Raw genomic sequence first — 55,224 nt, 5'->3', positions numbered from 1 at the left:
TGTCCGATAGCGGCGCGCGGCTGGTGGCGGGATCGATGCCGCTGAACACGGCGGTGCTCGGGCAGGTGAGCACGCATTGCCCGACGCGCCGCCCGATCTGCTTCGCCAGTTCCTTCGACGACACCGCGAACAGCAGCACCGCGACGCCCGGACGGCCGTCCGGCGTTTCCCCAGGCGCAAGCATGCGCTCGACGCCGGCCTCGCAGCCGCAGCCGATCACCGAGGTGGCGAACCCCGTCAGCGAGTTCGCCGCGTTCATCGCCCAGCCAGGCGTATGCGCGGTGATGATGAGCCGCGTCGCCTTCATCGGGAAGGCCTCCGCGAAGGTGGCGTCGATCGCGGTGCCGTTGATCTCGAACGTGGCCGGGGCGTTCATCGTGTGCGGTTCACCTGGCATCGGTCAGCCGTTATCCGTTAGCCAGACATTCGACGGGCAACAGGCGCCCGCCGCGGCAGCAGTCGCAGACCTCGTCGTCGCTGATCGCGGCATGTGCGAAGTTGCTCGCGAGCCTGGCGTCGCTGTAGGCGCGCAGCGTCTTCTCGATGCCGCGATCGAACTCCGGCGACACGAAATGGATGCCGCCCGTCGGCGTGGCGACGAGGGTGCCGTCGCGCGCGACCAGCTCGCCGTCCTTGAACACATAGGCGGGCGAGGTGAACATCCGCTCGCGGTCCGGCTCGTCGCGATAGACGGCGATGTCCGCCGCGGCGCCTGCGCCGAGGTGGCCACGGTCGCGCAGACCGAGCAGCCGCGCGGGACCGGCGCGCGTGATGATTGCGATCTCATACATCGAGAACTCGCGCGCCAGCCCCGGCAATGCGCTGGCGACCTGGGCGTCGGGATTGAGCTTTGCGAGTTGCTCGTCGCGGAACGGCTTGTCCATCAGGAGGCGGATCAGATGCGGATAGCTGGTGAACGGGCCGCCGTTCGGATGATCCGTGGTCATCGCGACGCGCCACGGATCGTCGACCAGCAGGAAAATTTCCAGGCCGATGATCCATTGCAGCGCGTTCACATAGCTTTGCTCGCGATAACGGAACGGCACGACGCCGCAGCCCGCATCGCATTCGATGTCGCCGACCACCCACTTGTGCGGCCGGGCGAACGGCGTGTTGCGGAACTGCATCATCGTGTCACCCGAGGCCGTGACGGTCTGTCCAAAGATGATCTGGCCGACATCGATCGAAACGTTCGGCCGCGCGTTCACCGCATCGGCGATATGCCGCGCGCCCGACGAAAACTTCTGCGGCCCTTCGACCCCATAGCTGTGAAACTGGATGTGCGTCAGGTGGATCGGCAGGCCGTCGGCGGCGTCCATGGTCGCGATCGTCGATTCGATGTTGCCGGGCACGCCGAGATTGCTCGCGTGCACATGCAGAGGATGCGGCACGCGCAGTTCGGTCAGCGCGCGCGATAACGTGTGTAGCACTTCGCGCGGCGTGATGCCGTAGTGCACGTGCGGTTCGTCGACGTCGAGCGAACGCTGGTTGAACTTGAAAGCGGAGATGCCGCCCGGGTTGACCACTTTCACGCCGAGCGCCTTGCTCGCATAAATCGTCCAGCCGACGTAGTCGCGCAGGCGCGCGAAGTCGTCGCGCGCCGCCAGCATCTGCAGGAACAGTTCGTCGTTGCCGAGCATCACGTAGGCGCCGTGATCGATGATCGGGGTGTCGCCCATTTCGAGGTGCGTGTGGCGCGCGTTGGACGGCATCATGGCCGGTTCGAAGGCGGCGGTGTAGCCCATTTCGGCGTAGCGGTAGCCGGTCGCGAGCGTCCCCGGCGTGCAGACGCCGCATGACGGCAGACGCAGATAACGGCCCGCGCCGTCCTGCGCCGATTCGTAGGCCGGCTCGCGCAGAGGATCGGTGCGATGGTCCTCGGGGAGCAGCAGGCGCGACAGGTTGGTCTTGCCGCCGCCGATATGCGAGTGCATGTCGATGCCGCCCGCCATCACGATCATGCCGCTGGCGTCGTATTCGCGATCCACCGGCATATTGGGCGCGAGGTCGACGATGCGTCCATCGCGGAAGCTCAGATCGCGGCGCTCGCCGTTCACGTTGTGCGTGGGGTCGAAGATCGTGCCGCCTTTCAGTCGGACGAGGCTCATTGTTGCACCTCGCCGGACCGCTGCTCGTGCAGGCGCGTGGTCAACTGCGTGGCAAGCGACGCCACTGACGCAAGCGCGGCGCCGCGCGCGGCGGCAAGCGGCATCACGACCGAACTGTCGACGCGAAACAGATGGCCGCCGGTGTCAATGCCGGATGTCGCGACGGGAATGAACACGGTGTTCGCGCCGCGCGTCTTCGTCGCGTCCGCGAGCGCCGGATGGCCGAGCACGATCAAGGGGACGGCTGGATCGAGCGACGCCGGCCACGCATGCGGCGCGAAGCTCGCGGTCCACAGTAGCGCGTCCACTTCGCCGCCAGCGAGCAGACTGCTGGTGCGATAGCGGTACGGATCGTGGTCGAGCGGCGCCGTGCCGGCGCTGCGTGCAGGCGTCGACAAGCGCGTGCGCAGCGGCATGCCGGAGAGCCAGGTTACCGTCTGATTCACCGTCAGTGCGCCGTCGTCGCCGCCGAGGGCGAGACCCGCCGCTCGGGTGGTGCGGTTCGCCGCCTTGACGATCCGGTTCAACGCTTCGATCAAGAGCGCCGCATGCGGGCTGGGCAGCGCGCCCGGCTCGTAGACGAGCACCGTGTAGCGCGCCGCGGCGATGCGCGCCTGCAATGATGAGAGCGTTGCCGCCGGGCTGGCGTCAGCGTCGCTGCCGTTGCTGTCCCGGTGCAGCCCGCCGGGTTCGCGCCCTTCACCAAGCGCGGACCACAGCGCGAGCGTGTCGTAGGGATCGGCGTGCGGCAGCAGCGTTTCTGTTCGCGTATGCGCGAAGCCGGCTGTCGCCGGGTCCACTGCGCAGCCGACGAATATCAGCTCACGCGCGATATCGGTGCCCGCCAGCACTCGCGTGAAAAAACGCGGATAACGCCGTGACGGCTGACAGCCGAAGAACAACAGCAAGTCGGCGCGGGACCGCACTTCGGAGAGCGTCGTGAAGAACGAGCCGCGGTCCTGCAATGCGAGGGTCGCCGGCGTCAACGCGTCGCCGTGCAGATGATCGAGAATCGCGCCGCAACCGGCCGCGAGCACGTAGAGCGCGCGGGCGCCAGCAACGTCGGTGGCAAGGCCGCCAAACAACGGACGGCGCGAGTCCGCGAGGATTTGCGCGGCGCGGGCCAACGCCGCATCGAGCGCCACCTCGTTTCCATCGACGACGCTGCGGCATTGCGTGTCCGTTGCGCTATATGACGCAAGGGCCGCAGCAAGCCGCGAACATTCGGTGTCCGCAACGCTGAGTGTGCCGTCGCCGTGTGATTCGACCACGAGGTCGTCACACAGCAATGGGCAGAACGGGCAAGTCCAGTCGCGAGTGATCGCCGGCGTGCGCGCGCCGGTTGTGCCCGACGCGTTCATGCTGGGATTCGATGGATCGGTAGGCGAAAGGTGCATGGCGCATTTTTAGCAAGCTCCATGCCGATTGATGTGACGACATGATGGCGCTACCCCGACCCGCATCACGTGCCCGGTCGTGCTGCTTTGCGTTCAGAGGAATCGGCAGGGCGGATGCGCATTCACCGGCGTCCCTTGATCGTGAGGCGGCCGATACGCTCACACGCGATTGCGCCGTACAGGTTGTGTGCCGCGCTGGAGCAGAGTGTCACGCGCAGCCTGCCTGGCTTGCCGTTCGCTTACATTCGCAGGTTGCTTATGCCGTGGCATGGAAATTGTATGGAAAGCCTACAAGGATTCGGATTGCGCGAGGCCGATCTGTCGATCGTGCAGTGCGGAGGCGACCAGCCACGCGGTCGCGCCAGTGCTTGCCGCGGCCGTCATATCGGCGCGATTGCGGATGCCGCCCGCGCCGATCACCGTGGTATGCGCCGCCGCGCTGGCGCGGATGCGCTCGAAGGTAGGCAGATCAGGCCCTGCGTAACTGCCTACTTGATCGAGTGTCATCGCGATCACACGCGACGGCCACCATGTCGAGGAACGTTCGAGTTCGGTGGCCGCGAGTAACTGGCCGGCCCGGTGATCGAGCGAGAGGATCGGCGAAAGGCCGGCAGTCTGTGCCGCATGCAGTGCATGGATATCGCGCAGCGACTCCGTGCCGAACACGGGTACCAGAGTCGCGAGGTCGTGATCTGCGGCGCGGCCCGCGTGTTGGCCGATCGCGTCGATGTGGTCGAACAGCGCGCGCATCGAAGCGTAGTCCGCGTAGCCCGCATCGAGCCAGAGTTCGATGCCGGGCAGGGCGGCGCGCAACGCGGCGAGCATCGACGCATGTGCGCCGCGCTGCAGGATGGCGCCGAGGTCGGCGATATAGAGCGTGCGCGCGCCGCTTGCGGCGAGCAGCGCGCGGGCGATGGGAAGCGGCTCGCTGGCGGCGGCCAGGCGGGACTGGATGGGCCGATAGGCGGTCCGCTCGCCGCGCACTGCGCGCACGACATGGCCGTCGAGCAGATCGAGAACCGGTATCACCTGCATAGGGGCGCGTTCCTTTGACCAAGATCTTTGTGTATGAGTATCTCACTGGCGGCGGCATCGATCCCGCGCTGGCCGGCGCAGGCAGTCTCGCCGACCTGAGCGCGCTGATCGTCGAAGGACGCGTGATGCGCGACGCGCTGGTCGCCGATCTGCGCGAACTCGACGGCGTGCACGTCACGTTCGCGACCTCACGCTTCGAAACGGTCGACGCGGCGCAGTCGCATTGTATGGCTGCGCACGGCGAATCAATGACGGCCTTCGTCGCCCGCGCGGCGCGTGAACACGATTACGCCTGGGTCATCGCGCCGGAATGCGACGGCCTGCTCCTGCACCTCTACGATGCCGTCGGCGCCGCACGCTGGCTCGGCTGCGGCAAGGAAGCGATCCGCGTGGCGTCGAGCAAGAGCGCGACGGCGGCGTGTCTTACCGCGCATGGGATTGCCACGACGCCCGCCCTCGAACCGGGGCAAGCGCTCGAAGCTCGGGCCGGCCGTTGGGTCGTGAAACCGGACGATGGCGCGGGTGGCCTCGATACCTTCGTGTTCGACCGCTTCCCCGATGCCTGCGCCGAATACGACGTGCGCGCGGCCGCGGCGCGCAATCCGGTGCTGCAGGCATGGGTCGACGGCGAACCGCTGAGCCTGTCGCTGATCTGCCGCGACAAGGGCGCCGAGCTGGTCAGCATCAACCGTCAGCAGATCGGTTTGAGCGGCGGCGACGCGCCGGGCGGGCCGCCGCGGATCGTCGAGTTCGACGGCGTGCTGGTCGATCAGATCGATCGTCACAGCGACGAGGGCCGCGCGCTCGACACGCTCGCACAACGCGTTGCGAGGGCGATACCGGGCTTGCGCGGCTTTGTCGGCATCGACGTGGTGTGGCATCCGCAGCGCGGACCGGTCGTGATCGAGGTGAATCCGCGTCTCACGGTGGCTTATGCGGGGCTGTCCGCCGCACTCGGCGGCAATCTGGCGTCGGCTTTGCTGGCCGCGCACGGGGCGCGCGTCGAGCGGTCCGAGGCGGCGCGCACCAGCCCATCGCAGTCAACTTTCGGGGTGCGGCCTTGAGCGCGATGCATACGGAAGAGGCGGCAGCGGGCGCGGTGGTGTTCGGCTGGGACGTCGGCGGCGCGCACGTGAAGGTGTCGATGGCCGATGGCAGCGCAACCGTGCTCGATGTGGCGCAATGGCCCTGTCCGCTGTGGCAGGGACTCGATCATCTGGAGCGGACCATCGGCCTCGTTTTCGAGCGCTGGGCGCAGGCACGCACGGCCGGCGCGCAGCACGCAGTGACGATGACAGGCGAGATGGTCGATCTGTTCGGGGACCGCGCCGAAGGCGTGCGGGCGATCGTCGCCACACTCGCGCAGCGGCTCGGCGCGCGGCTGCGTTTTTATGCCGGCGACGCCGGCTGGCTCGCCGCCGACGCCTGCGCGGCCGGCTGGCGCCACGTCGCGTCGGCGAACTGGCTCGCCACCGCGCGGTGGGTGTGCACCCGCGTGGCAGACGCCGTGCTCATCGATATCGGCAGCACGACCACCGACATCATTCCGATGGTCGGCGGCCGGGTGGTCGCGTGCGCCTCGACCGATGCCGGCCGGCTCGCCACCGGCGAGCTCGTGTATCAGGGTGTCGTGCGCACGCCGTTGTGCGGGGTCGCGCACCGCATCGAATTTGCCGGCGTCACGGTCAACGTGATGAACGAATGGTTTGCGACCACCGCCGACGTTTATCGGCTGACCGGCGAACTGGACCCACTGCACGACGCGCATCCGAGCGCCGACCAGGGGCCGAAGACCGAAGCGGCGAGCCGTGCGCGGCTCGCACGCATGATCGGGCGCGACGCGCATGAAGCGGGTCCGCCCGAATGGCGCGGCTTCGCGCAACGCTGGCGCGCGCTCCAGTTGCGCGAAATCGGTGTGAATCTGGCGCGGGTAGTCGCCGTGCATCCGGAACTGGCCGCCGCGCCGCTGCTGGGTGCGGGGTGCGGCCGATTCCTTGTCGCCGCATTGGCGCGTGACGAAGCGCGTGGCTATATCGACTTCGGCACGCTTGCGGGCGTGCCGGACAGTTGCGCCGCGTGGGCGGCGACTTGCGCGCCGAGCGTGGCGGTCGCGCTGCTGGCGATTCGCGATCTCCACGCCCGCGAGCAAGGCGTGAATCGTGAGACGTCGCGCGCGGCGTGATGTGAAAAACGGCGCCGCCGTCTGATAACGTGGCGTGCAAGCTGGACAGTGCAACGATGAGCCTGGTTTGAAACATGACGGGGCACAGACCGGAACCCGGACGGGCACTCAACTGGAAGCGAGGACAACAGTCATGTGGGTGGTCAAGATCGGAGGCAGTCTGAGTCACGACCCGACGCTGCGCCACTGGCTCACCGAGCTATGCGAAGTTGGCGGCGGACGCGTCGTCATCGTGCCCGGTGGCGGCGATTTTGCGGACAAGGTGCGGCAATATCAGAGCGAGTGGCGCTTCGACGATCTCGCCGCGCACAATATGTGTTTGTTGGCAATGACGCAATACGCGCTTCTGATGCAGGGGGTGTTGCCCGAACTGGTGCTCGCGTCGAGCGAGGCCAAGATTCGCCGCACGTTGCGCGACGGTCATGTCGCTGTGTGGGTGCCGACCGCGTTGATGCGCGACACACCCGATGCAATGAGCAACTGGGACACGACTTCGGACAGCCTCGCCGCATGGCTGTCGACGATGCTCAATGCCGAGCGCCTGATCCTGGTGAAATCCTGTCCGATCGCCGCTGACGACCCACTCGAAACGCTGGCCGAAGCGGGTGTGGTGGATTGCCGTTTCGTCGAATACGTGAATGATGCGAACTACGTGGTCGAACTGTTCGACAGGAACAACGTCGCGTTGATGCGCGACCGGCTGCTCAACATCCCGGTCACCTGATTCACGGCTGATTCGCGTCGTGAACGGGAACGGGGACGCGCCGCTTGCGTCCCTCCGTCCTACAGCCGCGCCGCGTTCGCGGTGCCTGACGCCGACGCGCCACCGCTCGCGCCCACGTCGCCCGCCGGCCGGTGCAACGCGCTGGCCCATTGCGCGACGCGTTGCGGGTCGAGCCTCGAACGACGCCCGTCAGCGCACAACGCGGTGCGAAAGCCCGCGACATCGGGCGCGAGCGTGCGGATCTGCTCCAGCTGTGCCCAGCCGAGCGCGCCGGCGATGCCGCCCATCGCGCCACGCGCGCGCGTGAGCCGCAGCCAGCGGGCGAGCGTATCGACATCCGCATGATCGAAAAGCGTGCTGCCGTCCTTGCTGGCAGTATCGAACATCACACCGGCAAAGCCGAGCGCGGCGGTGTGGATGACCAGTTCGTCGTCCACGCCGCTGTCGCATAGGAGCACCGGCACCACCGTTGCCGGCAGATTGGCCAGTTGCTCCAGGCAGCGTCGCGCTGACGGTCCATGCGCCACGCCGACCTTCACGTAATCGATGCCCGCGTCGCTGACCTCGATGACGCGCGCGGCGATCTCATCGAACGCGTCGGCTGGCACGTCGCCGATCGCCGCACTGATCGGCTTGACCGGGTAGCGCGCGCGCAGTTGGCGCGCGATGAGCGTAATCTCGCCAATCGACAGGCCGCCGAGCGCGCCGGCGTTCGGCTCCTTCAGGTCGATCAGTTCGGCGCCGGCGCGAGCGGCGTCGAATGCCTCGTCATCCGAGCGGACGCTCGCGAGCAGTGCGGTCATCGGTGTTCTCCGGGAAGACTAGTGGTGTACGGCAGCGGCGGTTTGACCACCGGATGATTCGAGGCTCGCCCGATGCCGCGCGACGGCGGCGACGAGCCAACCCCATGCCGTGCGCTCGTTGTCGCCGGCTGTCTTGTCGATCGCGATCTGCAGGTAGGCCATCTCGCGATCGACCTTGTCGGCAGGCAGCATGAAGAGCCGGCTCACGAGAATCGCGCCTTCGACCACGGCCGCCTGCGCGCGGTTGAAGCCCGCGAACGGCGCGTGGTTTTCGCGGTGCACGCATTTCATGAGCAGCACCGGACGCTGCGCATCGTCGCGCAATTCGTCGAGTTCGAGTTCGGTGTGCGCCAGCGATTCGGCGAGACGCACGCTGGCGACGCGGCTTGCGCGAACGGTCGGCCAATCGGTGGCGCAGTGCGTGACACAGCCCGCGAAGATGCGCACGTCGGTGGTGAAGTTCAGAACCGCCGCACGCGACGCAACGATATTGTCGAGCGTCGTGGATGGACGAAACGGGGAGAGGATGACACGATCGCCCTCGTACCGCGCCCCCATCGGGGCGACGTGAGGGCGGCCATCGCACGCTGCCGTGGTGACGATCGTTTCGTGGATCATGGATGAGAACGCGTGTCCTGACAGCGCCGAAAGGCCGGCCGGTTAGCTGATGACAAACATGATTCGCAAAGGGGCCGCGGCGTGCGGCCCTATTGCGGGCTTAACGCGTAGCGACATACATCACGATTTCAAAACCGAGACGCACATCGGTATAACTCGGAGTCGTCCATTGCATACGTGCTTCCTCCATGGGTTGACACAGCGTTGCCGTCGGCCTGGCGTAATGCCGGACTTCATGGGCATCCGGTGTAACGCAAGCTTTATGCCCATGCGTGATGCCGAAGCGATGCATCGGCGCGCGTCCGACCGGCTATACAGCGCCTGCCGAATTACGCCGGCATGACAGTCACACAGCGCAGCCGTACAACCCGCATTCAAGGTCTTCGCTGTGTGGCGAAAACGAAGCAAAGTGTTCCATCGCACTCGCATGGATTGGCAGTGCGCTGTCACGCCATTCTCTGTTTCGTCACGAGACATTCTGCACCGATTTTTCGCGCGGGTCCCGAAAAAGCAAACCGCGATGTGCGTTCGATAACGGATCGGTTAAGTCTGCCAAATAAAATCGTGAATTCCCTTTGACGTCGTCCGTACCTACAGTGCAACTCAAGCGCTTCGTTCTTCCGGCAGCGCGCCTGCCACCTTCAAGGACACGTCATGAACGATTTCAGCCAACCGGTGATCGAGCCGGAACGTAATCCGCGCAATCCGCGCGAGCGGTACGCAGCTGGCGTGATGAAATACCGCGAAATGGGTTACTGGCAACCGGACTACGAGCCGAAAGAAACCGACGTCATCGCACTGTTTCGCATCACGCCGCAACCCGGTGTCGAGCCGGAGGAAGCGGCGGCGGCCGTGGCCGGCGAATCGTCGACGGCGACCTGGACGGTCGTGTGGACCGACCGGCTGACCGCCTGCGACATGTATCGCGCCAAGGCTTATCGGGTCCAGCCGGTGCCGGCTTCGCGCGCCGACGAGCCGCAGTACTTCGCGTACATCGCGTATGAGCTCGATCTGTTCGAAGAAGGCTCGGTGGCGAATCTGACTGCGTCGATCATCGGCAACGTGTTCGGTTTCAAACCGCTCAAGGCGCTGCGTCTCGAAGACATGCGCATACCGGTTGCTTATCTGAAGACTTTCCAGGGGCCGCCGACCGGTATCGTCGTCGAGCGCGAACGGCTCGACAAGTATGGACGGCCGCTGCTCGGTGCAACGGTCAAGCCGAAGCTGGGGTTGTCGGGCAAGAACTATGGGCGTGTGGTGTACGAAGGACTGCGCGGCGGACTGGATTTTCTGAAGGACGACGAGAACATCAACTCGCAGGCGTTCATGCATTGGCGCGACCGTTTTCTGTTCTCGATGGACGCGGTGAACCGCGCGCAAGCGGAAACCGGCGAGGTCAAGGGCCATTATCTGAACGTGACGGCCGGCACCATGGAGCACATGTACGAGCGCGCCGAATTCGCGAAGGAGCTTGGCTCGTGCATCGTGATGATCGACCTCGTGATCGGCTGGACCGCGATTCAATCGATGTCGCACTGGGCCCGCAAGAACGACATGATCCTGCACCTGCATCGCGCCGGGCACAGCACTTACACGCGCCAGCGCAACCACGGCATCTCGTTCCGCGTGATCGCGAAATGGCTGCGCATGGCGGGCGTCGATCATGCGCATGCGGGCACGGCGGTCGGCAAACTCGAAGGCGATCCGCTGTCGGTGCAGGGCTACTACAACGTATGCCGCGACGCCCACAATGCAGTCGATCTGTCGCGCGGCATTTTCTTCGATCAGCCGTGGGCCGGCTTGCGCAAGGTCATGCCGGTGGCCTCGGGCGGCATTCATGCGGGGCAGATGCATCAGTTGCTCGACCTGTTCGGCGACGACGCGATTCTGCAGTTCGGCGGCGGCACGATCGGTCATCCGGCCGGCATTCAGGCCGGCGCGGTGGCGAACCGCGTGGCACTCGAAACGATGGTGAAGGCGCGCAACGAGGGCCGCGACATTCTCAACGAGGGCCCGGACATTCTCGAAGCCGCCGCTCGCTGGTGCACGCCGCTCAAGCAGGCGCTCGACACGTGGCGCGACGTGACTTTCAACTACGCGTCGACCGATACCCCCGATTTCGCGGCCACGCCGACCGCGGCATAGATGGCGCAGGTGGCGTAAGCAGCAAGTCAGCGCCAGTTGCCCATTTTGTCGACTAGCAAGCCAATCCCGACGACGGTGCCATAGCACCGCGCGAGGGGACAGCTGACGCCGTTCGGAACGTGACATCAATCAACGAGGTTCGTCATGCGCATTACACAAGGAACGTTCTCCTTTCTGCCCGAGCTGACCGACGCGGAGATCAGCTTGCAGATCGATTACGCGCTGCGCCAGGGCTGGGCGTGTTCGGTGGAATTCACCGATGACCCGCATCCGCGCAACACCTATTGGGAAATGTGGGGCTTGCCGATGTTCGACCTGCACGACGCGGCCGGCGTGTTGCAGGAGGTGAACGCGTGCCGCGCGGCGCGGCCGCAACACTACATCAAGGTCAACGCGTTCGATTCGGTGCGCAGCTTCGAGACCATGCGGCTGTCGTTCATCGTCAACCGTCCGGACGAGGAACCGGGCTTCCGTCTCTCGCGTCAGGATGCGCAAGGGCGGGTGCAGCGCTACGGCATGTCGAGCTATGCGGCCGACCGGCCGTCGGGCGAGCGCTACGGCCCGGCACGCTGACGGCCGCGAACAACGCAACGTGATGCGGGTCACGACGAATCGCCCGACGACTCGCCCCAGGGAGGAGCAATGAGAGACGACGCTGCCATAGCGGATGCGATCCTGTCGTCCGTGGCGCGAACCGACGTCGCGCGCAATCCGCGACACGAGTCGCTACACGATTCGCGACGTGAGCCGCCCCAGGTCGATCTCGCCGCGCTCTATCGCGACTCCGGTATCGGCGACGTGCTCGGCGAACTCGATCGCGATCTGGTCGGGCTCGAGCCGGTGAAGACCCGCATCCGCGAAGTGGCCGCTCATCTGCTGGTCGAGCGCGCGCGCGATTCGCTTGGTCTGGCCGGCGGTGCGCCGACCCTGCACATGTGCTTCTCCGGCAACCCCGGCACCGGCAAGACGACTGTCGCGCTGCGCATGGCCGAGGTGCTGCACCGGCTCGGCTACATTCGCCGCAATCATCTGGTTTCCGTGACGCGCGACGATCTGGTCGGGCAATACATCGGCCATACCGCGCCGAAAACGCGCGATGTGCTCAAGCGCGCGATGGGCGGCGTGCTGTTCATCGACGAAGCGTACTACCTGTATCGCCCGGAAAACGAGCGCGATTATGGACAGGAGGCGATCGAGATCCTGCTGCAGACCATGGAGAATCAGCGCGGCGATCTGGTGGTGATTCTGGCCGGCTACGCATCGCGGATGGAAGTCTTCTTCGAGAGCAATCCGGGATTCCGTTCGCGCATCGCGCATCACATCACGTTTCCCGATTACGCCGAAACGGAACTGCTCGACATCGCCGAGCGGATGCTCGCGACGATACATTACCGTTTCGACGCCGCCTCGCGGCATGCGTTCGCCGACTATCTGGCGCGGCGCATCCGTCAGCCGAATTTCGCCAATGCGCGCTCGGTGCGCAATGCGCTCGATCGCGCGCGGCTGCGCCAGGCCAACCGGCTGTTCGCGGCCGCGCTGCAAGGCGGCGCGCCGATCGACGCCGCCGCGCTCACGCTGATCGAGGCCGCCGACGTCCGCGCGAGCCGCGTGTTCGACGAGCCGCCGCCTACGCCGACTCCGCGGCCCCTCAAGGCGCCGCCAGGCTGAGTCACGACACACTCCAGGGAGAACGCCATGCAAGACGGACGTACGACACTTTCGAAGTTCCTGATCGACGCACTCGACCGCCAGCCGTCTGCCATGAGCAAGGCGGAGACGGCGGGACTCTCGGCGCTGCTGATCGATGTGGCGGCCGCGATCAAATCGATCTCGGCGATGCTCACGAAAGGCTCGCTCGGCGGCCACTACGGGTCTGCGCAGACCGTCAACACGCACGGCGAGGAACAGAAGAAGCTCGACGTCGCGACCAACGAGATCTTCGTGCAGCAATGCGAGTGGGACGGCCTGCTGGCGGCGATGGTGTCCGAGGAAATGGAGGACGTATACGCGATTCCGGCGAGCTATCCGCGTGGCGACTATCTGCTTGCGTTCGACCCGCTCGACGGCTCGTCGAATATCGATATCAACGGCGTGGTGGGCTCGATTTTCTCGGTGCTGCGCACGAACGGCGACATGCACGGCGTAGTGGGCGAGGCCGCGTTCCTGCGGCCGGGCTGCGAGCAGGTCGCGGCGGGCTATGCGGTCTATGGGCCGTCGACGATGCTCGTGCTGTCGGTCGGCAATGGCACGCACGGCTTCACGCTCGAACGCGACATCGGCAATTTCGTGCTCACGCATTCGAATATCCGGATTCCCGAAGACACGGTCGAATTCGCGATCAATGCATCCAACGAGCGCTTCTGGGAGCCGCCCGTGCGCCGCTACGTGCAGGAGTGCAAGGACGGGCGCAGCGGCTGCCGGGCGAGCGACTTCAATATGCGCTGGATCGCGTCGATGGTCGCGGAAGTGCATCGCATCCTGATGCGCGGGGGCGTCTTCATGTATCCGCGCGACTCGAAGACGCCGGCGATGGAAGGGCGTCTGCGCCTGCTGTACGAGGCGAACCCGATGAGCTTTCTGGTCGAGCAGGCGGGCGGCCTGTCGATCACCGGGCGCGAGCGCATTCTCGACGTCCTGCCGCGCGCGCTGCACGCACGCGTGCCGGTGATCCTCGGCTCGAAGCACGAAGTCGAACGCATCGCGCGCTATCACGGCGAATACGATCGCGGCGAGGACAAGCCCTTCACGTCGCCGCTGTTCAGCCCGCGCTCGCTATTCCTGCCGGACTTCACGGCTTGACGCGCGGCGGACAGTCCAGCCACACCGCCCGTTGAGAAGGCGGCCAGAACATTGCCATCCGGAGACAAACGCATGTCCGTCAAACACCCGATCATCGCGGTGACCGGCTCGAGCGGCGCCGGCACCACCACCGTCATGAAGAGCTTCACCCACATCTTCAGGCGCGAGCACATCAACGCACAGATCGTCGAAGGCGATGCATTCCATCGCTACGACCGCAACGGCATGCGCGCGGCCATGAAGGAGCATGAGCACGACGGCGCGCCCAACTTCAGTCATTTCGGTCCCGAGGCGAACCTGCTCGAAGAACTCGAAGCGCTCTTCACGCGCTACGGCGAAAGCGCCACCGGACAGTTGCGTCACTACGTGCACGACGCAGCCGAATCACAGCTCTACAAACAGGATGGCGGCACCTTCACGCCGTGGGAAGACGTCGCGCCCGGCACCGATCTGATGTTCTACGAGGGGCTGCATGGCGCTGCCGTAACCGACAAGGTCGACATTGCGCGCCACGCGGACCTGCTGATCGGAGTAGTGCCGATCATCAACCTCGAATGGATTCAGAAGCTGCACCGGGATCAGACGATGCGCGGGTACTCGCATGAAGCGGTGGTCGACACGATCTTGCGGCGCATGCCCGACTACGTGAACTACATCTGCCCGCAGTTCTCGCGCACGCATGTGAACTTTCAGCGCGTGCCGACCGTGGACACCTCGAATCCGTTCACCGCGCGCGAGATTCCGCAGCCCGACGAGAGCTTCGTGGTGATCCGCTTCGCGCGGCCGAAGGGGATCGACTTCCAGTATCTGCTCACGATGCTGCACGACTCGTTCATGTCGCGCCCGAACGTGATCGTCGTGCCGGGCGGCAAGATGGGACTCGCGATGCAACTGATCTTCACGCCGATGATTCTTCAACTGATCGACCGGCGCTCGCGCGCCTGATGCGCGCCGTGCACACAGCGGCGAAGCGCGTGGTCATATTGCAAGGAGAGATTCGATGAGTGCTGTCGCAGAATCGGTTGCCGTACCCGCCACCCGGCTGATGGCCGACGCGCTGCGCATGCTCGCGATCGACGCCGTGGAAGCGGCGAAGTCCGGACATCCCGGCATGCCGTTGGGCATGGCCGAGATTGCCGTCGCATTGTGGGACCGGCATCTGAAACACAACCCGCGCAACCCGGCATGGCCCGACCGCGACCGATTCGTGCTGTCCAACGGACACGGCTCGATGCTGCTCTATGGACTGCTGCATCTGAGCGGCTACGACCTGCCGATCGACGAGTTGAAGCGCTTTCGCCAGCTGCATAGCAGGACGCCGGGGCATCCCGAAGTGGGCGTCACGCCGGGCGTCGAAACGACCACCGGGCCGCTCGGACAAGGGCTCGCGAACGGCGTCGGCATGGCGCTCGCCGAGGCGCTGCTCGCACGTGAATTCAATCGGCCCGGCCATCGGATCGTCGATCATCGCACGTACGTGTTCGCCGGCGACGGCTGTCTGATGGAAGGCATCTCGCACGAGGCGGCTTCGCTCGCGGGCACGCTGAAGCTCGACAAGCTGACGGTGCTTTACGACGACAACGGCATTTCGATCGACGGTCCTGTCCGGCAATGGTTCGCCGACGATACGCCGGCGCGCTTCACGGCGTATGGCTGGCACGTGGTGCGCGAGGTGGACGGACACGACGTCGACGCGGTCGATCGCGCGTTGCAGGGCGCGCGCGCCGCGGGCCGGCCGACGCTGATCTGCTGCCGGACGGTGATCGGCCAGGGCTCGCCGTCGAAGGCCGGGACCCACGACGTGCACGGCGCGCCGCTCGGCGCCGATGAGGTCGCGCGGACCCGCCGCGCGCTCGGCTGGCCGCATCCGCCCTTCGAGATTCCGGATGACATCCGCGCGCACTGGGACGCGAGCGCGCGTGGTCTGGCCACCGAAGCCGACTGGAGCGAGCGTTTCGAAGCGTACCGCAAGCACTATCCGACTGAGGCCGCCGAGTTCGAACGGCGGGTCCAAGGCAAGCTGCCCGCGCATTGGCGCGGCGCGGTCCGCGCGCTCGTGCGCGACGCCGATTGCGCGGCCGAATCGATTGCGACGCGTAAAGCCTCGCAACAGGCAATCGCCGCGCTCGCGCGTTACTTGCCGGAGTTGCTCGGCGGCTCGGCCGATCTGACCGGCTCGAACCTGACGGACTGGCCGGGCGCGGTCGATGTCCACACCGACGACGGCGGCTTGCAGAGCGGCAACTATCTGCACTACGGCGTGCGTGAATTCGGCATGAGCGCGGTGATGAACGGCATCGCGCTGCATCGCGGCTACCTGCCGTTCGGTGGCACCTTCCTCACGTTCTCCGACTATTCACGCAACGCGCTACGCATGGCCGCGCTGATGAGGACACGGTCGATCTTCGTCTTCACGCACGATTCGATCGGCCTCGGCGAAGACGGGCCGACCCATCAGGCGGTCGAACATGCGGCGAGCCTCAGGCTGATCCCGCGGTTGGATGTGTGGCGTCCGTGCGATACGGTCGAGACCGCCCAGGCGTGGGTCTGCGCGGTCGAACGGGAAGGGCCTTCCTGTTTGCTGCTGAGCCGGCAGAACCTGCCGTTCGTCACGCGCTCGCCTGAGCAGATCGCCGCGATAGCGCGGGGCGCTTATGTGCTGCGCGACTGGCCGGTCGAATCGGCGCATGCGCAACTTTCACGCGTCGTGCTCATCGCAACCGGCTCCGAAGTCGCGCTCGCGCTCGACGCCGTCGCGCCGCTCGAAGCCGCCGGCATCGCTGCGCGCGTCGTTTCGATGCCGTCCACCACGGCGTTCGACCGGCAATCGGCCGCGTGGCGCGAAGCGGTGCTGCCGCCGGGCGTGCCGCGCGTCGCGATCGAGGCAGGCGTCAGCGCATTCTGGCGGCAATACGTCGGGCTCACCGGCGGCGTGGTCGGCATCGGTTCGTTCGGTGAATCAGCCCCTGCCACAGCGTTGTTCGCGCATTTCAACCTGACCGTGCAGGCCTTGGTGGACGAAGCACGCCGCGTCGCGCACGGCGCGCGCTGAGCTGTGCCGATCCGTTTTCATTTCGAGGAGTGTGCAATGGCCTTCATATCACTGCGGCAACTGCTGGATCACGCAGCCGAACACGGCTACGGCGTGCCCGCTTTCAACGTCAACAACATGGAGCAGATCCACGCGATCATGCAGGCCGCCGAGGCCACCGCCAGCCCGGTGATCTTGCAGGCGTCGGCGGGTGCGCGCAAGTACGCGGGCGAGCCCTACCTGCGCCATCTCGTGCTCGCCGCACTGGAGGCGCACCCGGATATTCCGCTGGTTCTGCATCAGGATCACGGCGCGAGCCCCGCGGTTTGTCAGCAGGCCATCCGCTCGGGCTTCACGTCGGTGATGATGGACGGCTCGCTGCTGCCGGACCAGAAGACGCCCGCGGCCTACGACTACAACGTCGACGTAAGCCGCCGCGTGGTGGACGCCGCGCATGCGGTCGGCGTGTCGGTCGAAGGCGAACTGGGCTGCCTCGGTTCGCTCGAAACCGGCACGGCGGGCGAGGAGGACGGCGTCGGCGCGCAAGGTCAGCTCGCGCGCAAAGACCTGCTCACCGATCCGGACGAAGCGCGGCGTTTCGTCGACGCGACGGGCGTCGACGCGCTCGCGATTGCGATCGGCACCTCACATGGCGCGTACAAGTTCAGCCGCCAGCCGAGTGGCGACATTCTCGCGATCGACCGCATTGCGGACATTCACGAAAGGATTCCGAACGCGCATCTCGTGATGCATGGTTCGTCGTCGGTGCCGCAGGAATGGCTCGCGGTGATCCGCGAATATGGCGGCGAGATCCCGACTACGTACGGCGTGCCGGTCGAGGAAATCCGGCGCGGCATCGCGCATGGCGTGCGCAAGGTCAATATCGACACCGACATCCGGCTCGCGATGAGCGGCGCGATGCGCAGGTCGCTCGCGAACGCGCGTTCCGAGTTCGATCCGCGCGCGGCGCTGAAAGCGGCGACGGCGGCGGCGAGCGCGATCTGCGTCGAGCGCTTCGAGGCGTTCGGCTGCGCGGGCCAGGCGGCACGCATCAAACCGCTCCCGCTCGACGCGATGGCGCGCCGCTATCACTGAGCACTGAGCACTGAGCACCTGCAAGGAGAAGATGATGCGCGAATTCCTGATTGCCCCGTCGCTGCTGTCGGCGGATTTCGCCCGTCTTGCCGACGAGATTCGCGACGTGACGGCGGCCGGCGCGGACTGGATCCATCTCGATGTTATGGACCACCACTACGTGCCGAACCTCACCGTCGGGCCGCTGGTGTGCTCCGCAATCCGGCCGTATACGACGGTGCCGTTCGACGTGCATCTGATGACCATGCCGGTCGATCCGCTCGTCGCTGCCTTTGCCGAGGCGGGCGCGAATCTGATCAGCTTTCATCCCGAGGCATCGTTGCATGTGCATCGGACCATCGAACTGATCCGGTCCCACGGTGCGCGCGCGGGGCTCGCGCTCAATCCGGGCACGCCGCTCGCCGTGCTCGATCACGTGATGGAAATGCTCGATGTCGTGCTGGTGATGTCGGTCAATCCGGGATTCGGCGGCCAGGCGTTCATTCCGGAAACGCTCGACAAGCTGCGGCTGCTGCGCGAGCGGGTCGATACGACGATGCAGCGGACCGGGCGGTCGTTGCTGATCGAAGTCGACGGCGGCGTGAAGGCATCGAACATCGCACAGATCGCCGCGGCGGGGGCCGATGTGCTGGTCGCCGGTTCGGCTGTTTTCGGCGCCGCCGATCGCGCTCAGGCGATCGGGCGGCTGCGCGACGAACTGGATACCGTGAAAGAAGGCAGCGGCGTAGCGGAAATCGAAGGATGACTGGGCGACTCGCGAGTGCCCGTCAGCATTTCTTCATCGTCTCGCCGGGCGCGCGCCAGACGAGAAGGTCTTCTTCGGGCCGGTCGAGCGCGCAGCCCCAATCGAGCGGCTGGTCCTGATCGAACCGCTTGCCGAGCCGCCAGGCAATCTCCGCGCGAGCGAGTTGCACGCCCATATAGAACGCGTGGCCGCCGTCGCTGTCGAGATTCAGGTGCGGATAGAGCGCAAACGGATCGTCGCCGCGCCGGTGTCCGTCGCGGTTATAGACGTGAATGCCTTCGGCGCTGACCTGCACGCGGAAATTCGGATCGCGCACGCCACGGGCGAGCTCATCGATTTCGTCGGCGCTATACGGAAACGGCCGTCTCGCGTGGACGGTCGCGAGATCGCTGCTGATCCCTTTCGGCAGCACTTGCGCGTCGCGCGCGGCATGCATCACGCGGCGCGCGACGTCGGCTTCGCGCAGCGCGCGCCGCGCATGCAGGCTCACCGACGTGGTGAGCACCGCGCCGATCCGCAGCTCGGCGGCCATGCCAAGCAGCACCGCGTTGATTCCGCTGGTATCGGCTTCGGTCAATTCCGTCACGTTGCCGATGCCCATCATGATCGCAATGTCGGGATAGCGTTCGCGCAAGCGGACGTAGCGCGCAATCGACGCGGCGAGCCCGAACGGAATCGGGTCGAGAATCGGATCGGCAAGAAACGCGCGGCCGCGCCCGGATAGCTGATGGATCGCGGCGTCGAGCGAGGCCGGGTCGCCCGGTTCGCGCGCGACGAGGATCGGTGTCGACGGCACCTCGTCGGCGATCCACAGCGTATCGAGGTTCAGGCTCATCAGATAGTCGGCGCCCGCGCAACCGCCGCGCAACAGTTCGTCGGTGCGCATCGAATCGACGCTCACGCGATAGCCTTCGGCCTTGAGCCGCCGGACCGCGTCTTCGAGATGGGGAAACGGTGTTTCAGGCAGGCAGCCAATGTCGATGACGTCGGCGCCCTGGGCCGCATACTCGCGCGCCCGCGCGGCAATGCCGTCGAGATCGAGGCGCGGTGCGTCGACGATCTCCGCGAAGATTTCCGTCTCGTAACGGCTCAGGTCGAACGGCTTCGCCTTGCGGCCGAAAAATTGCGGCAGATCCTTGACCTCTTCAGGACCGCGCTCGAACGGCACGCCATAGTGATGGGCCAGCATGTCGAGATCGCCCCGGCAGCGCCCCGGCACGATCACCCGCTGCGCGCCGAGCGGTGTGGGCACGCGGCGCACGATCAGGTCGGCCGTCATCAACGCGGCGACTTGCAGACCGATTTCGCGGACCTCCCAACTGAACGGCGTCGGCGCCATGCTGTCGAGCACGCGCAACAGGCTCGGTTCGGCAAGCCGGCCAGTCAGGAAGAGGATGTGGTCCATGCGAGATCGAGGGTCGACAAGCGTTCATCGAGCGCCGCTTTGAGTTCGTCGAGCGAGCGGACGAGCGTCGTATATTCGAAGCGCGACAGGCGCTCAACGTTGTCGAGTTCGATCGTCCGTGGACGCAGTTCGACCCATTCATCCGGGCTGTGCGTGATCACGGTCGGTTCGGTGTCGCACGCAAAGACAATGCCCGGAATGCACTGCTTGCCGGCCTGCGCGTACATATTGGTCGGCAGCGTATCCGAGATGCCATACGCGCATTTGGCGACCGTGTTGCTGGTGGCGGGTGCGATCACCACCGTGTGATAGATGCCGTGATAGAGCATCCCGACCGGCACACCGCTCGCGCTGTTGTCGCGCAGCACGCGAAAGTTTTCACGCAACTTTTCGAGTGACCAGCCATAAAGCGGCAGCACTTCCTCCGCGGCCGCGGACAGGAAGAGGTCCACGCGCGGCAATTGCAGCGCAAGCGCGATGGACTCTTCGATTAAATGGCCCGAGCCGGTCACGCACCACGCGAAGCGCGCGTCTGGCTTGAAGTCGGCGAGATCGCGTGCGGGCGTCTGGGTCATGCGTCGAGATTCATGCGTCGAGATCGAGCGGCATTCCGTCGGACGGCGAGCCGTCATGCGACAGCCGGATATGCAGCCGGCGCATCTTCCGGTACAGCGTGTTGCGGCTGATGCCGGGCGCCTTCGCGACGTTGCTGACGTTCCAGCGGTGTTCGTCGAGCAACGACAGCACGGTTTCGCGCTCGTTCAACTGGATCGCATTGAGCGTGGAGATGTCCGCGTCGTCGGCCAGATGCGCGTCCATGTCCGCAGTGCCGAGGCGCAGGGCGGTCGGCATATCCAACGGCGCGGCGCGTTGCGTGATTTCGGGCGGCAAGTCCTCGCAACGGATCGGCTGACCATCGGAGAGCGCGACCGCCATTTGCAACACATGGCGCAGTTGACGGATGTTGCCCGGCCACTCGTAAGTCAGCAATGCATGTTCGGCTTCCGGGCTCAGTTCGGGCGGATCGTCGGTCTCGTTCGCGAGCAGATGGTGGATCAGCGGGAGCTTGTCGAGCCGGTCGCGAAGCGCCGGCAGATTCAGCTCGACACCCTTGAGCCGGTAATACAGATCCTCGCGGAATTGCCCGTTATGCACGAGTTCGAGCAGGTTGCGGTGGCTCGCGCTGATCAGCTGGAAATTGACCTTGACGGTGGTTTCGGCGCCGAGCGGCGTGACCTCGTGTTCCTCGATGACTCGCAGCAAACGCGCCTGCAAGACGAGAGGCATGTCGCCGATCTCATCGAGAAAGAGGGTGCCGCCGTTGGCCTGCACGATCTTGCCGCGCCGTCCTTCGCGCTGTGCGCCGGTGAACGCGCCGGCGCGATAGCCGAACAGTTCGCTTTCAATCAGGTTCTCGGGCAGCGACGCACAGTTGACCGGGACGAAGGGACCATCGGCGTGCGGGCTGATGCTATGCAGCGCCTGCGCAAAGACTTCCTTGCCGGTGCCGGTTTGCCCTCGCAGCACGATCGGAATCTTGCGTTGGATCACGCGCGCGGCCAACTGGATCTGCGAAGCCATGCGCGGGTCGCCGAACTCAAGGTGCGCGATCTCGTCGAGCTTCGGCGACGGTGCGCGTTTGTCGGGCGCGCTGCCGCGCGCGGCGGAGTCGGTCACAAGGACTCGTGTGACGCGCCCCGCGCTGTTCTGCGGGGTCTGCGCGACGAGGAAGAAGCGGTTCGTCGCGTTCGCGCTGTACACGGTGACCGGATGGAACGATCCGCGGATGCTGCGCGCGATCATGTCTTCGAGCGAAGCATTGAAGGCCTCCTCGATGCGCCGGCCCCGCAGTTCGCTGAGCGAGCGGAAGCCGAGCTGGAACAGCGCGCTGCGATTCGCGGCGAGCACCGTGCTGTCGTCCGCGACCGCGAGCTTGCCGCCGTGGAGGGTGCCGACGAATTCCGGACGGCTGTGGAAATGAATCATGTTCGCGTGACGGTAACGCGCATCCAGCAAACGGTTTTCGATCATCTGGCTGGACATGCCGACGAGTACCAGCGAGTGTTGCTGTAGCAGCTTCGAGCGGCTCGTGACGTCGAGCACGCCGGCAATCTCGCCGCTGTCGTCGAAGATCGGCGCGGCGGAACAGGTGAGCGACGTATAGCGCGGATAAAAATGCTCGTGCTGGCAGACCGCGATGCAGTCGCGCTCGGCAAGACAGGTGCCCATGCCGTTGGTGCCGGCCTCGCGCTCGCTCCACAGCGCGCCGACCCGAAAGCCGTCGTCGGCGACCGCCTCGGCAAACGGCACGGACGACACCTGATGAACGATCACGCCGCCTGAGTCGACCAGCACGACCGCAAGTTCGGGGTCGGCCAGTTGCTGATAGAGCGTCGTCATCTCCAGCTTCGAACAGGCGATCAGATCGCCGAGCGCTTCGCGGCGCGCGCTTAGTTCGTACTGCGTGAGGACTGGCGGGGTGACGAAGCGGGAGGGGTCAAGCTGGAATTCGTTGATGCAGCGCGCCCACGATTGGGCGACGGATTCGCTCGTCGGGCGCGTAGTCAATTGATGATTGACGACGTTCAATACCTCTCGGACGTGCGTATTGCTGTCAGCGAGCAACGACATGGGGTTTGTCTCCGTTGCGTCATTTCGGACATGCCATTACGCACGCCTCGACTGCCGCTTTATGAATCCTGTATTCCCCTGGCGCTACGAAATCTAGCGTTCGCATGCGCCTACGCGACCGGCCGTGCTATCTGGCGGTTCCTTAAAACTCTACGCCCGATGTCGCTTTGGTTCAACAAGAAGTCGCATTATCTCCACACACCGCGCCCGATACTTGCTTTTACCGATTCGTTGCCTCGTTGACGGATGCGACGCCGCGGGCGTGTTGCAGCTTCGGCACACAGTGTGCCGCCCGCCGTTTCGGCCGTTCCTGATTTGTTGCTTTAACCAGGCCGCGTCGCGGCGGAGTACACCATGGATCGTATCGATACCGTTCGCCTTGCCGCTTTCCCCAGCATCGGCTCCGATGTCAGCGCGTTGCCTGGGCGCATGGATATCGTGTTCATCGAAGATTTCATCGGCCAGACGGTCATTGGTATCGACAGCAGCGAGCAGCACGTTCCGCAACCCGTGCGCGTGAACCTCGCGATCGGCGTGCCCGCGATCCGCGCATGCACGACAGACCGAATCGAAGATACGGTCAACTATGCGGCGGTACGCGGTGCGCTGCTTGCGCTGTTCGCGTCGCATCGCGTGCGCCTGCTCGAAGCGCTCGCGGAGACCATCGCGCAATTGCTCATTGCCGATTTCGGCGCTCACTGGGTGCGCGTATCCCTTGCGAAGCCGGCGAAATTCGACGACGTGGCGGCGGTCGGTGTGCAGATCGAACGGCGCCGCAGCGATCTGCCGGCAGAAGGTGCGGGCCTTGTCAGCTACGCGTCGCTTGGGAACGGGCTGGTGCCGAACTGAGCGGCACGGCTATGTGGCGCCGCATCGTGAGCGGCGCCGCTGTCGTATTCACGGAATCCGCACGTCATCTGCACGGCATCCGTGTGCACTGCATCATTTCGTGACCGTGGGTTTCGCGACCGTCGGCGTTTTCTGTGGACCCAGTCCGCACGCCTGGTACGCAGTGGTCTGCAGCGCGCGGAATTTCTTCGTTTGCGACTTCGCACGATCGACGCGGAACTCGTTCCCGCCTTCGCCGCCGAGCGTCGCGTACTTCGAGAAAGTCGACTGCTCGACGAACTCGTCGTACGGCAGTGCCGCGGCCATCTTGTCGATCACGCACGAGCATTTATAGACGTTCGCGAAATCGTGACCATTGTCGTCCATGCAAGTCAGCACGTATTCGACACGGCCTTCGGTCGGATAGTTGTAGCCTCCCGCCGCAGCGGAGGACCGTGGCGCATCGCCGGCCGCCCAGGCGAGCGGTCCCGCTAGCGCCAGGCTGGTGAAGGCGAGCAGCGCGCGGCATCTTATGGTCATATCGTGCCTCTGTCAGAGCATTGAGCCTGCTTCACGAACTGATGTGCTGTCAGCGACGTGACAGGATGCGAGAGGAGGCGGGCCATTGCGCCGGCGCCGCGTCTCCTCACATATCGTGCGGCTTCAGTTCGGCGCGAACGGATGCGCGACGGTGCCTTTTTTCGCCACCACTTCCGCCGCGCTCGGTTCGCCGTTGACCGCGCGCTTGATCGCCTCGCGCGTGGCCTCGTAGTTGAACTGCTGGATCTTCTTGTCGTCATCCGCCTGCCAGTGGATGAAGACGCCGACGCACAGGAACAGGTCGTCGGCCTCGTCCTTGGGGATGGTGCCGTCTTCGACACTGTCGGCAACCGCGAGGGCCACCGCGTGCTGCGCAGGGCCGAACATCTGGACGGCCTGCTTCGCGCCCTTGATCGTCACCTTGTTGAACAGGATCGTGTTCGGCTTGGTAAGCAGATTCGGTGCGACGACGGCGAGCAAAGATGTGAAGCCATCCTTATTGTTGGTGAGTGCATGGCAGAACGCGGTTTCCGCAGCCGAACCTCGCGGTCCGATCAGCAAGTCGATATGCGCGACCTCGTTGCCGTCGCCGACGAGCGACTCTCCGATCATGACGCGGTTGATCTTGGCCATTCTGTTCCTCCGATGTGTGAGTACGGACCTGCTGACTGGCCGCTGCCTGCTGTATTGCCGATTCTGCATCGCACGGCAGCGTGTTGATGCACGGTGGTACTAACTAACATTTTTCGTGCCAACACTCGGCGCGGCAGGTGTGGCGCACGTCCCTCAGCGGGTATTCAGGCAGCCCGCAACGAATAGCGTGGCCACCGCCAGATCCGCGCTGGTGCCGGGGTTGATTGCGCGAGCCTTCAGCTCCGCGTCCCATGCATCGAGTTGCGCAGACGTAGGCGCGCTTTGCGATTGGAGCGGCGTTTTCCGCCATTGCACACGCTGTTCGCGTGCCGCGAGCGTGACACTCTGCGCCAGCGCCATGCCGTGCTTGCGCACAATGTGAGAGTCGGGCCAGCCGCTGAGGAAGGCGAGGAACACGTTGAGCATCGCCACCTCGGGCGCATTGGCGGGCGCTTCGCAATATGCCGCAAGGCCGGTTTCGAAGATGTCGTGAAACCCGTTCGCATATTGAAGGGCGATGCTGTCGCGTTCGCTGGCGAGTTGCATCGCGTCGCGCAAGCCGACCGTCGGCGGAGCGTGGACCGATTGCTCGGGCGCGTCGCCGAGGCCGCCGGGGTTGGCGAGGGCGATTGCGCGGTAGGCGAGGCGCGCATCGTCGACATCGAGACTCGCCAGCACCCGTGAGGCGGCTTCGCGCCAGCTTTGCGCCGACAGCGTTCGTCCCGTGCATTCGAGGGCCGCGGCGAGCGGCGCGACCAGCAGCACGATGCCGAGGTTCGTGTTGCAGCCGACCGCATCGCGCGTGCGCGTCACCGCGTCGAGAATGCGCTGGCCGACCGGTGCGCCGCGTGCGAGAAGCGCGTCGGCCGCGGCGTCCGCGCTGGCGAGGAACTGCGCCGCGCTCATCCCGTGGCCCGGGCTTTGCACGCTGACATTGCCCGGCTTGGGCGTGGCGACGTCGAGCGCGCAGGCTGCGAGGAACGCCGCGCGAACCTGTTCGAGCAGTATCGCGCCGGCCTCAGGCATGACGTCCGGGCAGCGCGACGAAGGCTGGCTCCCCGGTTTGCTCGGTGAGCTGCCGCCGCGCCGCCAGCTTGCGATCGAGCAGGTCATCGGCAAGCACCGCCGCGAGATCGACCGCCGTGACCGACTGCAAGCCGCGCCACGCCGCCACGCCGTTGACTTCGAGCACGAGCGGGCGTGTGGCATCGTCGGGATTGGGGATCAGGTCCACGCCCGCGTAGTCGAGTCCGAGTGCGGCGGCGGCCTGCACGGCGGTTCGCGCGAGCGGCAAATCGAGTTCGACCGGCTCGCAGACTGCGCCTTGTGCGAAGTTGTGAATCCAACCCTTGCCGCCGATGCGCCGCATCGCCGCGACAGCCTGACCGCCGATCACCAGCACGCGCCAGTCGAAGCCGGGGCGTGCGCCGGACACATAGCGCTGCAAGTAAGCAACCTGCTGGTAACGTGCGAGCGACGGCAGCGGCGCGAGCAAACCGCGGCGCGCGCCGAGCCGTTTGAGTCCGTGGCCCTGTGAGCCGAACAACGGCTTGAGCACGACCTGACGGCCCGCCGCCGCTTCGCGCATCAGTACGCGCTGTGCGAACGCCGCGGATTCGCCGGCCCAGGTCGCCGGTGTCGGCACGCCGGCGCGGTGTAGCAGGAAGCTGGTCATCGATTTGTCGACGCTGCGCTCGATCGCACGCGCATCGTTGTACACCGGCACACCGGATTCGCGCAGCGCGTGAAGAATGCCGAGCCGCAGCGTCACCTGTTCGAACGTGCCGCCCGCGATACCGCGCACGAAGACCGCGTCCGGCAGCGCGTGGCCAAAGCCCGGCACCACCAGTCCGTGAGGTTGCCATGTGGTGTCGATCCGGCAATCCGCGAGGTCGACGCAGCGCGCTTCGGCGCCGCGCGCGCGGAACGCTTTCTTCAGGCGTCCGGTGTGCCAGCCGGTTTCATCGCTCATGATCGCGATGCGCACGCCCGCGTGGGTGGCGTTGGGGTTTGCGTCCGTCTGCGTGAGCGTCATGGCGCGACGGACCTGCCGCCCCACTGATCCTGAAGCAACGCGCTCTCGATGCGCCCGCCATGGTAGGTCGCGCCGCTTTCGAGGCTGCTTACCCAGACCTCGGCGGGCGCGAACAGCGCCGGATCGATCTGGTAGAAGTCGAAGTTGAACGACGTGAAGATGTCCGCAAACGGCCGTCCGTAATCGCGCGAATTGGCGGCGGGCAAGGTGTCGGCGAGGCGTCGCGCGACTTCGTCGTGCTTGACGGTCAGATGCACGCGGCCGCCATAAAGGATCGCGTCGTTGGTGCGGCCCATCGCCTGAATCCCGTCCGGCGCGGGCGGCGGCAATGGCGCCGAGCCCGCGCCTTCCACCACTTCGTCCAGCGGGACGCCGAGCACGTGCACTTTGTGCAATGCAACTTCGACGACGCGTGCCACGACCTGCACCGTTCCCGCGACAGACTGTGTCGGCGTGACGACCAGCGTGAGCCGGTCGGGCGCAAGACCGCAATCGCGCAACACCTTGTCGATGACGATCTGGGGCGGCAGGCGGTCGACTTCGAGCACCAGCACGCCGCGATCGTGGTGGTCGCGATAGCCGAGTTCGGCGAACAGCGGCTCCTTGACGGCCAGTGCGCGCGCGGGACCGGAGCCCAGCGAAAAGAACTTCTTGCCGCCAGTCTCTTCCTTTGTCGCCGACAGGCTCCACCCGGCGTATTGGCTGCCGAGACAGGCCAGCACCGGTGAAGACGTGTGCACGTCGATCATGGTGGGCCAGAGCGGCGCCGTGTCGAAGTTCGAGCGCACGGCGACGCGGCCGAGTCCGCCCATGCAGATGCGCGCGATCAGCACCCCGGCGTCGATGCTGCCGCGCGCGTCGACGCCGGCGTCCGCGATGACCGTGCCGTCGGCCGTGCGCGTGATCGCGACGGCGAGGCGCGCCGCATCGTCGACGAGCCGGGCGACGAGCCGCTCGCTCAGCGCGTTGACGCCTGGCGCGGCGGACTGCCGGGAAGCCTCAGGAGGGGTATTGGATGCAGGCATGGTCAGATTCATCGCAGGTTTCGATTCGTTGCACGACGCGCGCGTGCTGCGCATCGAGCGCGCGCCGCACCGCATCCGCCGACGCCGCGCGCATGAGTAGCGTACAGACGGGTTGGCCCGCTTCGACGCGCGTGCCGGGCATCGGCACGTCGTGGCAGTGGGGATCGCGCAGGCAGGCATCGGAGAAGGCGGCCGACACGGTGAACGGCCGGGGCGCGAATAGCACGTGCTGGCCCGCGCACCAGCGCGGCTGACGGGCCAAGGCCATGCTCGCGGCCGACGGCGGCCGGCCGCTACGGCATGCATCGAGGTGGCAGGCGAGCAGTCCGTCCGGCCACGCATCGGGCGACGCGGTTTCGTAAAGCGCCATCGTCGACGAAGGCCGCGCGTTGATTTCGAGCACTTGGAACGCGTCGCCGTCGAGCAGGAAGTCGCAACTGTTGATACCGACGAGACCGGTGCGTGCGCAGAGGGCGTCGAGCGCTTCCTGCACGCGCGCCGCGACCTGCGGCGGCAGATTGATCGGACCGATCGATCCGGCATGCACGAACGCCAGATCACCCAACTCGCAGGTCAGTTGCTCGGCAAAACCGATCAGATGCGCGTGGCCGCGCGCGCCGATGAATAACGCCGACACCGGCCGGCCGTTGCCGATTCGCTGGAAATAGCCTTGTGCGGGCACGGGCGTCGTATCGAGCGCGGAAGCCGGTTTGATGTGGGTGCCGCCGCAGCCGAACGCATCCTTGAACAGCCAGCCCGCGGGCGTCCCGGGCCACGCAAACGAGACGGCGGGATGCGCAATGTGCAGCGAATCGAGCAGTGCGAAGAAGCGCCGGGGCTCGCGTACGGCAGCGTTCGCCTCGGCATCGTTGCCGATGAATCGGGGCAAACCGGGTTCGCGGCACAACTGCGCCATCAAGGGCTCGAGCCCGCTGCCGTCGATCCAGCCAAGGAAATGCGGCAGGCGCGCGACGCGTGTGAGCGCGTCGATGAGCCGTGCGCGATCGATCGCCAGCGCGCCGCCGTCGCCGCCGATATCGAACCAGATCTCCGACGCCGCGCGCGTATCGCGGTCGCCGAAGATGTCGAGCGCGGCGACGCGCAGACCCGCGCGCACCGCGGACTGGGCGAGCAGGCGCGCGGACAGTCCGGCTACCGCGACGAACGGCGCGTGCGACAGTGGCTGGCGCGACTTCATGACGAGCAAGCTCAGCCGAGCCCGGCCGCGACCGCGCGGGCCTCGTCGAACGCTTGCGGAAAGCCCAGATAGACCGGCTTGCCGCCCGTGCGCATGCGCATGAACAGCCCGTGTTCGACCTGGTACTTGACGTTGCCGATCGCCAGTGCGCCGATGCCGACCGCGCCCGCATTCGTCACGCCGTCGATGGGTTTGCCGTCGTTCATCACGTTGACGCCGGCAATGCCTTCTGGCGGCACGGCGTTGACGTCCGCGGCGATCAGGAGCCGTTTGGCATGCGCCAGGTCGTCGCTGCTGACCACCTGAACGCTCGCGATCGCAGTGGCTAGCACGATCTCCGCGTCGGCCAGCGCGCCACGCAATTCGTCCGGTGTCGCGGTGCTGATGCCGTTGGTCACGATCGTGAAGCGCTGGTTGATTTCGGCCGCGACGCCGAGCGCGCGAGCGCGGCTGTGGTGGCTCGCAATCGTCACATCGGCGCCGCCCGAGGCGGCCATCACAGCCGCGACGCGCCCGACCGCGCCAGTGCCGCCGAGAATCAGCACGCGCTTGCCGCCCAGTTCCATGCCGTGCTGTTTGCCCAGATGACGTTCGACCAGCGCGACGAGCGCGGCCGCTGTCGTGTACGAGCCGCTCGGATCGGCGAACACCGACACTTCGAACGGCGGGACCATCGCTTTGCGCGCGGTGTCGAGCATGTCGGCGGCCTGCATCACGTCGCGTCCGCCGATGAAGATGCCGGTGCGCGACACGCCTTTGGGGCCGCGGGAAAAAATCGCGTCCTGGGTCAGGTTCGCAACCATGCCGGCTTCGACGCCGCAATACGGCACGATGACCTGGTAGCCGGCGTCGGCCGCCATGTTGACGTCGAATGGACTCATTTGCGGCGTGGCCGTGAACATGTGCAGGATATAGGGCCTTTCAATGGTTTCGGACATGGCAGCGAGCTCGTTTCAGTGGCGTTTCTCGTGGACGGCGCGAGCGATGGGCTCAAGGGAGCCCGCAGGCAGCGATCTCCGTGCGTGTGCCGCGCGCGACGCAGTCAGTGCTGGGGTAACGGAGCGGCATCATGCGGCGTCGATCCGCTGGGCACGCGCCTCGGCGCTGCGGATGGCCGCGCCGCTATTTCGTCCCGCGACGATCGTGCATTCGATGTGAGGCATGGCGCGCGCCGCTTCTCGCGCCGTGGCGAGCGCGCTGTCGGCCGCGCGCGCACTCGCGACGATCGCAAAGCCCGTCGGACCCCACGAAGTCTGGCCGATGCCCGCCGCTCGCTCTGCTGCGACCGCGCGCAACACGCGCTCGACATCCGGACTCGCGAACACGCCGCCTTGCGCGCTGGCGAAGTATTCGCCGATGGTCTGCTGCATTTCGGTGAGGCCCGCTGCGAATGGCGCGAAGTTGCGCTCCGCGGCGCCCGGCAGGATCCGCATCAGCACCAGATGACACAAATGCGCGGCGAGCCGCTGCGGGAACGGCGCAAGCGAGGCGAGGGCGCGGCGCTCTTGCGCGCCGTGCAAACCCTCGCGACTGTGGTCGCTCACGAGGAGCACCCGCCACTGGTCCGGAAACGGCTGGCGCGCGAGCAGGGGCGGGACGCTCTGATGCAGATCGCCGGCCGGTCCGCCGTCCAGCAGCAGGCCGCCGGATTCGAAACCGAGAATGCCGATGCCGGAACGGGCGCCGCGACCGAGCAGGCTGGCCAGTTCCGCACTGCTCGCCGGGTGGCCGACGAGGCGCACGAACGCGGTGCCCACGGCCAGCGCCAGCTGCGTGCCGGAGCCGAGGCCGGTGTGTGCGCGCGGCGCATGCGCGACGTTGATGGCGACCGTCGCCGGTCCGTAAGCGGCCTGCAACCGCGCCAGACAAAGCGCGATGCGCTCGCGGTCGGCTTCGGTCACGGCGCCGTCGATCTGTTCATGCTCCGCGAGGCGCGCTTCGAGCCGGGTGCCCTGCGCAGCGATGACCAGTCCCAGACTGCCGAACGCGCGCCCGAGCGACGCGTTCGGGTCGAGAAATCCCAGATGCAGGCGCGCGGGCGCATCGATCGTCAGTGCCGTGTGAGGCGGGAGGCGGCGAAACTGAAGCGGCATCGCAAGTGTCCTTGTGGGTGCGCTGAACAGGGTTTGGCCGAAGGGCGCCCATGAATCCGGCGCGGGCCATAACGGCAGTGCGCCGGGCGACTTCAAGCAGAAGCCGTACCAGGCGCGGTTCAGGGCCGCCGTTGCTGTTTCAGGCCGCCGCGCGACCCACTCGGTGCCACGCTGTCTCGCGTGCGCATGGACGCTGTGTGACGTCGAAGGTGCACTGTGTCACCTGCTGTTGCAGTAGGCGCCCGGCGGCAAGCGTCCCGTCCGCTAGCCGCGAAGCCGCGGCAATGCCGACGCCCCAACTGCCTTCTCAACTGCCTGGCGCGGTTTTCGGCGCGTCGTACTTGATATAGCGGAAGCGCTGGTCGTCGGACGGCGTGCCCTCGAGCGGGCCGTCTTCGAGGCCGGGTTGCCACTGGATCACGGATTCCATCTTTGTGGCGAGCGCGAAGTCTTTGTCCGTGATGCCCTTGGCGCTATGCGTCTTGAGCTTCACGGTCACGAATGCGTAGGAGACCGTCAGATCCGGGTGATGCCAGGCGGCTTCGGCGAGATGCCCCACCGCATTGACCACCATCAGCGTTCCCTTCCAGCCCTCGGTCCGATACTTGCGCCTCAGCCAGCCGTCCTCGAGATACCAGTGCTGGAGCGCACCGACGAGGCGTTGCTGGACTTCGTCGTCGGAATAGACCTTCTCTGCGTTTGCCATGACCGCTGCTCCTCGGATGCGGGAACCGCCCGCCGAACTACATATTGCGGCAAATGACGGGCCAAAGGCGAGAGACACCACTCGCAATGGACACGTTCCGTATCACGGAAGTGACACAGTATGTGTCGCGCTCCGTGGCGCAACGGGGTCAAGGTCGTCACACCGTGACGCCGATCGTGAAGGACACAATCGCCGCGCGGCGCGAAGCGCGTGTGGAACAGAGGGCTTCGGTTGCGGGACGGCGGCAACCGCCGCCACTTTCCGGCATGGAATATGCGTTGGCCGTTAATGCGCCACGAAGCCTGACATCGATCGGGCCAGGGCGTTGATCGTTACCTGCACTCGAGAAGGCGCGCACGATGCGATGAGGTAGCGTGGGTCATTCGTGAGTTGAACAGCAGGACAATTCTGGAGGAGACATGAACTTACGCACCGTGGTTCTTGGGCTCGCGATCCTCGCATCGGCAGCCTTTGGCTCTATCGCCGCGCAAGCCGATTCGCAGCTCGACGGCCTGATGAAAAATCCATCCAACTGGGCGGCCCAGGCGGGCGATTATGCGAATCACCGCTACAGCCCGCTCAAGCAGATCAACGAGAACAATGTCGGCAAGCTGCAGGTGGCATGGACCATGTCGACCGGCGTGCTGCGCGGCCACGAAGGCGCGCCGCTCGTGATCGGCGACACGATGTACATCCACTCGCCGTTCCCCAACAAGGTCATCGCCATCAACCTGAAGGATCAGACGTTCATCTGGCAGTATCAACCGAAACAGGACGAACAGGTCGTCTCCGTGATGTGTTGCGACACCGTCAACCGCGGTCTCGCCTACGGCGACGGCAAGATCTTCCTGCAACAGGCCGACACCAAACTCGTAGCGCTGAACGCGAAAACAGGCGATGTGGTCTGGACTGCGCAGAACGGCAATCCGAAAGCGGGTGAAACCAACACCAACGCGCCGCACGTATTCGGCGACAAGGTGCTGACCGGTATCTCGGGTGGCGAATTCGGCGTGCGCGGGCGTCTCATCGCTTACGACATCAAGACCGGCAAGCCAGCCTGGACCGCCTTTAGCACGGGCCCCGACAAGGACATGCTGATCGACCCGCAGAAGACGATGACGTACACCGACGGCAAGATGGTGGCGGTGGGCGCGGATTCGTCGCTCAAGTCGTGGAAGGGCGATCAGTGGAAGCTCGGCGGCGGGACCACGTGGGGCTGGTATGCGTGGGATCCTAAACTCAACCTCATCTATTACGGCACCGGCAATCCGGGCACATGGAACCCGACGCAACGTCCGGGCGACAACAAGTGGTCGATGTCGATCTTCGCGCGCGACCTGAATACCGGCGAGGCCAGATGGGTCTACCAGATGACGCCGCACGACGAATGGGATTATGACGGCGTCAACGAAATGATCCTGTCCGACCTGAACATCAACGGCAAGAAGGTGCCCTCGATCGTTCACTTCGACCGCAACGGTTTCGGCTACACGCTCAATCGCGAGACCGGACAACTGCTCGTCGCGCAGAAGTACGACCCCGCGGTGAACTGGGCTGACCGTGTCGACATGAAGAGCGGCCTGCCGATCCGCAATGCGGCGTACTCGACCCAGGCAGCAGGCTCCGATCACAACGTGAAGGGTATCTGCCCGGCGGCGCTCGGCTCCAAAGACCAGCAACCGGCTGCGTTCGATCCGGGCTCGAGCCTCTTCCTCGTGCCGACCAACCATGTCTGCATGGACTACGAGCCGTTCGATGTCGACTACGTGTCGGGACAGCCGTATGTCGGCGCCACGCTGTCGATGTATCCTGGGCCGAACGAGAACAACGCGATGGGTAACTTCATCGCGTGGGATGCGAGCAAGGGCAAGATCGTCTGGTCCAAGCCGGAGAAGTTCTCGGTCTGGTCGGGCGTGCTCGCCACGGCTGGCGGCGTCGCGTTCTACGGCACGCTCGAAGGCTACATCAAGGCGGTCCGCATCAAGGACGGCAAGGAACTGTGGCGCTTCAAGACGCCGTCGGGAATCATCGGCAACGTCTTTACGTACGAGTACCAGGGCAAGCAGTTCATCGGCGTGTACTCGGGCATCGGCGGCTGGGCCGGTATCGGTATGGCAGCCGGGCTGGAAAAGTCGACCGAAGGTCTGGGTGCGGTCGGCGGCTATCGTGAACTGGCGAAGTACACCGCGCTCGGCGGCACGCTCTTCGTGTTCGCGATTCCCGGCGAAAAAAGCTGAATGACCGGGGAGTACTGATACGCACGGCCGACGCGTCTGTTGCAGCAGGGCGCACCGGCCGTCCGTTCAGTCCGACCGGACGAACCATCCCGTGTGCGCCCGTTTCGCCGATGCGTTCATGAATCGCATCAGGGCGCCGCTCATCTCGTGCAAACATTTTGCATGGGACCGGAGTAAGTGCTGAAACACCAACTCCAATCGACAAAGGAGACACGTGCATGAAAGGCCGATCAATCTTGTTGCTCGCGGCATTGCCCGCAGCGCTCGTCCTGCTACCTGTCGGATATGCGCAGAACAATCCCTCGGTTGCGCAGGTCGCATACAAGGTGGTCGACGGTAGCAAGGTCGACAGTAATACGCTGCAAGGGTGGAAGACATGGCGCGCGCTCGCTTGCGAACGCTGCCACGGCGCGCAGCAACAAGGCATGGTCGGACCGTCGCTCATCGACGCGTTCAAGACCCTGGACAAGGGCGAGTTTCATCGAACGGTGTTCGGCGGGAGGGTAGACAAGGGCATGCCTGATTTCAGCACGAGCCAGATGATGCAGAAGAACTGGGAAAACCTCTATGCTTATCTGAAAGGGCGCTCCGATGGACAGATCAAGCCGGGCGATCTTCAGGCCATCGACGCAAAATAAGGCCGGCGCTGCTACTCTTTCGGAGGCTCACGATGCGTCATAAAAGAAGCATGTCGGTGCACGCCACGCTGATCGCCGCCGCGCTGTGCTGCGCGGCGCTCGCGAGCGCCGCGGTCAAGGCGGACGGTCCGACGCTGCCCAATAACGACGGCGCGGACGGCGTGCTCAGAGTGTGCGCGGACCCGAACAACATGCCCCTGTCCAACAACAAGGGCGAGGGGTACGAGAACCGGATCGCCAGCCAGATGGCCAGCGATTTCGGCTACAAGCTCGAGTACACGTACTTTCCGCAACGCATGGGCTTCGTGCGTCACACGCTGCGTGAGAAGGAAGAGGGCAGCGACCGCTTCCGGTGCGACCTGATCATCGGGGTACCGAAAGGTTACGACCTGACCTCGACGACGCAGCCGTATCTGCGTTCGACCTACGCGATGGTGTTCCAGAAGCGCCCCGAGTTCGCCAGCATCAACACGCCTGACGACCTGCTCAAACTGCCGCCCGAACAGTTGCACAAACTGCGCTTCGGCATCTTTTCGCAGACCCCGGCGGTCGACTGGCTGCTCAGCCATGATCTGATCGATCAGGCGGTCTCGTATAGGGTGCAAAGCGGCGACCCACAGGAATATCCAGGCCAGATGATCGAGCAGGATCTGCGCGCGGGCAAAGTCGACGTAGTGTTCCTGTGGGGGCCGATCGCGGGCTACTTCGCCAAGCGCTCCGGCGATACGGTCAGACTGGTGCCGTTTCCCGCCGGGCCCGGCATCCGCTTCGACTATACGATTTCGATGGGCGTCCGGTATGGCGAGAAGGCGTGGAAAGACAAGGTGGATCAATGGATCGGCGCGAACCACGACAAGATCGACAGTATCCTGACCAGCTACCAGGTGCCGCTGCTCAAACCCGTCGACGTGCCGGCGCCGAAGGCCGGCGATGCGTCGCCATGAGGCGTGCACGAAGCTGTTGGCTTCGCGCGGTGGCGGCATGGATGATGTGGGCGATGTGCGTCGTGCCGCTCGCGTCGCACGCAGCGGGCACGCCGGCAGGCGACGACATCACGCCGGTCGAACGCCTCATCTTCACGACGGATCACCTGCACGGTGTCCCGGCGCAGACCGAGCTCGACTACGCGGTGGTCAGCTCCGAACAGCCGTCGCGCAGCGCCGACCTCGTCAAGGTGCTGGTGCTCAGCCCGGACAACGCGAAAGGCGACGCCCAGGTGTCGGACCATACCGGCAACGTGCCGTTGCCGAATGGCGGCCTGCAGTGCAATCCGGTGATCATCTATTTTCTCGAACGCGACATCTCCGAGATGCAGGGCCTGACAGGCGGCCAGCGCCGTTATTTTCAGCAGCGCCTGCGCCTCGCGCTCGCTGCCGGACCGCGCATCGAAACGGTGACGAGCGAAGCCGGCGGCAAGTCCGTCAGCGCGCGGCGCATCGTCGTGCAGCCCTACCTGAACGATCCGAATGCGGAGCGCCTCGCGCAATACACGGCCAAGCGCTACACCTTTCTGCTCGCCGACGACGTGCCCGGCCAGGTCGTGCTGATTCGCACCGACTTGCCTGGCGCGAACAACGACTTCGCGCATCCGGTGCACACGGAAACGCTGAGCTTTCAGGCCGTCGTGCGCAAATTGCCGGCGCCGGGCAAAGCGCCGCCGAAGCCGTCCAACGCGCCGAGGGCGAGCCGCTAGCGCATGGTGCCGCACCGGCACCTGCAGGCAGTGGCACGCTTGCGCATCCAACACCGTCCCACAACTGTCTGACCTCACCATGGAGCTCATGCATGCTGATCGACACACAAGACTACGCACCGAAACTGCTGGAGGCCATCGGCGATCTCGGCGCTGCCGCGCCGGCCACGCTGGCGGGTTTCCAGGCGCTCGACGGCGCCGTTGCCCGTTCCGGCAAGCTGGACGCGAGGACGCGCGAGCTGATCGCACTCGCGGTCGCCGTCACCACCCGTTGCGACGGCTGCATTGCGCTGCATAGCGCTGCCGCCGCGCGGGCAGGGGCGAGCCGAGAGGAGGTGGCGGAGGCGTTGTCGGTGGCGATCGCGTTGAACGCCGGTGCGGCGCTGATCTATTCCGCGCGTGCGCTCGATGCATTCGGTCAGCAAAGCGGCTAGTTCACATGCAGACCACGCGCCTGGCGACGAATCGGGTCAACCTGAATTTCATCCGCACGTTGACCCTGCGGCAGTTGCAGATCTTCGTCGTCGCGAGCCGCTATACGAGTTTCGCGCGCGCGGCGGAGGAACTGCATCTGACCCAGCCGGCGGTCTCGATGCAGATTCATCAACTGGAAGATGCGGTCGGCCTGCGCCTGTTCGAGCGCGCCGCGCGCAAGCTCGCGCTGACTGAAGCTGGCGAGATGCTGACGCATCACGCCAGCCGCATTCTCGGCGAAATCAAGGATGCCGAAGATGCGATGATGTCGCTCAAGCAGGCCGACAGCGGCTCGATCAACGTGGGCATCGTCAGTTCCGCGACTTACTTCGCGCCGAAACTGCTGGCGCTTTATTCGCATCTGTACCCGAAGGTCGACGTGCACTTTTCGGTCGGCAATCGCGATGCGCTGCTGCGGCTCTTGCAGGACAACGCCATCGATCTCGCGATCATGGGACGCCCGCCGCCGGAACTCGACACGACGACCGAGGCTTTAGCCAGCCATCCTCAGGTGGTGATCGCGCCGCTGGATCATCCGCTATGCGGCGCGCGGCGCTTCGATCTGCAGGAGCTGCGCGGCGATACCTTCCTGTTGCGCGAGCCCGGCTCGGGTACGCGCATGGCCGCCGAAGTGATGTTCCGGCAGCATCTGTTCACACCCGCCAGGATCGTCACGCTCGGCAGCAACGAGACCATCAAGCAGGCGGTGATGGCGGGCATCGGCGTGAGCCTGATCTCGCTGCATACGCTGCTGCTGGAGCTGCGCACGGGTGAGATCGCGTTGCTCGACGTGAACGGCACGCCGATCGAGCGAACATGGCAAATCGTGCATCTGCGTTCAAAGCAGCTATCGCCCACTAGCGTGGTATTTCGGCAGTTTCTGCTCGACCATGCAGCCACTCACCTGGAGCGCGAGTACGCGCAGTTTGCCAGCTTTCCGGCCGGCACGGGAGCGTGACAATGAAGCAGCCCTGGGCGTGGCGCGCGGCATTCGTGCGTTGTGCGAGCGTGCTGTGCGCCGTCGTCGCCAGCGTCGTTGGTATTGGGTTTGCCGCTGCGCCGGTGAGCACCGGGCCGGCCTCGATTGCGGTGATGAACTGCGGTCTGATCGACGATAACGCCGCCTACAACGATGCCGAGACCAATCGCACCCAGCAGGCGCGCATCGACATGATCAGCAACGCGCTGCGTGCGCAGCTGGATGCCAGCCAGCGCTACCGTGTCGCGGACAACGGCCGCGCTGCCGATCTGATCGCCCGGCTCGGCGCGGCGCAAGACCTCACCACGTGCGACAACTGCGCCAGGCAGGTTGGGCGCGAGTTGGGCGTCGAACAGGTGGGGATCTGCTGGGTGCAGAAAGTCAGCAACCTGATCCTCAATCTGAACTTGCGTGTGGAAGAGGTAGCCAGCGGAAAAACCTTGTTCCAGCGCTCAGTCGACATTCGCGGCAATACGGACCTGTCGTGGCGACGCGGCGCGACGGCGCTCGTCGGACTATTGGTGGAGCAAGCCCCGGCCGCGTCGCCGGTGGACCGCGCGGCACCGCGCCAATGAGCCGGATTGGCAACAGCGCGGCGCGCGAAGTTGGTGCGATGCGCGTCGCGACCGATGGCACAGTGTGTACCCGGATGTCGTGACAGGGTGACAACCATCCGGAGGCGCCGCAACGCGATCCGGCCGTCCGCGCGTTCGGCACAATCCGTGCTTGAACGGATGCTGGCGAGGGTAGGACCCGTTGACGCCGAAAACCGCACGGGCACAACCAGAAAAGCATGCGCGTGAACTGGCTCAGGACAAAGCGTCCGCGGCACCACAGGCAGGCCGGCTACAGGAAGGGGATCGCATCGATGAGTTCTGGCGAACAGCTTCAGGACTGGCGTTTTCACGCACAGCAAATCGAAAACGAAGTCGCCAAGGTCGTCATAGGCCAGCAGCAAATCCTACGGCTCATCAACGTTGCACTGTTCGCCAGGGGACACGTGTTGCTCGAAGGCGGTGTCGGCGTCGGCAAGACGACCGTGTTGCGCGCGTTCGCCCGCGTGGTCGGTGGAGAGTTCGAGCGCGTCGAAGGCACCATCGATCTGATGCCGGGCGACCTCGTCTATCACACGTACGTCGATGCCGACGGCAAGCCGCGTATCGAGCCGGGCCCGCTGCTGCGCCACGGCGAGCAGTTGACCACCTTCTTCTTCAACGAAATCAATCGGGCCCGTCCGCAGGTCCAGTCGCTGTTGCTGCGCGCGATGGCCGAGCGTTCTGTGTGGGCTTTCGACCGCGAACACCGTTTCCCGCATATGACCGTGGTCGCCGACCGCAACAAGGTCGAGAAAGAGGAAACCTTCGAGCTGGCATCGGCTGCGCGCGACCGCTTCCTGTTCGAGTTGAACATGCCCACGCCGGCCGCGCCGGAGGTACGGCGCGCGCTGGTCTTCGACACGGTGTTCCATGACGTCGACATGCTGCTCGCACAACTGACGCCCGCGATCGTGCCCTGGCAACAGTTGAACAGGGCGGGTGCGGCGATTCAGCAAGGCGTGCAGGCGAGCGAAACGATCGAGCGCTACGTGCTGGATATCTGGCAGGCAACGGAAACGCCACTGCGTTTCGGCATCACGCTCGACGGCGTCGACATGCAGCAACTGATTCTTGCGGGCGCAAGTCCACGCGGCATGAGCGCACTGTTGCGGGCCGCCCGCGTGGTCGCATGGCTCGCGGGGCGCTCCCATCTGATTCCGGAGGACATTCATGAAGTGCTGATGCCGGCGCTCGGTCATCGTGTGTTCTTCACGCCGATCTATGAGCTGCGCCGCCAGGAACTGGCCGAAGCGCTGATCGCGCAGATCATGGCCAAGGTTGCCGTGCCCTAAGCCCCCTAAGGCGCGCTGAACGATGAATGGCATAGCCGAATTTCACTACCGTTTGCCAACGCGCGCCGGCGGGGCTCGGCCGGGTTCGCATCCCGGTTCGAGCTTCGGCTCCGGCCAGCAATTCGCGATGCACGGCCGCCTGTTCGACCACCCGGATCCACGCCGTCTGGATCTGCGTGCGAGCGTGCGCGCGGCGCGCTCGGAATGGCTCGTGCGGGTGAACCTGCAGCGCGTGGCGGTGCCGGTGGTGGTGATCGTCGACGTGTCGGCGTCGATGCACTTCGGCTCGCGTCAAACGAAGCTGCAGGTTGCCGCCGACTTCGTCGAGGCGCTGGGCTACAGCGCGTTCCGTGTCGGCGACCGGCTGGGCATGCTGGCATTCGATGCCGGCGCGCGCGACGATCTTTTCATGCCGGCGCGATATGGCCGGGGCACCGGCGATCTGCTGGCGACCATGTTGCGCCAGTGTCCCAGCAGCGCGGCTGCGAGCGGCGGCATCGAAGGCCTGCGGCGTTGCGCGACGCGTCTCGCCGGACGGCAGGCGCTCGTTTTCGTCGTGTCCGACTTCCACTGGCCTCTCATGCAAATGCCGCGCGTGCTCGACATGCTGGTCCATGCGTGTGTCGTGCCGTTAGTCGTTTGGGATGAGGCTGAAATTTCGCCGCCTCGCCGCGGTCCGTTGCTGGCGGTCCATGACACCGAGTCCGGTGAAGAGCGCATGGTGTGGCTGCGCGAAGGCATCCGCAAGCGCTGGCGCGAAGGCGTCGAGCGCCGTCGCGCGGAACTCGGCGGGATCTTCGGCTCCCGTGGCATGCGGCCGTTTTATGTCGAAGGCGCCTTCGATCCGGAAGCCATGTCGCGTTATTTTCTGGAGACGACGGTATGAAGCCGTGCGCCCTCCGGGTCGGCCACGCGTGTGGGTTATCCCGATACGTGCTGATCGCGGCGCTGATCGCCGCGCCGGTTGCCGCTGCACATGCGGCGAGCAACGACGCTGGCACCGCTGTGCCCGCAATCGTGCAACAGCCGCGCGCATTCGGATACGTGCTCGGCGATGTCCTCACGCAACGCGTGCTTCTGCGCGCCGGCGGCAACGACATGGGTGCCGTCACGCCGCCATCTGTCGGCCGCACCGGTGTCTGGCTCGAACGCCGGCCCGCGTCGTTCGAAACCGATGCGGATGGCCGCCGCTGGATGGTGATCGGCTATCAGGTCGTCAATGCGCCGCAGACGCTCACGAAAATCACGTTGCCCGCGCTGACATTGACATCGGCAACCGGCGAGCAATTGCAGGTGGCGGAATGGCCGGCGAGCGTCGCACCGCTGACCCCGTCTAACACGTTCGCCGCCGGCGACCTGCAGCCGCTGCGGCCCGATCGCCAGGCTCCGTTGCTGGCCACCGCCGGGTTAGGCCGCCAGATCGCGGGGGCGCTCGGTCTGCTGCTCGCGACCTTGCTCGTGTGGGCGGCCTGGTGGGGGTGGCGTAACCAGCGCGAGTCGGCCCGCTTGCCGTTTGCGCGTGCATGGCGGCAGATGCAACGGATTCAAGGTGCGCAAGCCGCTTCCTCGAAAGATGCCTGGTTTTGCATGCATCAGGCGCTGAACGAAACCGCGGGGCAGGTCGTGCACGGAGGTTCGCTGTCCGCACTGTTGACTCGCGCACCGTATCTGCAGCCGCTGCGCGCGCAACTCGAACTCTTCTATCAGGTGTCGGCCGAGCGCTTCTTCAAACCTGCGCCGAGCGCTGCCGAGTTTCCATTGCAGGCGCTGTGCCGTGCGCTGTATCGCGCTGAACGGCGCCAGCAGCGATGACCATGGCTCTCGATTTCGCCGCTCCGTGGATGCTGGCCTTGCTGCCGCTAGCCGCGCTGCCATTGCTGCGACGGCGTTGCGATACGTTGGTGTTTTCCAGCGTCGCCTGGCTGCCGGTCGATCGCGCCGGCCGGTGGGCGGGCTTGCTCGCGCGCTGCAGTGGCGTGCTGGCGATGGCGGGTATCGTCGTCGGACTCGCCGGGCCGGGACGCTCGCAACTGCAGGTGGTGCGCACGGGCAGCGGCGCGCAGATCCTGATCCTGATGGATCGCAGCGCGAGCATGGACGAGCAGATGGCCAGCGCAGGCGTCGAATCGCCGGGTGGCGGCGACGCGAAGAACAAGGTCGCGCGCGCTTCGTTGACGAGCTTCGTGAGCCAGCGGCCCAACGACCGGCTCGCGTTCATGATGTTCGGCACCAGTCCCGTGCTGGCGATGCCGTTCACGTACAACCATCGCGTGATCGAGGCTGCGATCGCCGCCACGGCCATCGGCCGCGGCATGCCGGACACGCAACTCGACCGGGGAATGCTGGCCGCGATCGGCCAGTTTGACGGTCGCCCCTCTTCAGGCCGACGCGCGATCGTGCTTGTTTCCGATGGCGGTGCGAGGCTCGATGAGACGGTGCGGCGACGCATTCAGGAAGGTCTGCAGCGCAACCAGATCGCGCTGTACTTCATTTACTTGCGCAGCAGTGTCTACAGCCCCGATCTGAACACCACGGTACCCGCCGGCGGGTCTTCGGCCGAAGCGGAATTGCATCGATATTTTCTGACGCTAAAGACGCCTTACCGGCTTTTCCAGGCGGGTGACGCGAAGGCGATGATGGCGGCGGTCGCCGAGATCAATCGGCAGCAAAACGCGCTGACGTCGTTTGTCGAGCATTTGCCCCGGCAGGATTTGAGTCCGTATTGCTTCGCTATCGCTTTGTTCTTTTCCGCCGTGTTGATGGCGTTGCGCTTGTTTCAGGTAAGGAGCTGGGCATGACACGCACGCTCGTTCACGCCGTGTTCGGGACCATCGCGATCTGCTGCGCCGGCGTCGCCGCGTATGACTGGACACGTCTTCAACACGCCGAGCGGTTGAATCAGGCCGTTGTTGCGGCGAGCGCGACGAGCGACGACCCGCGTGAAGACGGCGCCGACGACGACGCGCCGCAGGTTCGGCTCGCACGCGCGACGGCGCTGTCGAAAGCGGGCGCCTACGATACCGCAGCCCGGCTCTACGATGGCCTGATTCGCGAGGACCGTCTTGACGATCTCGGCCGCACGGCGCTGTTCGATCTCGGCAACATGTACCTGCGCGAGGGAGGGGGAGAGGGCGCCACCGGCACCGTCAGGTCGCTCGCGATGATCGGCGAGGCCAAAGTGCGCTACCGGATGTTGCTACGCGCGGCGCCCGACGATTGGGACGCGCGCTATAACCTCGAACGCGCGCTTTGGCTTGCGCCCGAAGCGCAGTCCGCGCTCGAAGAACCCGATGTGAAAGAACAGCACAACGTGAAACTGCGCGGCGCGGAAAGCAAGGATTTGCCGTGAGCGCCGGGACCCGCGAGCGCGGTTTCGACAGGGTGCGTCATTGGTTGATGCCCGTCGCGCTCATCGCGTTGATCGCCGCGGTCGTCATGCCGCAGGTGACCTTGCCGCGCAATACGTTCGATTACATCGTGACGTTCGATATTACGCAAAGCATGGACGTCGAAGACGTCAGTCTGAACGGCGTGCCGGTGAGCCGGCTGAAGTTCGCACAGGCCGCGATGCGCGATGCGCTGGGGCGATTGCCTTGCGGCTCGAAGGTGGGTTGGAGCGTGTTTACCGGGCAGCGAACTTTGCTGTTGCTGCCGCCCATCGAGGTATGCAACAACTACGACGCGTTGCTGGTGTCGCTCGACACTATCGACGCACGCATGCGCTGGACTAACTGGAGCCGGATTGCCGAAGGCGGCGTTTATTCGGCTGCGCGTGTGGCGCAGGAGGTCGGCCATGACGCGGCCGTCGTGTTCGTCACCGATGGGCAGGAGGCGCCGCCTGTCCTGCCGACGCGAGCGTTGATGCGGGATATCAATCCCGCTGGCATCAAGGGTTGGCTGATCGGCGTGGGGGGCGATCAACCCGCGGCCATTCCGAAGACTGATGCCGACGGCAACCGGATCGGATACTGGCAGGCCGAGGACGTGATACAGGTTCCAACTACGCCGGGGTCCGATGCGCCGGTTGAGACCCATGAGGAGCTATCCGAGTTGCGAGGCCAGTATCTCGGGTTAGTGGCTGCGCAAACCGGTCTTGGCTATCGCCGCCTTTGGACCACGAGAGCGTTAAGCGATGCGATGCTGGACGCGCGCTTCGCTCACCGCGAGCCGGTACCGACCGATTTACGCTGGTGTCCCGCGCTGCTTGCGTTGTTGCTGTTTGTGGTGCGGTTTGCGCCCGATGCGGTTTGGGAGTTGCGCGACTTTTGTCGAAGACAGGTGCGAAGGGCCGCTCGGTGGCTTGGTCCAGGTGGTCGCGTCGTGGCAAGAAAAGTGGGATGAGCTTGATCACCCAACGGTCCACGCTCGAGTGATCGGCCGCGACACCCCGTTCGGCCATCATTTCCGCGAGGTTGCGCAGGCTCGGCGAGTACGCCGCATGCCAGCGCACACATAGCAAAATCACCGCGGCCTTAGCGCGACAGAACCTCTGTCGAAGAACGGATCGTCCAGTTCCAATATTTCGTCGTCGCCGAGAAGGATCACAACCAACTGCCGTGAAACGTTTCCGGGTACGTCTGCGACTTCCCCGATGGTTTGCTTCGGCGACCGGTCGTCCGTAAACCGCACCCAGTAGCATCCCGGCACTACGGGTCGTGTGTCCGTCCATTCCATAACTGATAACTCTTAAAACCCGCGTAGTTGATCGCTACCGTATCGCCAATTCTATCGCTGCGGGGCCGACGGCAGCTGCACGGCAAAATCAGCCAGGAACTGCTGCCAGTCCGTACAGACGAGCGTGCTGCTCGTCGCTCCGATTGCGCGTCTGCGTCGCCGGACAGACGACTCCCGGAAACGTGCATCGTCAATGCTGGCGAGGCTTTGCGTGGTGTAGCTCGCCACTTCTTCGCCACCGGACTCATCTGATTGCGGCGATCGCAAAGGCCCGCGCGGGACGAACCAGGCACGCTGTTGCTGAATGATTGCGCGCATCACCTGCTTTCGATGCACGCCGCCACTATCAGGATCAGGTCAGCGCGATCAGCTTGCGGCGGCGGCCCTCGTTTGCCGCTTGCTCGACGCGCTTGCCTTTCCTCGGCTGTTGTCAGGTACTCGCATGCGTCCCGATACATTGCCGGCGTGTATCCGCCTTCACGGTCATGTGGGTCAAAACCTCTCGTTGGTGGCGTCATATCGGGAAGCGCAGAATGAAGATTGACATGTACCAATGGCGTGTCGCATCGAGCTATCTGTATGGTTTACGTGACGAATACGGCGACCCGTCACAGGAAGGTCCGCTTCCTCACCGCGACCGGTTGAACGATCAATTGCTGCCGCGACGGTCTAGAATGTCGATTCAGCGAGGTAGGCCTGCGCAACGTGCGCAATCGAGCGGAGCGTACCGTTTTCTGTCGCTTCATTCGAGCCAGCCAGGATCCAGTAGCACCCTCAGCGCGATGGAAAAGCCCGTCATCATCGCCGTCGACGACGACCCTGCCGTGGTTGAGGAGGTCGCGCGCAACCTGCGGAACGCCAGAGCCACTTCGACAATGTCGAAGGGGAGCAGTGGCTATTTGGCGAAGTTGTGGAAAGTGTCCCGCCCGCTGTAACTTTTGCAGTAAAAGCGCCGGACTCTTGGAGCGACGTCCAAGCAAAACGCATGAAGACCCATTTCCGAGTTTTCAGGCTTTCCTTGCGTTAGGCGCGAGGGGATCTCGTCACTCCTGAGTCGCGGTATAGCAACTCGGCGCCGTTTTTGCTGGTGGGGTGCCTTGCCAACAACGCTTCATTTCGCCCGTGTTCGTATCTAGTCTCCACGCATTGCCGCCGCCATCCACAGCTAGTTGGTAGTGACCTGATGCCGTGGGAGAAGCATCATGCGATGCCTGGCCGCAGCCAGTGAGGATCAGGGACAGCGCAATAGGGATGAGTTTCATATGGCTTTTCCTCGGTATCTCAGGCCACAGCCGATTACTCTGCGCCTAGCGCTTCCTTGTCCAGTTCGTTGTAGTCCTCGGCAGGGTCATCGCCGATCACATCCTCAAATTCGAGCGATTCGGGGAAGACGTCGAGCGCTGCCTCAGTTAGTTCCTCGGTCAACGCGTTGATCGAATCGATCCATTCCTTCGTCGCGATTCCCTTGTCTCCGTTCTGCCAGTTCGCCGACCTCTCGTCGAATTCGTCTTCAAGGGCGCGATGCACGCCATCGAGCATGCCCCGCGCCGCTTGACCTTTTCGTTATATGCGTCCACGTCTCGTTGCAGCTTCGCACGTGCCGCGGCAACCGCCTCATTGAACACACGCACAGACTCTTCCAACGTACTCCGCTGCGCAGTTAGTTCTCCGAACGCTGCATCGATGCGCTTCTGATCGGCGGCCTTGATCTTGAATGCCATGCTTGTCCTCTTTCGCGATACCCAAGTCCTGCTACTGGGCGGCGAAACTCAACTGATGATCGCCAAAGGCTTTTCCTAGGCGATGAGTACTTCAGCTGGAATCTTCAACTCGCGATTCAGACGGCGAATCATGGCAAGGCTTAGCCCGCGTTTCCGATTGAGCACTTCGTAGACTCTGTTCAGGTTGCCAAGATACGGCTGCATGTCGCTGGCAGACAGTCCGGCCTGCTCCATGCGGAACTTAATGGCCTCAATGGGATCGGGAAGATCGAGCGGAAAGTGCTCAGCTTCATAACGCTCCACCAAGGTGGCCAACACCTCCAAACGGTCTCCTTCCGGAGTGCCGGGAGCCGGGTCGGCGTCGACCAGGCCAGATACTGTCTGCAAGGCTTCTTTGTAATCGTGTTCGTTGTGAATTGGACGGATTTCCATCTTGGTCACTCCAGTTCTACGGTTTCAGCATTAATCCTGTCGTACTCACCATGCGTTCCGACGAACTTGATGTAGACGACCCCGATGCGATACGCGACCGCAACAATCAGCCTGTAGTCGTTTCCCTTGATGTTGAATACCACACGGTTTCGGCCAACAAAGCTCGCGGTCGCATATCTGGCCTTTATGTCCTGCGGCGTCATCCAGACGGCCTTTACCGCTTCCTCATGCCATGCCAGCAGCGACTGCCGCGCGATCGGATGCTTGTCGCAGAATGCCAGGAGGACTTTTTTCGCAATGATTCGCATCGGTGCATCTTAGTCCCATTTTGGGACTAAGGCAAGTGTCAAACCTCCGTCACTGTCCTTGAACTCGGAACACCCGCGGTTTCAACCTCTATTCCGAGCAGTTTTGCGAACATATGGCCGAAAATCGCTTCGCGCGCCATATGAAGTCCGCGTTCCTCGGAAAAATGCGTCCTTCGGAGGTGTGTGCACGCCGATCGGCCATCCGCCGCCGGGCAGCTGTTGAAGTCCGCCAAAACCGCTAATTGTGTCCATAGATTACGCTAATGTAAGATAAAAATCTGGCCTGCGAACAAGGCAAAACGGTGCTTGCGGACGCCTTTTTAGGCGTCGTGTTTCAGCAACGCGCGCACCCTCGAATGTTCGTTTATTTTGCTAACGCGTTTATTTCGGCTCACCGGCAAAAAGCGTGGTTTTGTCGCGGTAAGACGCGCGAAGAAAATTCTCTCGCTATGCAAAGCAGTACTTATGTTGCCAAATCGTAGAATTGATCGGCGGCAGACGGATGGATTCGGTGAGAGCACTTCACTTGTCCTTTGGCAATCATATGCATGAGTTCAATTCCGCCAAGAAGAATCCGGGCACAGCGAAAAGACTTGAACCCCAGCATGGGTCGCGTGCGTCGCTTGATCGCACGATGGTCCTGCTCGACGAGGTTATTGAGATATTTTGACTGACGGATTCTGATGGGCATTTCGCGATCGTCATTGATGGCTTCGAGTGCGGCAAGATTGGCGCCGCTTTTGTCGATGGTCACTGTCTCGGGCACGCCATTCTGAGCGATCGATTTCTCAAAGTAGCGCCGGGCTGCAATCTTGTCCCGATGGGCGCGTAGCAGAAAGTCAATGGTATGGCCTTCCTTGTCAACGGCTCGGTAAAGATAGCGCCATTCGCCCCTGACGCGGATGTACGTCTCGTCCATCCGCCTGCTCTTACCAACGGGCCGTTTGCGGCAGCGAAACGCTTTCCCCAGCACCGGCAACAGCTTGATGGCCCAGCGGTGGACCGTCGAATGATCGACGTCAATGCCACGTTCGGCCATCATTTCTTCGAGCTGCCGCAGGCTCAGCGGATAGGCCACATACCAGCGAACGCAAGTTAGGATCACATCGAGCGGATAATGCAGGCGCTTGAGCACTCGGGTCACCGCGGGACTCAACGTCTTCATCGAGTTTTGTGTCGTTCATCTTGTTCCGTACATCATAACGGACCGCGTTATTGCGACAGAGCCTATTCTGGTGCCAATGTTGGACGGTCATCTGGAGCTGCATCGCTTTCCGAATGCATCCGGATAAAGCAGGTGAGATGAAAGGACATGCCAAGCCGGCGGTTTGCAGTTATACGTAGTCGAGCAATACGTAGTCGAGCAATACTGAGATTCCCTCGGTACTTCGCCTTCCAGGGGCGGGGCGTCATGCTGCCATCTGGCACAGCGAAACGGCAGGACGCGAGAGCGTCCGCCGCCTGACAATCCGGTAACGCGCGGGCGCGGACCTGGAGCAACATTGACGGGACAAAGAAGGAGTTGCATGGTGGAAAAATATCTCGAATCGAGTCGTTCATGGGTGAGCAGTCTCCTCGATCACACTCCCCCCGGCCAGCCCAGCTTCCTCCAGGATGCCTTGGCCACTTTTGCGGTGCATCTGTGTGCCGCAGCCCTGATCCTGTGGATCGGCTGGAGCCTGTCGCGCCGCGTGTCACACGGCCTCGACGTCCTGCTCACGCGGCAGTCGCGCATCGATGCCACACTGCGTCCGATCCTGTTCGACAGCAGCCTGTGGGGCATCCGTATTGTTGCGATCGTCGCTGCACTCTCGCAACTCGGTATCCAGACCGCGAGCATCATTGCCGTGCTTGGCGCGGCCGGCCTCGCGATCGGTCTCGCCCTGCAGGGCACGCTGCAGAATATCGCGGCGGGGATCATGCTGTTGCTGCTGCGGCCGTTCAAGGCAGGCGACTACATCGATGCCAGCGCGGGGACCGTCGCGGGTACCGTCCAGGAAGTCAGCCTGTTCATGACGCGTCTTACGAAGCCAGACGGTATCTGCGAGTATGTACCGAACAGCCTGCTGTGGAGCAACGCGATCCGCAATTACAGCCGCAATCCCAACCGGCGTCTCGACCTCGAAGTGGAAGTCGCGGCTCGTGACGATGTGAACCGGGCGCTGGAGACACTGTGCGCGCTTGTCACTGCCGATCCGCGCGCGCTTACGGATCCCGCGCCCCAAGTGATGGTGATGCGCTTCGATGACAGCACGGCAGTGCTGAATATCCGTGTCTGGTCCCCTGTCGACGTGTTCTGGGACATGCGCTGGGACCTCGCCCGTCAGGTCAGGCAAAGGCTCACCGACGAACAGTTTTCGCTTCCGCTGCGCACCCGGGAGCTACACATCGTGCAGACGCCAGCCTCCGTCCGGACACGCGGTCCGGGCGGTACTGTCGCCCCATGAAAAATGAATCGAATGAAGAACCGTGCTCCAGTTGAAGGATCGCCTTGCCGCCGCCCAGGTCTTCGGATCCCTGCAGGCCCCCGGTAGCTCCCGTCGATTAGTCCGGCGGTGGCCTTGTACCGCGCGTTGCCGCCGACGTTACTCACATACGCGAGCCCCGTATCAAGGTCGCCATACAGCGTGACGCTGCTCTGCGCGTGGGCGTTCGCGCTAAGGACGCGAGCGTGGCGGCGGTGGCAGACGGGATGGTGAAAAGCTTGTTCTGTTTTGCGGACATGTTGTGAACCGGTTGAAAAAATGAACAGGTCGTGCGCATCTGGCGCTGCACGCAAAGGTGCGTGGCGAGGGGCGGGTGCACGCGATATGACGTAGTGAGGAGCCCCGTCATCCGGAACACCATCGACAAACGGCGCTCACTCCCCATGTGTCAAGGCTGACCGAAACCATTGCGCGCAGGATCGAACCCCGTCCGACGCGCAATTTCACTCGGCTTAATACCACTGGCCGTAACGGCGGATATACAGCTTCTTCACAACCTGCGTGAGCATCATGTAGCCGAGCATTGTTGCGACGAGCCAGAGCCAGTAGCTGTGATCCAGCGAATTAATGCCCAATGCCTCGGCCAGTGGAGAAAACGGCAACCAGCAGCCCACGAAGATTGCAACCGATGTCGACAGCAGCACCGGAAGCGACGCGGTACTCTGGATGAACGGAATTCTGCGCGTGCGCAGCATGTGGACGACAAGGGTCTGGGAAACGAGACCTTCGATGAACCAGCCGGAATTCATGATGCTCTGACAGCCGCCGTGCAGTTGGAAAGCTGCGCCAGCGCCGAACACCGTCCACAGCGTGCGCGCCTGCAGCCACCGGGGAGCGAGTTTGCGCACTAGACAAAGGGCAGGACCGCCGCGAGCATCACGACTGCCATATTGCCCTTGAGCGAACGGATACCTTGGCTACCTCGAGAACCATTGGCGCTCAAAATAGTATGGCCAGATCATCGCGCCAAACTCTTTACGGATGCCCTTCGAGCGGCTCCTATTACGCAAACTCAATCAGGCAGTGACCGGGCCACGAAGGGCCATTCGCCGGTATCGTCAATGGGACGTTCAGACGTCGGCTCCCGCATGATCGTGGACATCCACGATCATGCGGGAGCGGGCGAGGAGTGTAAGCCGGCGGCAAAGCCGCGGCTTCTCCTGGTTACCGCCGTATCGACGCATCTTTCGTCTGCGTCGCGTGCAGTGAAAAAAACAATTTGCATTCCATATTGATAGAAGAAGTTGCGAAGCAGCATCAATGACTGTGCTGTTTGACTGCGGAGCATCCAGCAAGCTGCATCAATGTTTCCGAATTGAAAGCAACGTGCATCTCGCGAGATACCCGACTCGCGTCCGCGTATACCCCATTGCAACTATTTTTTTCCCGTGAAACACTTCCATCCATCTGCTGTGTCGGACATAAATCCGGTATATCGGACGGCAGAATATAAGCGTGCGATTAGTTCGATCATCGATCGGAGCATGCCGGGAAGGCCATGTTGATCGCCGTTTCCTCCACACCCGGAGTTCTCATCACACCAGGATCGGGATCGAAAAATGAGATTTGTCAGGGAAAGCGCAAAATTCACTTGTCTGTTCGCGGTAGCCGGTGTGCTCATGCTCGCCGGCTGCACCAAGGTCGCCCCGCCAGAACAAGGCGCCGCGGTTGATTCGACGCTGAAGCAGGTCCTGCAACGGGGCACGCTGCGAGTGGGCGATTGTTTGACTTTTGCGCCGTTCGGCTTCTACAACAAGGACGGCCAACCTGACGGCTACGACGTCGACCTGGCCAAAGAACTGGCGAAGCAGATGGGCGTCAAGCTCGAAGTCGTGAATACGACGAGCGCCAACCGCATTCCGAACCTGCAAACCAGCAAGGTTGACGTAGTGTTCTGCAACTTCACCCGCAACCTGGAGCGAGCGAAGGAAATCGCCTTCACGAATCCTTACGTGGTCGCAAGTGAGGCGCTTCTGGTCAAGAAGAGCAGCGGCATCAAGTCCATCAACGACATGTCGGATCGCACGATTGCGACGGTCAAGGGCTCGACGAACGGCGACGAGGTGCGCTCGCTGAACATGAAGGTCAAGATTCAGGAATTCGACAGCTCGCAGGCCGCGATCCTCGCCGTCAAGCAGGGCCAGGCCGATGCGATGATCGAGGACAACAACTTTCTCGCCTATCAGGCATCGCTCGATCCGGATCTGACCGTCACCAACGAAGCGCTGGTTCCGCTCGAATACAACGCATTCGGCGTGAAGGCAGGAGATCAGGTTTGGCTCAACTACCTGAACCTGTTCCTGTTCCAGGTCAATGCATCGAAGCAGAACGCGCAGCTGTACAAGAAGTGGTTCGGCGCCGAGCCGCGCTTCCCGCTGAATCCGCAGTACTGAAGCCCGCTAGTACTGCGCGGCTCGATCGACGGAGGAACCATGAGCTATGAATGGATGACCCTTGCGGGTTATTGGAACGATTTCGTCCGCGCGTCGTGGCTGACGCTCCAGGTCACGCTGCTGGCCTTCGTCCTCGCGATGCTGCTCGGCCTGCTCACCGCACTCGCAAGCTCATCGCGCGTCGGGCTGCTGCAGGCGATTGCGAGGGTGTATATCGAAGCGATCCGCAATACGCCGGTACTGCTGCAGATCTTTATCGTGTTCTTCGGGTTGCCATCGCTCGGCATCACGCTTAATGCGTATACGGCCGGCGTCATTGCGTTAGGGGTGAACGTGGGTGCGTATCTGGCCGAGGTGTTTCGCGCGGGTATTCAGTCCGTGCCGCGCGGTCAGCTTGAGGCGGCTTCTATCCTTGGTCTGGAACGTTCGCAGATCTTCATCGAAGTGGTTCTGCCGCAGGCTGCGCGCGCCGTCTATCCGGCCATCGTCAACAACCTGATTCAGCTGTTGCTGGGCACGTCGCTCCTGTCGGCGATCGCGCTGCCGGAATTAAGCGGAACGGCGACGGTGATCAACGCGCGCACGCTGCTCTATATCCAGACGTTCTCGATCACGCTGATTGCCTATCTGTTTCTGAGCAACCTGCTGTCGTGGCTGGCGGGCCAGATCGGCGTGCGTGTCTTTCATCCGCCGCTCGTCATGAAGAAACCCAGGCGCCGGCCGTTCCTTGTCGCACGACAGGCCGATCGCACCTGAGCGCTCAAACCGGAGACCGAACATGTCGAGCGAATTGTTAATGACCAGCCTGGCAATCCTGTTTCAGGGACTGCTGGCGACACTGCTTCTGTCTGCGGCGTCGATCGTGGGTGGAACGCTGATCGGCCTGCTGGCAGCCGTATTGCGCTCATTCGGGCCATGGGGCACGCCGCGCATCGCGAGGCTCTATACCGAACTGTTTCGCGGCACGCCGGTGCTGATCACGCTGATGTTCATCTATTTCGGCGTCTCGTACTTCGGCTACGCGATCGATGTATTCGCGGCGGGTGTCGTAGGCTTGAGCGTCTATCAGGGCGCCTATATCGCCGAGGTGTTCCGCTCAGGCATCGAAGCCGTTCCGAAAGGCCAGTGGGAAGTGTCGCAGATCCTCGGGCTCAGCAAGACCCAGGCTTTCTTTTCGGTGATCCTGCCGCAGACCGGAAAAATCGTGATGCCGCCGCTCGTCGGCCAGTATTTATCGCTTATCAAGGACACGTCGATCGTCAGCATGATCGGCATGTCGGAATTGATGCATGGTGGCCAGGCCATCGTCGACCGGGTCGGCAAACCGGTGGAAATCTATGGACTCGTTGCCGTGCTTTATTTCATCGTGTGCTTTCCACTGTCGCAGTGGGTGCGCCACCATGACCGAAGAAGGAGCCTGCTTTCATGACCACTGTCACTACGTCGAAGCCCATCATCAACCTCACCGGCGTCAGCAAGTCGTTCGGCGCTACGCAGGTCCTGAAGGAGATCAACCTCGATGTGCGGCCCGGCGAAGTGCTCGTGCTGATCGGCGCGTCGGGCTCTGGAAAAAGCACGGTGCTGCGCATCATGAGCGGTCTGGAAACAGCCGACGCGGGCGAAGTCTGGGTCAACCAGGTGCCGCTTCACGATGCGCGCCGGGCGAAGGAAATCCGCGGTCATGTGGGCATGGTGTTCCAGCAGTTCAACCTGTTTCCGCACAAGAGCGCGCTTGGCAATGTCACGCTCGCGCTGATCAAGGCGCGAAAGATGAGCGCAGCGGACGCAAAGAAGCGTGCGATGGACGCGCTGGACCGGGTGGGCCTTGCCGATCGCGCCGAGCACTACCCAAGCCAGCTCTCGGGCGGGCAACAGCAGCGTGTCGCGATCGCAAGAGCGTTGGCCGTCGAGCCAGGCATCATGTTCTTCGACGAAGCCACGTCCGCCCTCGATCCGGAACTCGTCGGTGAGGTGACCGAAGTCATGCGTGGACTGGCGCGCGATGGCATGACCATGGTCGTTGTCACACACGAGATGGGCTTCGCGCGCAAGACCGCCGACCGCGTCGTGTTCATGGATAAGGGTGTGATCGCGGAGCAGGGCGTCCCCGAGCAGATTTTCGTGAGCCCGCAGAATGAACGTACGCGCCAGTTCCTGCATCGTGTGCTCGATCATTGAGCTCCCAGGAAGGGCGTCAGGCTTCTCCGGGCCGCGGGGTGGCAAAGCACCGCCCTCTACGCGCTAAACTCGCGTCACCCAAAAAATAAACGGTGATCCCTATCGCCGACGGAGTTGAAGGAATGTCTGCACCAGAATCATCGAGGGCTAGGGGAGTCGACCGCGTCATCGGCATTCTCAAGCAGTTGCATATCGCGCGGCGGCCGATGACGATGCGCGAACTGATTGATGCGACCGGCGCGCCACGCTCAAGTATCTACGAACTGGTCACCATGCTCTCCGAAGCCGGATGGCTCGAGACAACGGCCGACGGGAGCGTGTTTTTCGGCCGAGAGATGCATTATTACGGCTCCGACTATGCCGTCCATAACGATCTGATCAGCCGGGCCCACCAGGCGATCCTCGCGCTCGTTCGGACGCACGACGAAACCGCGCAGTTGTGTATGCTCGAAGGCAACAAGTACACCGTGGTCCTGTCGGAGAACAGCTCGCGACCATTCAATATCAGTTCCGACATCGGCGTGAAGGTGCCGATTCCGTGGACCGCTTCGGGCCGCCTGCTGCTCGCCCATATGCGGGCGGAGGAAATTCGCAGCTTGATCCCGGACGAAGACTTTATCCTCGACAACGGCAAAAGCGTCGACTTTCAGGACTTTCTTGCCGATGTCGAACGGGCCGCGGAGCAGGGGTACTGTTGCACGGAGGGTCTGTCCAATACCTTTCGACTCTGCATGGCGGCGCCTATACGCGACCGCACGGGTCTCCCTGTCGCTGCACTCTGCTTCATGACAAGCCGGGACACGGAACCGGATAAGCGCGCGTTAATGCTCGCGGACCTCATCAGGTCCTCGAAGGCGTTGTCGCAACCTTATGTCCGCCTGTAGGTGCCCAGTGGTGCCCAGTGGGTCGCCTCTAGCTGTGCAGCTGTGATCACATCGATACACGCTGTGATCGAGCGGATACGACGACCAGCAATAGCAGGATTTCTGCCATGCAATTGTGGTTAGCCGGTGGCGACTATGGACCGACAACCGGGCAATTGTGGCTACATGACCGCAGACGTATAGCAATCTTGTTCAATTGCCCGCCAATGTAGGGAAAAGTGTTCAGCCGAAGACGGGAACCATTTTTTTGGCCCACAAATTCTGTTCAAAGGTTGGCGACCGCAGAGCAAGGATGGTGGAACGCTGACGAAAGTCGGGTTCAGGACGATGCCGCATTCACGATTGCCCGGCGATGGTGATCGTAATTACCGAGGGCGTACAGCGCCAGCGAAATAAACCGCCAAGGGGCGGCGGCCGGCGTGAACTGTGCGGACTTGATTTGACATAAGATAAATTATCAACC

The 55,224-nt window shown here is 64.0% G+C and carries 56 protein-coding genes and 3 pseudogenes (1 of these 59 only partly in view); 32 read left to right on the top strand and 27 right to left on the bottom strand.

Features of this window, described 5'->3' with window-relative positions; translation table 11 throughout:
* The 4 genes from fhcD to P0D89_RS09625 form a co-directional block, all read right to left on the bottom strand.
* Positions 1-376 carry the 5' portion of a formylmethanofuran--tetrahydromethanopterin N-formyltransferase gene (gene fhcD, locus P0D89_RS09640; protein ID WP_408357454.1) on the bottom strand. It extends 584 nt beyond the left edge of the window, so the window shows 376 of its 960 coding nt (coding positions 1-376); it begins with the start codon at positions 374-376; its stop codon lies beyond the left edge, outside the window.
* Between the two features lie 31 nt (positions 377-407).
* A complete protein-coding gene (locus P0D89_RS09635; protein WP_408357452.1) occupies positions 408-2,108 on the bottom strand; it encodes a formylmethanofuran dehydrogenase subunit A in 1,701 nt (566 codons plus the stop codon).
* Positions 2,105-3,505, bottom strand: coding sequence for a molybdopterin-binding domain-containing protein (locus P0D89_RS09630; protein ID WP_408357450.1), 1,401 nt, complete (start codon positions 3,503-3,505; stop codon positions 2,105-2,107). Before P0D89_RS09630 ends, P0D89_RS09635 begins: the two co-directional genes overlap by 4 nt.
* 288 nt (positions 3,506-3,793) lie before the next feature.
* The gene (locus tag P0D89_RS09625; RefSeq protein ID WP_408357448.1) at positions 3,794-4,540 is read right to left on the bottom strand and encodes a HisA/HisF-related TIM barrel protein; all 747 of its coding nucleotides are present in this window, start codon (positions 4,538-4,540) and stop codon (positions 3,794-3,796) included.
* Between the two features lie 14 nt (positions 4,541-4,554).
* Here P0D89_RS09625 and P0D89_RS09620 point away from each other — a divergent pair, with 14 nt between their 5' ends.
* The 3 genes from P0D89_RS09620 (at position 4,555) to P0D89_RS09610 (ending at position 7,446) form a co-directional block, all read left to right on the top strand.
* Complete coding sequence (locus P0D89_RS09620; RefSeq protein ID WP_408357446.1) at positions 4,555-5,604, top strand: ATP-grasp domain-containing protein; 1,050 nt, start codon at positions 4,555-4,557, stop codon at positions 5,602-5,604.
* 5 nt (positions 5,605-5,609) lie between these two features.
* Positions 5,610-6,722 carry a hydantoinase/oxoprolinase family protein gene (locus P0D89_RS09615; RefSeq protein ID WP_408357574.1) on the top strand — a complete coding sequence of 371 codons (1,113 nt, stop codon included), beginning with the start codon at positions 5,610-5,612 and terminating at the stop codon, positions 6,720-6,722.
* Positions 6,723-6,855: 133 nt separating this feature from the next.
* On the top strand, positions 6,856-7,446 hold the full coding sequence (locus P0D89_RS09610) for an amino acid kinase family protein (protein WP_408357444.1): 591 nt from the start codon (positions 6,856-6,858) through the stop codon (positions 7,444-7,446).
* Positions 7,447-7,505: 59 nt separating this feature from the next.
* Here P0D89_RS09610 and P0D89_RS09605 read toward each other — a convergent pair whose 3' ends face one another.
* From P0D89_RS09605 to pqqA, 3 genes are all read right to left on the bottom strand, one after another.
* Complete coding sequence (locus tag P0D89_RS09605) at positions 7,506-8,249, bottom strand: (5-formylfuran-3-yl)methyl phosphate synthase (RefSeq protein ID WP_408357442.1); 744 nt, start codon at positions 8,247-8,249, stop codon at positions 7,506-7,508.
* A gap of 18 nt (positions 8,250-8,267) precedes the next feature.
* Positions 8,268-8,867 carry a DUF447 domain-containing protein gene (locus P0D89_RS09600; RefSeq protein ID WP_408357440.1) on the bottom strand — a complete coding sequence of 200 codons (600 nt, stop codon included), beginning with the start codon at positions 8,865-8,867 and terminating at the stop codon, positions 8,268-8,270.
* A gap of 100 nt (positions 8,868-8,967) precedes the next feature.
* Positions 8,968-9,042 (bottom strand): pyrroloquinoline quinone precursor peptide PqqA, encoded by a 75-nt coding sequence (gene pqqA / locus P0D89_RS09595; protein WP_113062024.1) that lies wholly within the window; start codon positions 9,040-9,042, stop codon positions 8,968-8,970.
* Positions 9,043-9,521: 479 nt separating this feature from the next.
* Between pqqA and P0D89_RS09590 the strand changes: the two genes are divergently transcribed.
* From P0D89_RS09590 to rpe, 8 genes are all read left to right on the top strand, one after another.
* Positions 9,522-11,012, top strand: a complete 1,491-nt coding sequence (locus P0D89_RS09590; protein ID WP_408357438.1) for a form I ribulose bisphosphate carboxylase large subunit — start codon at positions 9,522-9,524, stop codon at positions 11,010-11,012.
* 144 nt (positions 11,013-11,156) lie between these two features.
* Positions 11,157-11,585, top strand: a complete 429-nt coding sequence (locus P0D89_RS09585; RefSeq protein WP_408357436.1) for a ribulose bisphosphate carboxylase small subunit — start codon at positions 11,157-11,159, stop codon at positions 11,583-11,585.
* Positions 11,586-11,654: 69 nt separating this feature from the next.
* A complete protein-coding gene (gene cbbX / locus P0D89_RS09580) occupies positions 11,655-12,680 on the top strand; it encodes a CbbX protein (RefSeq protein ID WP_408357434.1) in 1,026 nt (341 codons plus the stop codon).
* Positions 12,681-12,707: 27 nt separating this feature from the next.
* The gene (locus P0D89_RS09575; protein ID WP_408357432.1) at positions 12,708-13,811 is read left to right on the top strand and encodes a class 1 fructose-bisphosphatase; all 1,104 of its coding nucleotides are present in this window, start codon (positions 12,708-12,710) and stop codon (positions 13,809-13,811) included.
* Between the two features lie 72 nt (positions 13,812-13,883).
* Positions 13,884-14,756: a phosphoribulokinase gene (locus P0D89_RS09570; protein ID WP_408357429.1), complete on the top strand. Its 873-nt coding sequence runs from the start codon at positions 13,884-13,886 to the stop codon at positions 14,754-14,756.
* Positions 14,757-14,811: 55 nt separating this feature from the next.
* Entirely contained in the window at positions 14,812-16,863 is a 2,052-nt protein-coding gene (tkt, locus tag P0D89_RS09565; RefSeq protein ID WP_408357427.1) for a transketolase, read from the top strand.
* Positions 16,864-16,899: 36 nt separating this feature from the next.
* The gene (fba, locus tag P0D89_RS09560) at positions 16,900-17,937 is read left to right on the top strand and encodes a class II fructose-bisphosphate aldolase (RefSeq protein WP_408357425.1); all 1,038 of its coding nucleotides are present in this window, start codon (positions 16,900-16,902) and stop codon (positions 17,935-17,937) included.
* Positions 17,938-17,971: 34 nt separating this feature from the next.
* Entirely contained in the window at positions 17,972-18,682 is a 711-nt protein-coding gene (rpe, locus tag P0D89_RS09555) for a ribulose-phosphate 3-epimerase (RefSeq protein WP_408357423.1), read from the top strand.
* A gap of 22 nt (positions 18,683-18,704) precedes the next feature.
* Here rpe and P0D89_RS09550 read toward each other — a convergent pair whose 3' ends face one another.
* From P0D89_RS09550 to P0D89_RS09540, 3 genes are read right to left on the bottom strand one after another with little or no spacing between them, the layout of a single operon-like run.
* On the bottom strand, positions 18,705-20,087 hold the full coding sequence (locus P0D89_RS09550) for a DUF6513 domain-containing protein (RefSeq protein ID WP_408357421.1): 1,383 nt from the start codon (positions 20,085-20,087) through the stop codon (positions 18,705-18,707).
* Positions 20,066-20,662 (bottom strand): flavoprotein, encoded by a 597-nt coding sequence (locus P0D89_RS09545; protein ID WP_408357419.1) that lies wholly within the window; start codon positions 20,660-20,662, stop codon positions 20,066-20,068. The genes P0D89_RS09550 and P0D89_RS09545 overlap by 22 nt, the downstream gene beginning before the upstream one ends.
* A 10-nt stretch (positions 20,663-20,672) precedes the next feature.
* Complete coding sequence (locus P0D89_RS09540; RefSeq protein WP_408357417.1) at positions 20,673-22,718, bottom strand: sigma-54-dependent Fis family transcriptional regulator; 2,046 nt, start codon at positions 22,716-22,718, stop codon at positions 20,673-20,675.
* A gap of 354 nt (positions 22,719-23,072) precedes the next feature.
* Here P0D89_RS09540 and P0D89_RS09535 point away from each other — a divergent pair, with 354 nt between their 5' ends.
* A complete protein-coding gene (locus P0D89_RS09535; protein ID WP_408357415.1) occupies positions 23,073-23,567 on the top strand; it encodes a dihydroneopterin aldolase in 495 nt (164 codons plus the stop codon).
* A 93-nt stretch (positions 23,568-23,660) separates the two neighbouring features.
* On the opposite strand, the gene P0D89_RS09530 is transcribed toward P0D89_RS09535, so the two are convergent.
* The 9 genes from P0D89_RS09530 to P0D89_RS09490 all read right to left on the bottom strand — a co-directional run bounded on the left by P0D89_RS09530 (position 23,661) and on the right by P0D89_RS09490 (position 31,776).
* Positions 23,661-24,086 (bottom strand): hypothetical protein, encoded by a 426-nt coding sequence (locus P0D89_RS09530; protein ID WP_408357413.1) that lies wholly within the window; start codon positions 24,084-24,086, stop codon positions 23,661-23,663.
* A gap of 123 nt (positions 24,087-24,209) precedes the next feature.
* Complete coding sequence (gene fae, locus P0D89_RS09525; protein ID WP_408357411.1) at positions 24,210-24,719, bottom strand: formaldehyde-activating enzyme; 510 nt, start codon at positions 24,717-24,719, stop codon at positions 24,210-24,212.
* A gap of 153 nt (positions 24,720-24,872) precedes the next feature.
* Positions 24,873-25,745, bottom strand: coding sequence for a triphosphoribosyl-dephospho-CoA synthase (locus P0D89_RS09520; RefSeq protein ID WP_408357409.1), 873 nt, complete (start codon positions 25,743-25,745; stop codon positions 24,873-24,875).
* Positions 25,738-26,754: an ATP-grasp domain-containing protein gene (locus tag P0D89_RS09515; RefSeq protein WP_408357407.1), complete on the bottom strand. Its 1,017-nt coding sequence runs from the start codon at positions 26,752-26,754 to the stop codon at positions 25,738-25,740. The genes P0D89_RS09520 and P0D89_RS09515 overlap by 8 nt, the downstream gene beginning before the upstream one ends.
* Entirely contained in the window at positions 26,751-27,779 is a 1,029-nt protein-coding gene (gene mch, locus P0D89_RS09510) for a methenyltetrahydromethanopterin cyclohydrolase (RefSeq protein ID WP_408357405.1), read from the bottom strand. Before mch ends, P0D89_RS09515 begins: the two co-directional genes overlap by 4 nt.
* Positions 27,754-28,977 (bottom strand): ATP-grasp domain-containing protein, encoded by a 1,224-nt coding sequence (locus P0D89_RS09505; protein WP_408357403.1) that lies wholly within the window; start codon positions 28,975-28,977, stop codon positions 27,754-27,756. The genes mch and P0D89_RS09505 overlap by 26 nt, the downstream gene beginning before the upstream one ends.
* Before the next feature lie 11 nt (positions 28,978-28,988).
* The gene (locus P0D89_RS09500; protein WP_408376432.1) at positions 28,989-29,915 is read right to left on the bottom strand and encodes an NAD(P)-dependent methylenetetrahydromethanopterin dehydrogenase; all 927 of its coding nucleotides are present in this window, start codon (positions 29,913-29,915) and stop codon (positions 28,989-28,991) included.
* Positions 29,916-30,044: 129 nt separating this feature from the next.
* Entirely contained in the window at positions 30,045-31,070 is a 1,026-nt protein-coding gene (locus P0D89_RS09495; protein ID WP_408357399.1) for a beta-ribofuranosylaminobenzene 5'-phosphate synthase family protein, read from the bottom strand.
* A gap of 307 nt (positions 31,071-31,377) precedes the next feature.
* Positions 31,378-31,776 carry a 4a-hydroxytetrahydrobiopterin dehydratase gene (locus tag P0D89_RS09490; RefSeq protein WP_408357397.1) on the bottom strand — a complete coding sequence of 133 codons (399 nt, stop codon included), beginning with the start codon at positions 31,774-31,776 and terminating at the stop codon, positions 31,378-31,380.
* Between the two features lie 419 nt (positions 31,777-32,195).
* Here P0D89_RS09490 and P0D89_RS09485 point away from each other — a divergent pair, with 419 nt between their 5' ends.
* From P0D89_RS09485 to P0D89_RS09425, 13 genes are all read left to right on the top strand, one after another.
* Positions 32,196-34,013, top strand: coding sequence for a methanol/ethanol family PQQ-dependent dehydrogenase (locus P0D89_RS09485; protein ID WP_408357395.1), 1,818 nt, complete (start codon positions 32,196-32,198; stop codon positions 34,011-34,013).
* 218 nt (positions 34,014-34,231) lie between these two features.
* Positions 34,232-34,651 (top strand): c-type cytochrome, encoded by a 420-nt coding sequence (locus P0D89_RS09480; protein WP_408357393.1) that lies wholly within the window; start codon positions 34,232-34,234, stop codon positions 34,649-34,651.
* Between the two features lie 32 nt (positions 34,652-34,683).
* On the top strand, positions 34,684-35,595 hold the full coding sequence (locus P0D89_RS09475) for a substrate-binding domain-containing protein (protein ID WP_408357391.1): 912 nt from the start codon (positions 34,684-34,686) through the stop codon (positions 35,593-35,595).
* Entirely contained in the window at positions 35,592-36,344 is a 753-nt protein-coding gene (locus tag P0D89_RS09470; RefSeq protein WP_408357389.1) for a hypothetical protein, read from the top strand. The genes P0D89_RS09475 and P0D89_RS09470 overlap by 4 nt, the downstream gene beginning before the upstream one ends.
* 92 nt (positions 36,345-36,436) lie before the next feature.
* The gene (locus P0D89_RS09465; protein ID WP_408357387.1) at positions 36,437-36,778 is read left to right on the top strand and encodes a carboxymuconolactone decarboxylase family protein; all 342 of its coding nucleotides are present in this window, start codon (positions 36,437-36,439) and stop codon (positions 36,776-36,778) included.
* A gap of 5 nt (positions 36,779-36,783) precedes the next feature.
* On the top strand, positions 36,784-37,776 hold the full coding sequence (locus P0D89_RS09460; protein WP_408357385.1) for a LysR family transcriptional regulator: 993 nt from the start codon (positions 36,784-36,786) through the stop codon (positions 37,774-37,776).
* 2 nt (positions 37,777-37,778) lie between these two features.
* Positions 37,779-38,372, top strand: coding sequence for a DUF3280 domain-containing protein (locus tag P0D89_RS09455; protein ID WP_408357383.1), 594 nt, complete (start codon positions 37,779-37,781; stop codon positions 38,370-38,372).
* A gap of 293 nt (positions 38,373-38,665) precedes the next feature.
* Positions 38,666-39,685, top strand: coding sequence for an AAA family ATPase (locus P0D89_RS09450; RefSeq protein WP_408357381.1), 1,020 nt, complete (start codon positions 38,666-38,668; stop codon positions 39,683-39,685).
* Between the two features lie 22 nt (positions 39,686-39,707).
* Positions 39,708-40,571 carry a DUF58 domain-containing protein gene (locus P0D89_RS09445; protein ID WP_408357379.1) on the top strand — a complete coding sequence of 288 codons (864 nt, stop codon included), beginning with the start codon at positions 39,708-39,710 and terminating at the stop codon, positions 40,569-40,571.
* Positions 40,568-41,497 (top strand): calcium incorporation protein MxaA, encoded by a 930-nt coding sequence (locus P0D89_RS09440; protein WP_408357377.1) that lies wholly within the window; start codon positions 40,568-40,570, stop codon positions 41,495-41,497. Before P0D89_RS09445 ends, P0D89_RS09440 begins: the two co-directional genes overlap by 4 nt.
* Positions 41,494-42,483, top strand: coding sequence for a vWA domain-containing protein (locus tag P0D89_RS09435; protein ID WP_408357375.1), 990 nt, complete (start codon positions 41,494-41,496; stop codon positions 42,481-42,483). Before P0D89_RS09440 ends, P0D89_RS09435 begins: the two co-directional genes overlap by 4 nt.
* Positions 42,480-43,034: a tetratricopeptide repeat protein gene (locus P0D89_RS09430; RefSeq protein ID WP_408357373.1), complete on the top strand. Its 555-nt coding sequence runs from the start codon at positions 42,480-42,482 to the stop codon at positions 43,032-43,034. Before P0D89_RS09435 ends, P0D89_RS09430 begins: the two co-directional genes overlap by 4 nt.
* Entirely contained in the window at positions 43,031-44,026 is a 996-nt protein-coding gene (locus P0D89_RS09425) for a vWA domain-containing protein (protein WP_408376431.1), read from the top strand. The genes P0D89_RS09430 and P0D89_RS09425 overlap by 4 nt, the downstream gene beginning before the upstream one ends.
* Here P0D89_RS09425 and P0D89_RS09420 read toward each other — a convergent pair.
* Both P0D89_RS09420 and P0D89_RS09415 read right to left on the bottom strand, forming a co-directional pair.
* Positions 44,013-44,204: pseudogene (locus tag P0D89_RS09420) on the bottom strand (IS6 family transposase); the annotation flags it as partial. The gene P0D89_RS09425 and the pseudogene P0D89_RS09420 overlap by 14 nt on opposite strands.
* Before the next feature lie 206 nt (positions 44,205-44,410).
* Positions 44,411-44,677 carry a hypothetical protein gene (locus P0D89_RS09415; protein WP_408357369.1) on the bottom strand — a complete coding sequence of 89 codons (267 nt, stop codon included), beginning with the start codon at positions 44,675-44,677 and terminating at the stop codon, positions 44,411-44,413.
* Between the two features lie 215 nt (positions 44,678-44,892).
* On the opposite strand from P0D89_RS09415, the gene P0D89_RS09410 reads away from it, so the two are divergent.
* A complete protein-coding gene (locus P0D89_RS09410) occupies positions 44,893-45,294 on the top strand; it encodes a hypothetical protein (protein WP_408357367.1) in 402 nt (133 codons plus the stop codon).
* A 361-nt stretch (positions 45,295-45,655) separates the two neighbouring features.
* Here P0D89_RS09410 and P0D89_RS09405 read toward each other — a convergent pair whose 3' ends face one another.
* The 4 genes from P0D89_RS09405 to P0D89_RS09390 form a co-directional block, all read right to left on the bottom strand.
* Complete coding sequence (locus P0D89_RS09405; protein ID WP_408357363.1) at positions 45,656-45,898, bottom strand: hypothetical protein; 243 nt, start codon at positions 45,896-45,898, stop codon at positions 45,656-45,658.
* A gap of 257 nt (positions 45,899-46,155) precedes the next feature.
* A complete protein-coding gene (locus tag P0D89_RS09400; protein ID WP_168788769.1) occupies positions 46,156-46,512 on the bottom strand; it encodes a helix-turn-helix domain-containing protein in 357 nt (118 codons plus the stop codon).
* Positions 46,513-46,517: 5 nt separating this feature from the next.
* Entirely contained in the window at positions 46,518-46,820 is a 303-nt protein-coding gene (locus P0D89_RS09395; protein ID WP_408357360.1) for a type II toxin-antitoxin system HigB family toxin, read from the bottom strand.
* 463 nt (positions 46,821-47,283) lie between these two features.
* On the bottom strand, positions 47,284-47,985 hold the full coding sequence (locus P0D89_RS09390; RefSeq protein ID WP_408357358.1) for an IS6 family transposase: 702 nt from the start codon (positions 47,983-47,985) through the stop codon (positions 47,284-47,286).
* 361 nt (positions 47,986-48,346) lie between these two features.
* Between P0D89_RS09390 and P0D89_RS09385 the strand changes: the two genes are divergently transcribed.
* Positions 48,347-49,267, top strand: a complete 921-nt coding sequence (locus tag P0D89_RS09385) for a mechanosensitive ion channel family protein (RefSeq protein WP_408357356.1) — start codon at positions 48,347-48,349, stop codon at positions 49,265-49,267.
* Between the two features lie 13 nt (positions 49,268-49,280).
* Here P0D89_RS09385 and P0D89_RS09380 read toward each other — a convergent pair.
* Positions 49,281-49,544: pseudogene (locus P0D89_RS09380) on the bottom strand (porin); the annotation flags it as partial.
* A gap of 214 nt (positions 49,545-49,758) precedes the next feature.
* Positions 49,759-50,115, bottom strand: a pseudogene (locus P0D89_RS09375) (cation transporting ATPase C-terminal domain-containing protein); the annotation flags it as partial.
* 750 nt (positions 50,116-50,865) lie between these two features.
* Here P0D89_RS09375 and P0D89_RS09370 point away from each other — a divergent pair.
* The 5 genes from P0D89_RS09370 (at position 50,866) to P0D89_RS09350 (ending at position 54,761) form a co-directional block, all read left to right on the top strand.
* On the top strand, positions 50,866-51,699 hold the full coding sequence (locus tag P0D89_RS09370; RefSeq protein ID WP_408357354.1) for an ABC transporter substrate-binding protein: 834 nt from the start codon (positions 50,866-50,868) through the stop codon (positions 51,697-51,699).
* A gap of 39 nt (positions 51,700-51,738) precedes the next feature.
* Positions 51,739-52,455 (top strand): amino acid ABC transporter permease, encoded by a 717-nt coding sequence (locus P0D89_RS09365; RefSeq protein WP_408357352.1) that lies wholly within the window; start codon positions 51,739-51,741, stop codon positions 52,453-52,455.
* 22 nt (positions 52,456-52,477) lie between these two features.
* Positions 52,478-53,128 carry an amino acid ABC transporter permease gene (locus tag P0D89_RS09360; RefSeq protein ID WP_408357350.1) on the top strand — a complete coding sequence of 217 codons (651 nt, stop codon included), beginning with the start codon at positions 52,478-52,480 and terminating at the stop codon, positions 53,126-53,128.
* Complete coding sequence (locus P0D89_RS09355) at positions 53,125-53,877, top strand: amino acid ABC transporter ATP-binding protein (RefSeq protein WP_408357348.1); 753 nt, start codon at positions 53,125-53,127, stop codon at positions 53,875-53,877. The genes P0D89_RS09360 and P0D89_RS09355 overlap by 4 nt, the downstream gene beginning before the upstream one ends.
* A gap of 122 nt (positions 53,878-53,999) precedes the next feature.
* Positions 54,000-54,761: an IclR family transcriptional regulator gene (locus P0D89_RS09350; protein WP_408357573.1), complete on the top strand. Its 762-nt coding sequence runs from the start codon at positions 54,000-54,002 to the stop codon at positions 54,759-54,761.
* Positions 54,762-55,224: the final 463 nt, after the last annotated feature.

Source organism: Paraburkholderia sp. RL18-085-BIA-A, from assembly GCF_046027075.1.
GTDB lineage: Bacteria > Pseudomonadota > Gammaproteobacteria > Burkholderiales > Burkholderiaceae > Paraburkholderia.
This window is presented reverse-complemented; position numbering and strand designations above follow the sequence as displayed.

Excerpts from the sequence above, each read along its gene's own strand:
- P0D89_RS09410 (WP_408357367.1), top strand. The coding sequence starts at position 44,893 with ATGAAGATTGACATGTACCAATGGCGTGTCGCATCGAGCTATCTGTAT.
- P0D89_RS09610 (WP_408357444.1), top strand. The coding sequence starts at position 6,856 with ATGTGGGTGGTCAAGATCGGAGGCAGTCTGAGTCACGACCCGACGCTG.
- P0D89_RS09535 (WP_408357415.1), top strand. The coding sequence starts at position 23,073 with ATGGATCGTATCGATACCGTTCGCCTTGCCGCTTTCCCCAGCATCGGC.
- P0D89_RS09440 (WP_408357377.1), top strand. The coding sequence starts at position 40,568 with ATGAAGCCGTGCGCCCTCCGGGTCGGCCACGCGTGTGGGTTATCCCGA.
- rpe (WP_408357423.1), top strand. The coding sequence starts at position 17,972 with ATGCGCGAATTCCTGATTGCCCCGTCGCTGCTGTCGGCGGATTTCGCC.
- tkt (WP_408357427.1), top strand. The coding sequence starts at position 14,812 with ATGAGTGCTGTCGCAGAATCGGTTGCCGTACCCGCCACCCGGCTGATG.
- P0D89_RS09470 (WP_408357389.1), top strand. The coding sequence starts at position 35,592 with ATGAGGCGTGCACGAAGCTGTTGGCTTCGCGCGGTGGCGGCATGGATG.
- P0D89_RS09600 (WP_408357440.1), bottom strand. The coding sequence starts at position 8,867 with ATGATCCACGAAACGATCGTCACCACGGCAGCGTGCGATGGCCGCCCT.
- P0D89_RS09435 (WP_408357375.1), top strand. The coding sequence starts at position 41,494 with ATGACCATGGCTCTCGATTTCGCCGCTCCGTGGATGCTGGCCTTGCTG.
- P0D89_RS09350 (WP_408357573.1), top strand. The coding sequence starts at position 54,000 with ATGTCTGCACCAGAATCATCGAGGGCTAGGGGAGTCGACCGCGTCATC.
- P0D89_RS09575 (WP_408357432.1), top strand. The coding sequence starts at position 12,708 with ATGCAAGACGGACGTACGACACTTTCGAAGTTCCTGATCGACGCACTC.
- P0D89_RS09550 (WP_408357421.1), bottom strand. The coding sequence starts at position 20,087 with ATGGACCACATCCTCTTCCTGACTGGCCGGCTTGCCGAACCGAGCCTG.
- P0D89_RS09460 (WP_408357385.1), top strand. The coding sequence starts at position 36,784 with ATGCAGACCACGCGCCTGGCGACGAATCGGGTCAACCTGAATTTCATC.
- cbbX (WP_408357434.1), top strand. The coding sequence starts at position 11,655 with ATGAGAGACGACGCTGCCATAGCGGATGCGATCCTGTCGTCCGTGGCG.
- P0D89_RS09635 (WP_408357452.1), bottom strand. The coding sequence starts at position 2,108 with ATGAGCCTCGTCCGACTGAAAGGCGGCACGATCTTCGACCCCACGCAC.
- P0D89_RS09450 (WP_408357381.1), top strand. The coding sequence starts at position 38,666 with ATGAGTTCTGGCGAACAGCTTCAGGACTGGCGTTTTCACGCACAGCAA.
- P0D89_RS09480 (WP_408357393.1), top strand. The coding sequence starts at position 34,232 with ATGAAAGGCCGATCAATCTTGTTGCTCGCGGCATTGCCCGCAGCGCTC.
- P0D89_RS09605 (WP_408357442.1), bottom strand. The coding sequence starts at position 8,249 with ATGACCGCACTGCTCGCGAGCGTCCGCTCGGATGACGAGGCATTCGAC.
- P0D89_RS09360 (WP_408357350.1), top strand. The coding sequence starts at position 52,478 with ATGTCGAGCGAATTGTTAATGACCAGCCTGGCAATCCTGTTTCAGGGA.
- P0D89_RS09395 (WP_408357360.1), bottom strand. The coding sequence starts at position 46,820 with ATGCGAATCATTGCGAAAAAAGTCCTCCTGGCATTCTGCGACAAGCAT.
- P0D89_RS09630 (WP_408357450.1), bottom strand. The coding sequence starts at position 3,505 with ATGCACCTTTCGCCTACCGATCCATCGAATCCCAGCATGAACGCGTCG.
- P0D89_RS09430 (WP_408357373.1), top strand. The coding sequence starts at position 42,480 with ATGACACGCACGCTCGTTCACGCCGTGTTCGGGACCATCGCGATCTGC.
- P0D89_RS09495 (WP_408357399.1), bottom strand. The coding sequence starts at position 31,070 with ATGCCGCTTCAGTTTCGCCGCCTCCCGCCTCACACGGCACTGACGATC.
- P0D89_RS09530 (WP_408357413.1), bottom strand. The coding sequence starts at position 24,086 with ATGACCATAAGATGCCGCGCGCTGCTCGCCTTCACCAGCCTGGCGCTA.
- P0D89_RS09545 (WP_408357419.1), bottom strand. The coding sequence starts at position 20,662 with ATGACCCAGACGCCCGCACGCGATCTCGCCGACTTCAAGCCAGACGCG.
- P0D89_RS09615 (WP_408357574.1), top strand. The coding sequence starts at position 5,610 with ATGCATACGGAAGAGGCGGCAGCGGGCGCGGTGGTGTTCGGCTGGGAC.
- P0D89_RS09540 (WP_408357417.1), bottom strand. The coding sequence starts at position 22,718 with ATGTCGTTGCTCGCTGACAGCAATACGCACGTCCGAGAGGTATTGAAC.
- P0D89_RS09515 (WP_408357407.1), bottom strand. The coding sequence starts at position 26,754 with ATGACGCTCACGCAGACGGACGCAAACCCCAACGCCACCCACGCGGGC.
- P0D89_RS09585 (WP_408357436.1), top strand. The coding sequence starts at position 11,157 with ATGCGCATTACACAAGGAACGTTCTCCTTTCTGCCCGAGCTGACCGAC.
- P0D89_RS09415 (WP_408357369.1), bottom strand. The coding sequence starts at position 44,677 with ATGCGCGCAATCATTCAGCAACAGCGTGCCTGGTTCGTCCCGCGCGGG.
- P0D89_RS09475 (WP_408357391.1), top strand. The coding sequence starts at position 34,684 with ATGCGTCATAAAAGAAGCATGTCGGTGCACGCCACGCTGATCGCCGCC.
- P0D89_RS09455 (WP_408357383.1), top strand. The coding sequence starts at position 37,779 with ATGAAGCAGCCCTGGGCGTGGCGCGCGGCATTCGTGCGTTGTGCGAGC.
- P0D89_RS09370 (WP_408357354.1), top strand. The coding sequence starts at position 50,866 with ATGAGATTTGTCAGGGAAAGCGCAAAATTCACTTGTCTGTTCGCGGTA.
- P0D89_RS09445 (WP_408357379.1), top strand. The coding sequence starts at position 39,708 with ATGAATGGCATAGCCGAATTTCACTACCGTTTGCCAACGCGCGCCGGC.
- P0D89_RS09505 (WP_408357403.1), bottom strand. The coding sequence starts at position 28,977 with ATGAAGTCGCGCCAGCCACTGTCGCACGCGCCGTTCGTCGCGGTAGCC.
- fba (WP_408357425.1), top strand. The coding sequence starts at position 16,900 with ATGGCCTTCATATCACTGCGGCAACTGCTGGATCACGCAGCCGAACAC.
- P0D89_RS09465 (WP_408357387.1), top strand. The coding sequence starts at position 36,437 with ATGCTGATCGACACACAAGACTACGCACCGAAACTGCTGGAGGCCATC.
- P0D89_RS09405 (WP_408357363.1), bottom strand. The coding sequence starts at position 45,898 with ATGCTCGATGGCGTGCATCGCGCCCTTGAAGACGAATTCGACGAGAGG.
- P0D89_RS09355 (WP_408357348.1), top strand. The coding sequence starts at position 53,125 with ATGACCACTGTCACTACGTCGAAGCCCATCATCAACCTCACCGGCGTC.
- P0D89_RS09500 (WP_408376432.1), bottom strand. The coding sequence starts at position 29,915 with ATGTCCGAAACCATTGAAAGGCCCTATATCCTGCACATGTTCACGGCC.
- P0D89_RS09570 (WP_408357429.1), top strand. The coding sequence starts at position 13,884 with ATGTCCGTCAAACACCCGATCATCGCGGTGACCGGCTCGAGCGGCGCC.
- P0D89_RS09625 (WP_408357448.1), bottom strand. The coding sequence starts at position 4,540 with ATGCAGGTGATACCGGTTCTCGATCTGCTCGACGGCCATGTCGTGCGC.
- P0D89_RS09590 (WP_408357438.1), top strand. The coding sequence starts at position 9,522 with ATGAACGATTTCAGCCAACCGGTGATCGAGCCGGAACGTAATCCGCGC.
- P0D89_RS09520 (WP_408357409.1), bottom strand. The coding sequence starts at position 25,745 with ATGCCTGAGGCCGGCGCGATACTGCTCGAACAGGTTCGCGCGGCGTTC.
- P0D89_RS09400 (WP_168788769.1), bottom strand. The coding sequence starts at position 46,512 with ATGGAAATCCGTCCAATTCACAACGAACACGATTACAAAGAAGCCTTG.
- P0D89_RS09490 (WP_408357397.1), bottom strand. The coding sequence starts at position 31,776 with ATGGCAAACGCAGAGAAGGTCTATTCCGACGACGAAGTCCAGCAACGC.
- P0D89_RS09365 (WP_408357352.1), top strand. The coding sequence starts at position 51,739 with ATGAGCTATGAATGGATGACCCTTGCGGGTTATTGGAACGATTTCGTC.
- fae (WP_408357411.1), bottom strand. The coding sequence starts at position 24,719 with ATGGCCAAGATCAACCGCGTCATGATCGGAGAGTCGCTCGTCGGCGAC.
- P0D89_RS09385 (WP_408357356.1), top strand. The coding sequence starts at position 48,347 with ATGGTGGAAAAATATCTCGAATCGAGTCGTTCATGGGTGAGCAGTCTC.
- P0D89_RS09390 (WP_408357358.1), bottom strand. The coding sequence starts at position 47,985 with ATGAAGACGTTGAGTCCCGCGGTGACCCGAGTGCTCAAGCGCCTGCAT.
- P0D89_RS09485 (WP_408357395.1), top strand. The coding sequence starts at position 32,196 with ATGAACTTACGCACCGTGGTTCTTGGGCTCGCGATCCTCGCATCGGCA.
- mch (WP_408357405.1), bottom strand. The coding sequence starts at position 27,779 with ATGCCTGCATCCAATACCCCTCCTGAGGCTTCCCGGCAGTCCGCCGCG.